Consider the following 57,671-nt stretch of genomic DNA (forward strand, 5'->3'; position numbering starts at 1 on the left):
TTCGTTTTGCTATTCGTGAAGGTGGTCGTACTGTTGGTGCCGGTATCGTCTCTAAGATCATTGAATAAATAATGCTTATTAAAGGGGTGTTAAAAGTGTTTTAGTTTTGAGAGTTAGGGGTATAGCTCAGTTGGTAGAGCGGCGGTCTCCAAAACCGCAGGTCGCGGGTTCAAGTCCTGCTGCCCCTGCCAAAGGGGGGATTTTACATATAAGGGAGTGGATTTTGCTGCCTTTTTCGCTTTTTTTGATATGGGGCTTGTTTTTTTGTGTGTGAAACGGTATTGAATAGAAAGTAAGGAAATTGCATAAGTCTGAAAGTTGGCTTTTGCATTTTTTCCTGTTTATTTTGTTCTATAAAACACAATAGGACTAGAGAGAGTATAGTGTGACGATGGCATCTAAAACCAATCCGATTACCTTTTTGAAGCAGGTTTATGCAGAAACAATTAAAGTGAAATGGCCTACACGTCGTGAGACGGTTATTTCTACTATTATGGTTTTGTTGGTAACTGCATTGGCTTCAGCTTTCTTTTTTATTGTGGATCAGGTTATGCATTTTGGTGTTTGGCGGGTTATTGATCTTCTGAAATATCTTTTTAGTTGAGAATGTAAGGAAGTGTGACTGTGGCAGCTCGTTGGTATATTGTTCAGGCATATTCAAATTTTGAAAAGAAAGTAGCGGAAGCTATTGATAAGGAGGCAAAGCAAAAGGGACTTGATCATCTTTTTGAAAAGATTTTTGTTCCAACAGAGCGTGTTGTAGAGGTTCGTCGTGGACGCAAAGTTGATACTGAGCGAAAGTTTTTTCCTGGTTATGTTCTTGTTCGTGCTGAGTTAACAGATGAAGTTTATCATCTTATTAAGAATACGCCTAAAGTGACAGGTTTTTTAGGGTCGGATGCGCGTCCTGTTCCTATTTCTGATCGAGAGGTTGAGCAAATTCTCAAACAAGTTCAGGAAAGGGTTGAGTCTCCAAAGTCCTCTGTATTGTTTGAGGTTGGAGAGCAAGTTCGCGTTGCTGATGGTCCTTTTGTTTCGTTTAATGGAATTGTTCAAGAGGTTGAAGAAGAGCGCTCTCGTCTTAAGGTTGAAGTGCTTATTTTTGGGCGTCCTACGCCTGTTGATTTGGAATTTGGTCAGGTTGAAAAACTCTGATTAAACTTAGAGTAGTTTTAATTACTTTAAGGAAGGAGTGGGAGGTGATTTATAGCTTTTGTCGGCTTAATGATCCGAACCACGTGACTGCAGCGGGTAACGGGCAAGGTGAATTGTCAGTATACCAGTGAAATTAAAGGCAGATTGTTATGGCAAAAAAAAGTATAGGTCAGCTTAAGTTGCAGGTTCCTGCAGGAGCTGCTACTCCATCTCCACCGATTGGTCCAGCTCTTGGGCAGCGTGGTATTAATATCATGGAGTTTTGTAAGGCGTTTAATGCAGCTACACAAGAAATGGAAAAGGGAGCGCCGATTCCAGTTGTTATTACGTATTATCAAGATAAGTCTTTCACCTTTTCTCTCAAGACGCCTCCTGTATCATTCTTTTTAAAGAAGGAAGCAAACCTGAAATCTGGCTCAAAAGAGCCTGGTAAAGTGTCTGTAGGAAGCATTTCTCGCGATAAAATTCGTTCGATTGCGGAATCAAAGATGAAAGATCTTAATGCGAATGACATTGAGGCAGCAATGCGTATGGTTGAAGGTTCTGCTCGCTCGATGGGCTTGGAAGTGGTGGGCTAATATTATGGCAAAAGTAGCAAAAAGAATAAAAAATATCCGAAAAGATATTGATTTTAATGAACTTTACGCTTTAAAAGATGCCGTTTCAATGGTTAAGGAGCGTGCTGTTGCTAAGTTTGATGAAACAATCGAAATTTCAATGAACTTGGGTGTTGATCCTCGTCATGCTGATCAAATGGTTCGAGGCGTTGCTCATTTGCCTAATGGGACAGGGAGAAATATTCGTGTTGCCGTTTTTGCTCGTGGGGATAAGGCTGAGGAAGCTAAGGCGGCAGGAGCTGATATTGTGGGTGCCGAAGATTTATTTGAAAGCGTTAATAGAGGGACTATAGACTTTGATCGTTGTATTGCAACGCCAGACATGATGCCTCTTGTTGGTCGTCTTGGTAAGATTCTTGGTCCACGGAGTTTGATGCCAAATCCGAAGGTTGGTACTGTAACACTTGATATCGCCGGTGCTGTCAAAGCTTCTAAAGGTGGTGCTGTTGAGTTTCGTGTGGAAAAAGCTGGTATTGTGCATGCTGGTATTGGTAAGGCTTCTTTTGGTGTTGAAAAAATCGTAGAAAATATAAAAGCCTTTGCAAGTGCAGTTATTAAAGCCAAACCGCAAGGTGCAAAAGGTGAATATATTAAACGCGTTGCTGTTTCGTCGACTATGGGAGTTGGTGTTAAAGTTGATCCAGCAACGGTTCGTTCAGAGTTAATGTAAGCTGATTTATGATTTTGTTTTTTGGGGTATGGGAATATCAAAATTGTATTTTAAAGTGCTGGTTTTGATCAGCATTTAGCTATCTAAGCTTTATAGGGCTTAGGTTGTGCCGGGAGAAATTCCGGAATATCCTGTCCGAGATTGTAGGTGATACTTTTAAGTATCTTAATCAAAAAAAACCTGCATGAGACTGGGGTAAAAACTGAGAGTTAAAAGACTTAAAGGGTTTGAGCCAAGGTTGCCTTTGAACGCTGTGCGTGAAAAAGGGGACAGGATCCTCATCGGTGACATGAAGTATTTTATGTTATCAAAGGTAACCAACAGGTTTGTTTTAAGTAAATCTGTTAAATGGAGAGAGACAGTGAATAGAGCGGAAAAACGCGAATTTGTTACATGGCTTAACGAGGCTTTTCGGAAGTCTGGTTCTGTTGTTGTTGCACATTATTCCGGTCTGACAGTTTCACAGATGAATGATCTGCGTTCGAAAATGGGTGAAGCTGGCGGTGCCGTTAAAGTCGCCAAAAACCGTCTTGCTAAAATCGCTCTTCAGGGCACGGAATCTGAATCGATAGTGGGTTTGTTTACTGGGCAAACACTTATTGCTTATTCAGAAGATCCAATCACAGCACCGAAAGTTGCTGTTGATTTTGCGAAAAGCAATGACAAATTTGTCATACTTGGCGGTTCAATGGGTGCAACAAGTTTAACTGTAGATGCTGTGAAGTCATTGGCTTCATTGCCTTCATTAAACGAGTTGCGTGCAAAACTTGTGGGTATGATTTCTACCCCTGCGACCCGTATTGCACAGGTTGTTAATGCCCCTGCTGGTCAGGTTGCACGTGTCATTGGAGCATATGCTCAGGAGGATAAGGCGGCTTAAGGCTGTTTGTATTCACGTTTATGGAAGAGCTTTAATGCTTTTCTGTTTTTTTGGATAAAATTTAATAATGGTTCAAATCTTTTAATTGAAGGAATTTAAAAATGGCTGATCTAGAGAAGATCGTAGAAGACCTTTCTAATCTAACCCTTTTGGAAGCCGCTGAGCTTTCTAAGTTACTTGAAGAAAAGTGGGGAGTTTCGGCTGCTGCTCCTGTAGCTGTCGCTGCTGTTGCTGGTGCTGCTGCTCCAGCTGCTGAAGAAAAAACAGAATTTGATGTTATTCTTGTTGAAGGTGGCGCACAAAAAATTAATGTTATTAAGGAAGTTCGTGCTCTTACTGGACTTGGTCTTAAAGAAGCTAAAGATCTGGTTGAAGGTGCACCTAAGCCTATTAAAGAGGCTGCTTCTAAAGAAGAAGCAGAAAAAATTAAATCTCAACTTGAAGCTGCTGGTGCTAAAGTGGAACTTAAGTAAATTTAATTTTATCGGCGGGCATTTATGTTCGCCGATTTCTTTCTCTTAATACAAAGAGGGAAAATAATGAGTAAAAAACCTTTTCCTAATGGTTTCGTAACAGGAATGGGATAGGTTTAGATTACTTACTCCTTCATCATAGAGTCAAAGAGATAAATGGCTTATGTTGGTGGGGAAAGTTAATGATGCTCATTATTGAGTGTCAAGTGAACTGGTCTGCATATGCAGGTTAATGATATAAGGCTTTCAAGGTTGGTCTACCTTGAAGAGTAAAGATCAAGGAGCGACGATGGCTCAGACTCACGCAATGATGTCTCAATTCAATGGTCGTAAGCGCGTACGCAAATTTTTTGGTAAGATTCCTGAAGTAGCAGAAATGCCGAATCTTATTGAGGTTCAAAAAGCGTCATACGATCAGTTTCTCATGGTTGAGGAACCGAAAGGTGGACGACCAGATGAAGGTTTGCAAGCTGTTTTTAAATCTGTTTTTCCTATTTCAGATTTTTCCGGTACAGCTATGCTTGAGTTTGTAGGTTATGAATTTGATTTACCAAAATTTGATGTTGAAGAGTGCCGTCAACGTGATTTAACTTATGCTGCCCCATTAAAGGTCATATTGCGTTTGATTGTTTTTGATGTTGATGAGGATACTGGCTCCAAAGATATCAAAGACATTAAAGAGCAAGGCGTTTATATGGGCGATATGCCTTTAATGACGACGAATGGTACCTTTGTTGTTAATGGTACGGAGCGTGTTATTGTTTCTCAGATGCATCGTTCTCCTGGTGTCTTTTTTGACCATGATAAAGGAAAGTCCCATTCATCAGGAAAGCTTCTTTTTGCTGCTCGTGTTATTCCGTATCGTGGTTCTTGGCTTGATATTGAGTTTGATGCTAAGGACATCGTTTATGCGCGTATTGATCGACGGCGCAAAATTCCTGTTACAAGTCTTTTGATGGCATTAGGTATGGATGCGTCAGATATTTTATCAACGTTTTATGATAAAGTGACTTATGAGCGTGATGGAGAAGGATGGCGAGTTCCTTATTCTGTTGATCGCTTTAAAGGAATGAAGCTCATTTCTGACCTTATAGATGCAGATAGTGGTGAAGTCGTTGCGGAGGCTGGTAAAAAATTAACAGTTCGTACTGCGAAGTCTTTGGCAGAAAAAGGACTTAAAGCGGTTAAAGTTAGTGAAGATGATTTATTAGGTTGTTATCTAGCCGAAGATATCGTCAATTACGAAACAGGTGAAATCTACCTTGAGGCTGGTGATGAAATTGACGAAAAAGTATTAAAAATTTTGCTTGATGTTAGTGCTGATCAAATCAATATTCTTGATATTGATCACATGAATATTGGCGCTTACATCCGCAATACTTTGAAGGTGGATAAAAATGAAAGTCGGCAGGATGCGTTATTTGATATTTACCGAGTAATGCGTCCAGGTGAGCCTCCAACAATCGATACAGCAGAAGCAATGTTCCATTCATTGTTTTTTGATCCAGAGCGTTATGATCTTTCTGCTGTTGGGCGTGTTAAGATGAATTTGCGTATGGATCTTGATTGTCCAGACACAGTTCGCATTTTACGCCAAGAGGATATTCTTGCTGTTGTTAAGATGTTGGTTGAATTGCGTGATGGACGTGGTGAAATTGATGATATTGATAATCTTGGCAACCGTCGCGTTCGTTCCGTTGGGGAGTTGATGGAAAATCAATATCGCATTGGTCTTCTTCGTATGGAGCGTGCGATAAAAGAGCGTATGTCATCGGTTGAAATTGATACAGTTATGCCACAGGATTTGATCAATGCAAAGCCTGCTGCAGCAGCAGTTCGTGAGTTTTTTGGGTCTTCACAATTGTCGCAGTTTATGGATCAAACCAATCCATTGTCGGAAATTACCCATAAGCGCCGTCTTTCTGCTCTTGGTCCAGGCGGTTTGACTCGTGAACGTGCGGGTTTTGAAGTCCGTGACGTACATCCTACGCATTATGGTCGTATTTGTCCGATTGAAACACCAGAAGGCCCCAATATTGGTCTAATCAACTCCTTAGCAACATTTGCGCGAGTTAACAAATATGGCTTTATTGAAAGTCCATATCGAAAAATTATTGATGGAAAAGTTACAAAAGAAGTTATTTATCTTTCAGCGATGGAAGAAGCAAAGCATTATGTCGCTCAGGCTAATTCTTCATTAGATAGCGAAGGTCGTTTTATAGAAGAGTTTGTTGTTTGCCGTCATGCTGGTGAAGTTTTAATGGCGCCGCGTGATCATGTTGATTTGATGGATGTTTCACCAAAACAGTTGGTTTCAGTTGCAGCAGCGCTTATTCCTTTTTTGGAAAATGATGATGCGAATCGTGCACTTATGGGATCAAACATGCAGCGTCAGGCAGTTCCTCTTGTACGCGCTGAAGCACCATTTGTTGGGACGGGAATGGAATCCATAGTTGCGCGCGATTCAGGAGCTGCTGTGAGTGCAAAACGTAGTGGTGTTGTTGATCAAGTTGATGCTACCCGTATTGTTATCCGTGCAACAGAAGATTTAGATCCTTCAAAATCAGGCGTTGATATTTACCGCTTACAGAAATTTCAGCGTTCTAATCAGTCCACTTGTATTAATCAGCGTCCTCTTGTAAATGTTGGTGATAGGGTAGAAAAAGGTGATATCATTGCAGATGGTCCATCCACGGATCTTGGTGATTTGGCTCTTGGGCGGAATGTTCTCGTAGCCTTTATGCCTTGGAATGGATACAATTATGAAGATTCTATTTTGTTATCCGAGCGCATTGTTGCTGATGATGTGTTTACTTCAATTCATATTGAGGAATTTGAAGTTGCGGCACGCGATACAAAACTTGGGCCTGAGGAAATTACGCGCGACATTCCTAATGTTGCGGAAGAAGCGTTAAGAAATCTTGATGAAGCTGGCATTATTTATATTGGTGCTGAAGTTCAACCGGGTGATATTTTAGTTGGAAAGATTACCCCAAAAGGTGAAAGTCCCATGACGCCGGAAGAAAAGCTTCTGCGTGCGATTTTTGGGGAAAAGGCATCCGATGTTCGTGATACTTCTATGCGTATGCCTCCTGGGACTTTTGGTACTGTTGTTGAAGTTCGCGTTTTTAATCGCCATGGCGTGGAAAAAGATGAACGTGCGATGGCAATTGAGCGTGAAGAAATTGAGCGTTTAGCAAAAGACCGTGATGATGAACAGTCTATTCTTGATCGCAATGTTTATTCGCGCCTCACCGATATGTTGACAGGTAAAGTTGCTGTAGAAGGTCCGAAAGGCTTTTCGGGCAGCAAAAAGCTTGATAGTACAGTGATGGGGCATTATCCACGATCCCAGTGGTGGCAATTTGCTGTTGAGGATGAAAAACTTCAAAATGAAATTGAAGCTTTGCGCAAGCAATATGATGAATCAAAGGAAGCATTACAACGTCGCTTTATGGATAAAGTTGAAAAGGTCCAAAGAGGTGATGAAATGCCTCCTGGAGTCATGAAAATGGTGAAGGTTTTTGTGGCTGTGAAGCGCAAAATCCAACCAGGTGATAAGATGGCGGGACGTCACGGAAATAAGGGTGTTGTTTCACGTATTCTTCCCGTAGAAGATATGCCATTTCTTGAAGATGGGACCCATGCTGATATCGTCTTGAATCCGCTTGGTGTGCCTAGTCGTATGAATGTTGGACAAATTCTTGAGACGCACCTTGGTTGGGCATGTGCGGGGATGGGCAAGAAGATTGGTGATTTGTTAGAGTTGTATCAAGAGACTGGGGATATATTGCCGCTGCGTCAGCGTATTGAAAATCTTATGCCTGATGATAATCATAATGAACCAGTCCGTCAGTATGATAATGAAAGCCTCTACAAATTGGCATTACAGATGAAAAAAGGGGTTTCAATTGCAACGCCTGTTTTTGATGGAGCACATGAGTCTGATATTAACATGATGCTGGAAGACGCAGGCTTAGATAGTTCAGGGCAGGTTACGCTTTATGATGGTCGTACTGGGGAGCCTTTTGATCGTCCAGTAACGGTGGGATATATTTACATGTTGAAATTGCATCACCTTGTTGATGATAAGATTCATGCACGTTCTATAGGTCCCTATTCACTTGTTACGCAGCAGCCATTAGGAGGTAAGGCACAGTTTGGTGGTCAGCGTTTTGGTGAAATGGAGGTATGGGCACTTGAAGCTTATGGTGCTGCATACACTTTGCAGGAGATGCTAACAGTAAAATCAGATGATGTGGCTGGGCGGACAAAAGTCTATGAGGCAATTGTGCGTGGTGATGATACATTTGAGGCAGGGATACCCGAAAGCTTTAATGTGTTGGTAAAAGAAATGCGCTCACTTGCTCTTAATGTGGAGCTTGATGATGCGCGTGAACTTATTGCACAGCGGGCATTGTCTGATACGGCAGAGTAATAATTCAAGGAGCGCACTGGAAAAAGGCTGCGCTCTTATTACTTTAAGAGGCTCAATAACCTTATTAAGGCTATACAGGTCGTTTTTAAAAGTAAATGTATTTTAAAGAAGATCTGTTATAAAATAAATGAGATATTACAACAGGTTCTAAGAATCTTTGAAGGAGAACAGCATGAACCACGAGGTCATGAATCTTTTCAATCCTCAAGCGCCAGCGCAGACATTTGACTCTATTCGTATTTCTATTGCGAGTCCTGAGAAAATTTTGTCCTGGTCGTATGGTGAGATTAAGAAGCCTGAGACTATTAATTATCGGACTTTTAAACCAGAACGTGATGGTCTTTTTTGTGCACGTATATTTGGCCCTATTAAGGACTATGAGTGTCTATGTGGCAAATATAAACGCATGAAGTATAAGGGCATTATTTGTGAAAAATGCGGTGTAGAGGTTACTCTTTCGCGCGTACGTCGTGAGCGTATGGGGCATATTGAACTTGCGGCACCTGTTGCACATATATGGTTTCTTAAATCATTACCAGGTCGTATTTCTACACTTTTAGATTTAACTTTAAAAGATATTGAGCGGGTTCTTTATTTTGAGAATTATATTGTAACCGAACCAGGATTGACATCTCTTAAGCTCCATCAGCTTCTTTCTGAAGAAGAATATATGCTTGCTATTGATGAGTTCGGAGAAGATCAATTTACAGCTATGATTGGCGCTGAAGCTATTTACGAGCTTTTAGCTAGTATGGAGTTAGATAAAATCGCTAATGATTTGCGTCTCGAATTAGCTGAAACAACTTCAGAGTTAAAGCAGAAAAAATTGATTAAACGACTTAAAATCGTTGAAAATTTTCTTGAATCTGGAAATAAGCCAGAGTGGATGATAATGAAAACAATTCCGGTTATTCCACCGGATTTGCGTCCATTGGTTCCGCTTGATGGTGGGCGTTTTGCGACATCAGATCTGAATGATCTTTATCGGCGTGTTATTAATCGTAATAACCGCTTGAAACGGCTGATTGAATTGCGTGCTCCTGGAATTATCGTGCGCAATGAAAAGCGTATGGTACAAGAAGCTGTTGATGCATTGTTTGATAATGGACGGCGTGGGCGTGTGATTACTGGAGCCAATAAACGTCCTCTCAAGTCTCTATCAGATATGTTGAAGGGCAAGCAAGGACGGTTTCGTCAGAACTTACTTGGGAAGCGAGTTGATTACTCGGGGCGTTCTGTTATCGTGACGGGTCCTGAATTAAAATTGCATCAATGTGGTCTTCCTAAAAAAATGGCTCTTGAATTATTTAAGCCTTTTATTTATGCGCGGCTTGATGCAAAAGGCTATTCATCAACGGTAAAGCAGGCAAAGAAGCTTGTTGAAAAAGAACATCCAGAAGTTTGGGATATCTTGGATGAGGTTATTCGTGAACACCCTGTTTTACTCAACCGTGCGCCAACATTGCACCGTTTGGGGATTCAGGCTTTTGAACCTATCTTAATTGAAGGCAAAGCTATTCAACTTCATCCACTGGTGTGTACTGCTTTTAATGCAGATTTTGATGGTGATCAGATGGCGGTTCACGTTCCGCTTTCTCTTGAAGCACAGCTTGAAGCCCGTGTTTTGATGATGTCCACCAATAATATTCTTCATCCGGCCAATGGTGCTCCCATTATTGTTCCCTCACAGGATATGGTTCTTGGTCTTTATTATCTTTCAATTGTTTCTGAAAAAGAACCAGGTGAAGGAATGGCCTTTTCTGATATAGGTGAGCTTCATTATGCCTTGGAAAATAAGGTTGTAACGCTTCATACGAAGATTAAAGGCCGTGTTAAGAATATTGGGAAGGATGGAAAAGAAGTTTCTAAACTTTATGATACGACACCTGGTCGTTTGATTATCGGTGAGCTTTTGCCAAGAAGTGCGGATATCTCATTTGATATTGTCAATCAAGAGATGACGAAAAAGAATATTTCTAAAATGATTGATCATGTTTATCGGCACTGTGGACAAAAAGAGACGGTTATTTTTTGTGACCGTATTATGCAGCTTGGCTTTTCTTATGCTTGTCGTGCAGGAATTTCATTCGGTAAGGATGATATGGTTATTCCTGATAGTAAGTCTCGTTTAGTTGCAGAAACAGAAGCTTTGGCTAAGGAGTACGAACAGCAATATAATGATGGTTTGATTACACAAGGTGAAAAATACAATAAGGTTGTAGATGCTTGGGGTAAATGTACAGATCGCGTTGCAGATGAAATGATGAAACGTATTCAAGCTGTCGATTTTGATCCTAAAACAGGTCGTCAACGGCCGATGAATTCGATCTATATGATGTCGCACTCTGGTGCTCGTGGTTCTGCTAACCAGATGAGACAATTGGCCGGTATGCGTGGATTAATGGCAAAACCATCGGGTGAAATTATTGAAACGCCCATTATTTCAAATTTTAAAGAAGGTCTAACTGTTAATGAGTACTTCAATTCCACGCATGGTGCACGTAAAGGACTTGCTGATACTGCGTTAAAGACGGCGAACTCTGGTTATTTAACACGGCGTCTTGTTGATGTTGCACAGGATGCTATTATTTCAGCAGTTGATTGTGGTACCGCAAAAGGGCTTACCATGCAGCCGATTGTTGATGCAGGACAAATTGTTGCCTCCATTGGGCAAAGAATTCTTGGTCGTACAGCGCTTGTTGATATTCTACATCCTGTCTCTGGAGAGGTTATCCTTGAAGGTGGAGCAATGATTGAGGAAGCTGATGTTGCGAAGATTGAAGCAGCTGGGATTCAATCTGTTCAAATTCGTTCTGCTTTAACATGTGAAACACGTCTTGGTGTTTGTGCAAAATGCTATGGTCGTGATTTGGCGCGTGGAACACCTGTTAATCAGGGAGAAGCCGTTGGTGTTATTGCTGCTCAATCCATTGGTGAGCCGGGAACACAGCTTACTATGCGTACTTTCCACTTAGGAGGAACTGCGCAGGTTGTTGATTCATCGTATTTAGAGGCATCTTATGAAGGTAAGGTGGAGATTCGTAATCGTAATGTGGTTCGTAACTCTGAAGGCCAATTGGTTGTTATGGGGCGTAATATGGCTATCCTTATCAAGGATGAGTTAGGAAAAGAGCGCGTTGTACATCGTGTTAGCTATGGTGCTCATATTTTTGTTGATGATGGTGATGTGGTTAAACGTGGCCAACGTATAGCAGAATGGGATCCTTATACACGTCCAATTTTAACGGAAGTTGAAGGTTATGTGGGTTTTGAAGATATGATTGATGGTTTATCTGTCACTGAAACAGCTGATGAATCTACGGGTATTACGAAGCGTTTAGTGATTGATTGGCGCGCTAATCCACGTGGTGCGGATCTTAAACCAGCCATTATTATTCACACAGATAAAGAAGGTGAATCCATTGCTAAATTGTATAAGGGAGGTGAAGCCCGTTATATGATGTCAGTGGAAACTATTCTTTCTGTTGAGCTTGGTGCTCATGTTAAGGCTGGTGATGTTATTGCTCGTTTGCCAATGGAAAGTGCCAAGACGAAAGATATTACGGGTGGTTTACCACGTGTGGCTGAGCTTTTTGAAGCGCGTCGTCCAAAGGATCATGCGATTATTGCTGAAGTAAGTGGCACGATTCGATTCGGCCGTGGTTATAAGAATAAACGTCGTATCATTATTGAACCAAATGATGAAACTCTTGAGGCAGTAGAATATTTGATTCCAAAAGGTAAGTTGTTTCATTTCCAAGAAGGCGATCAAATTGAAAAGGGAGATTATATCCTTGATGGTAATCCAGCACCTCATGATATCTTGGCGATTAAGGGGGTTGAAGCTTTGGCATCTTATCTTGTTAATGAGATTCAGGAGGTTTATCGTTTACAGGGAGTTCTTATTAATGATAAGCACATTGAAGTGATTGTTCGTCAAATGTTGCAAAAAGTTGAAATTACTGAATCTGGAGATTCTGGTTATATTCCAGGTGATAATGTTGATCGTATTGAACTTGATGAAATCAATGATAATTTGATTGCAGAAGGGAAGAAACCAGCATCTGGTAATCCCATTCTTCTTGGAATTACAAAAGCTTCTCTTCAAACGCCTTCTTTCATTTCGGCGGCATCGTTTCAGGAAACAACACGTGTTCTTACTGAAGCAGCAGTTTCTGGTAAAATTGATACTTTGCAAGGACTTAAAGAGAACGTTATTGTCGGTCGTCTTATTCCAGCAGGTACAGGTGGTACGATTTCTCAAATCCGTCGTATTGCTGCGGTTCGTGATGATTTGATTGTAGATGAGCAGCGTAAGTCTAGTAATAACGAAGTGGCTAAGGCTATGTTGACAAATATGACAACTGGGGCCGTTGCTGAATAATTTAAATACAACATCACATAATATAAAAACGTCTGAATAGAAAGTTCAGACGTTTTTTTATCTCAAAATGCAGAAGTTACATATTTTCTTGAAAATGTCAAAAATTATAAGGCGACAGTTATTTGGAACGTCTTTAGTAGCTTATTATTTTGTAATGATGTTTATCTTTTTTGTTACTTTATTTTAAAGTTTCTTAATTTCTAAAAGAAGTATAGAATTTTTCCAAAATATGTAAAACTCAAAAGCCATATTCAAGGAAAAGAGTGATTATCTACAAATCAAATAATGATTGATTTTGAATTTTAGGAAAATTTTTGATTGATATCTTCTATAAAGATTTAAAAGGACTTATAATGAAAGGTCAATAGTCTTTTCTGTAATCTAAAAAATAATTGATTCTCTACTATACAATGCTTGTATGATAAGAATGTATTTTCTGATAAATTAGAATGCAGGAAAGTAGAGATTAGGGTGCTTACTAAGTTTTTTATAAAAAATAGACACATTTCTTATAACAATGTGATCTATGCAGACAGAATGATAAAATGTACGAATATTATTCAATTGGAAAATTAACACGTGAGTTTTCAATAACAGCTCGAACTTTGCGTTATTATGAAGAAGAGGGACTTCTTAGTCCTTTTCGGCGTGGAAGTACACGGCTTTATACACAAACGGATCGTCATAAGTTAAAGCAAATACTGCGTGCTAAAAGAGTTAAATTTTCGTTGTCTGAAATATCTGATATGTTGACAATAGTTGGAAAACCACCAGATGATGAGAAAAAGCTTAAGAAATTAATTGCAGGAATTCATAAAAAACGAGCTGATTTAAAGCAGATGCAGCATGATGTTGATGATCTTCTACAGGATTTAGAACGAATTGAGGAGAGTTTTTTTGAGAGCTTAGCGGAGTTGGGGGTTAGTCATTGATTATAAAATTTATTTTGTCTGCTTTTAGACAATTTTCTTTCTCTTAAAAGGGATAGGTTATACTATCTCTAAGGGGGATATTTAACACTGCGTGAAATGTGTAAGTCATTTAAAGAAATAGAGTGTTTGAAAAAGCTGCAAAGGTATTTTCGCAGTATATTGTCCTTGATAAGAAAAAATTATTTTTCATAAAGAAAGTAAAAACAATGACAGTTTCTCCTATGAGTGTTTTTCAATCTATTTTGTCACGAAAGTCAATTCGCGCTTTTACTGATCAGCCAGTTAGTTTGGAAACAATCAAAGAAATCTTAAAACTTGCAGCACGTGCACCATCTGGAACAAATATTCAGCCATGGCAAGTGATTGTGCTTACAGGAAGTGTATTACAGAAAGTAGGGCAAGAGCTTTCACAACTTGTGCTTTCAGGTGTAAAAGGAGAGCGTGAATATAGTTATTATCCACGTCAGTGGCGTGAGCCTTATATTTCAAGGCGTCGAAAAGTTGGTTTGGATCTTTATCAGAGTCTTGGAATTCAAAAAGGAGATAAAGAAAAAATACTTCATCAAAAGGCGCGAAATTTTTTATTTTTTGATGCACCTGTAGGACTCTTATTTACAATGGATCACGACATGGAAATGGGGAGTTGGCTTGATTTGGGTATGTTTATGCAGACCATTATGTTAGCTGCACGTGGATTTGGATTAGATACCTGTCCTCAAGCTGCTTTTGCTGATTATCATAAACAGATTCGTACGCTTTTATCTATTCCTTCTGATCGCCATATTATCTGTGGTATGGCACTTGGTTATCGCGATATGAGTGCTCCAGAAAACAAGTTTGAGACAGAACGAGAATCGTTAGAAAACTTTGTACGTTTCATTGAAACATACCCATAAAATATTTCATACAATTAAGCATACGTTTTGAAGAACTTAGTGCATTATGAAAAATGTTTCCGATAAGATTTCTCATCCTTATTGAATTTTAATATTGCATATTAACACTTATTTTACTACGCTTGGAACATTAGGAGTGGTGACTCTAGGGGCATTGCCCGTTTTGAAGGTTGGCTAATGGAAAACACTATAGAAAGAAAGTGTTGGGTGGTAGCAAGACGAGCGACATTCGTGTTTATTGTTGTTATTTTTTTAGTTTATCTCGCAATTTGATTTTAAACGGGAGAAACGTTATGAAAAAGCATATATGCTCAAACTGTACTATAGTTTTGAGGTGATACGTGTTTCTATCTGTTTTTGAACTTTTTAAAATTGGGATTGGTCCTTCTAGCTCACATACGATGGGACCGATGACAGCTGCTAATATGTTTTTGCAAAAGATAGGAGATTTTTCTCAGTCGTCTGATATTCAAGTTTCTCGTATACGTGTTTATCTTTATGGTTCGTTAGCTTTCACGGGTATTGGTCATGCAACAGATAGGGCTATCATATTAGGACTTTTAGGAGAAAAAGCTTCTACTGTTGATCCTGATAGCATGGGGTTTCTGTTAGAAAAAGTTATACGTGAAAAAAAAGTGCAACCAGAAGGCCATCCCGCTTATCAGTTTGATGTGCAATGTGATCTTATTTTTGAACGAAAGCAAATCCTCCCTGGACATACAAATGGACTAGCCTTTGAAGGACTTAATACTGATGGGAATGTTCTGTTGCGGCAGATTTATTATTCTATCGGTGGTGGCTTTGTTGTGACTGAGGATGAATTAAGCCATATGAATGATAATATACAACCAAAAGCATTTGAGGTACCATATCCATTCGATTCTGCTTGTACAATGTTATCAATGGCAGAAAAATCAGGACTTTCAATTGCTGAAATGAAGCGCTTAAATGAAGAAACAAAGATAGAGCGTTCTTCTCTTGATGTAGGGCTTGATGAAATTTTTTCAGCGATGACAAATTGCATTGATAGAGGTCTGTCACAAGAAGGTGAGTTGCCTGGTGGATTGCGTGTTCTAAGGCGTGCTAAAAAGCTGCATGAAACGCTTTTGGAAAATCAAAGGAAAAATCACAATTATCCACTTTGGGCAAATGATTGGCTTTCGGTATATGCCATAGCAGTCAATGAGGAAAATGCAGCAGGTGGTCGTGTTGTTACAGCACCAACAAATGGCGCAGCTGGTGTCGTTCCAGCCGTTTTGCGTTATTATCTTCAATTTAATGATGATTCAGATCGAGAGGGAATACATAATTTTCTATTAACGGCAGCAGCTATAGGCGGTGTTATCAAACATAATGCCTCTATTTCTGGTGCAGAAGTTGGGTGTCAAGGTGAAGTTGGAACGGCATCTTCAATGGCCGCAGCAGGGTTGACCGCAGCATTAGGTGGAACACCAGCTCAAATTGAAAATGCGGCAGAAATTGCGCTTGAACATCATTTGGGAATGACATGTGATCCTGTTGCAGGTCTTGTACAAGTTCCTTGTATTGAGCGTAATGCAATGGGAGCTGTTAAGGCGGTAACGGCTTCTTCTCTTGCATTATATGGTAATGGAGATCATTTTGTTTCTCTTGATGCTTGTATAGAAACAATGCGCCAGACTGGTCATGATATGAGTGAACGCTATAAAGAGACAAGTAAAGGTGGTCTTGCAGTCAATGTAATATCTTGTTAAGAGCTAGAACATTTTTCAATCCATAACTGGACGTTTTGGAGAAGAATCGTATTTCCTGATAAAGCTTATGTTTTTTGTTCCTTATAAATCAAAACTCCAAATTAATTCAGCAGCATGCTTAAAATAAATTTGAGATGGCTCAGTGCTTTCTTAATGAATAGTAGCTGTTGATACAAGTTTGGAGAGAGCGTATTGTTGATATATGTTTGATTTGTCCTAAAATGGAAAAAATAAAAAAGCGTAAAGTAAAATTAGTGATCAATTTACCATTATTTTTTTAGCTGGGTTTTATGGTTTTAAAAAGTTTCCATAGCCATATCTTTTAAGTAATGGAAGATTATACCTGAGTATCCAAGGAAAATTTATTTTAAATCTGAATAATTATGATAAAGAGAGATTTTTAAAGATTTTAATTTTTTAAAAGTGAAGTTTTTTGCTACCTATATGGTAAAAAAATATCTTGAAAAGAAACACTAATTTACAATAATTAAAGATATATTGGGAATATCTTTTTTATTTATAAATTCTGTACCGACAAAAAAATTAAAATAAATAATAACGTATACATTAGGAAATATTTATAAAAATTTTCATGAGAATAGAATGCACACGATAGAACATTATCGTGTTACTTGTTCGTGAGTTCGTTTAAAAAATATCTCTCAACGCTCCTAAGCTCATTTCGCGATGGCACCCGTGAATGATATAATAACGGTAAATCCATTGAGCTGTCCCATCTTTATGCTTAATAAAAAGAGTACGCTGGGCATGATTGCACACTTTGCCAAGCCCCCCCGTACAGGGATCAAAGCCCTTAGCATTTGAAATGGTTCATTATAGGTATTTTGAGTATTTTGGGTACAGTTTTACGCCACACACTAATCTCGCCCATAACATGCAAGAGAACGGTTTTTATTAATTCAACATAAACAAGTTTCAAATGAGAGAATCTTACGATATTCGAGATTATCATCTAACATGCAAAATAATGAATTATCTTTATAAATCAGCATCTTGAATATGAATAGTATAATGTGAGTCATTCCATGGATGGTATAAAATCTATAGAGTATTAGCATCTTTATTTATAAAGGGAGAAAACCAGCACTATCATCCTTTTTTCAACGATCAATGTTACAAAAGATCCTCGTACTTGAAATAATTCATAAGGGATATTTGATTCCTTTTTTAAATAGTTTATATGCCAATCTTTCTCGTGATGAGCAGGCGGACGATTTTGACTGATTCAATATAAGAAGGAAAATAAGAGAATTTTACGAAAATCTCTTATTCAATATGCAAAAAGTAAATTATAATTATAAATTAAAATCTTATGGAAATCGTTATCATGATATTTAATCTGATAATTTCTTTTACGTTTTTTCATCGATAGTATTTGTATTTTCCAATTTTCTTTGTCTGTTGAAAGAAATACAAGTAAGAGGAGTTAGATTATTTTTTACAGCGTTTATGTTGTAGGGGGAGCATTAGTAAGAGGGACTTTCTTTATTGAACGTTTAGAATAATTCCTAAAATGATAAGCTTTCATCCAATGAAGCTATTCATTTTTCCAAAAAGATATCAAGGATAATTTTTTATATTAAATCCAAAAGTGGAAAAATATTGGATGTTTTTTATGTTCTTAACAATGGTTTTATTGAAGGCTTGGAGATATTGGATAGTTGGAAAAGCTGTCAGAACAATTCCACAATTTAAGAAAAAAGTATGTTTATCAAAGGGTTTTCTAAGGCTGTAGATAATGGTTAATAATAAAATAGTTTTTTAGAGATGGTCTGTAGAATTAAATATTTGTTGCTCCTAGACGGATTTTAATAGGCACATTACCAGTTTGGCTCGCAACGCGTAAATGAATGCGTACAGGAGGCATTATGAGACGACGGTTGCGCATTGTTTGGCAAATGAGAAGGTTAACAAGAGATTGTGTATCTAATGCAGTCGAATTATATTTTAAACCAGTAAGTTTTGCAGCAGCATCGTGAAGAGAACGCAATGAAAGGAGGGATGATTGCTTCAATAAAATTTCTTTTTTATGGAATGAAGCAAAAGCATTATCTGTCATAATACTATCCTTAACGCAGAATTCAAAATTTTTTAGTAGGCTACAGTATAGCAGTTAAAATTTGCTTTCTTTAATGTAGAACAAGCATCAAATGCAGCTTTTTTTGATTGAAACCCTGTAAAGCGCGCCCGGTAATAACGCTGCCCATTTTTTTCAAACAGTTGCATATGTGAAGATGCGTGCTTTAAAGTAGAAAAAGCTATATTTTTTGCTTTTAAAAGTAGAGTTTTTGCTTGTTCTTCACTAGGAAGAGAACCTATTTGGATAGCCCATCCGGCATTTTCGGACAAAGAGGCTGTTACAATTTTATGAGTCTCAACCGGTATAGTTTTTTGAGGGTTCGGTATTGGTATAATTACCTTATTTACAGCCGTTATTGCGATGTTGGAGTTTTTAGGTTGTTCTGCAAATGCTGTCAACATAGTCGAAATTTCATCGTCAAAATTACTTAAATCATCTTTAATGGTTGGTATAGGAGTATTGGCGCCAGTGGGTAAGTGATAGCGTACAGAAGCTATTAAACGTTCACCACTTTTCATTTGGCTTGCTTTGGGCAAATATTGATTCAATAAGCTAGCCATATGCTCGTCACGTGCAGTAGATGATTTTCCTCCCATAACAACAGCGACAATAGAGCGCCCCTCAAGACGCATCGAAGTTGCTAAATTAGAACCTGACATTTGTGTGTATCCTGTTTTAATTCCATCGACACCTTTCATTATTTTAACAAGTTTATTGTGGCTGTTAATTTTATGTCCACGGAAATTAAAACTTTTTGTTTTGAACAATTTATATTGTTTGGGAAAATGTTTACGTAAAGCTAAGGACAAAGTCGCTATATCTCGTGCTGTAGAATAATTGCGCACATCCGGAAGTCCTGAAGCATTTGCGAAATGTGTATGTTTCATGCCAAGTTTATGAGCTTTTGCTGTCATCATTTGAGCGAATTTTTTTTCACTACCTCCAAGATATTCTGCAATGGCAGCAGCAACATCATTTGCAGATCTTGTAATGAGTGCTTTAGCTGCTGATTCTGCAGAAATTGTTTGGCCTGCTTTAAACCCAATTTTTGTCGGTGGACGCATTGCTGCATAATGTGAAACAGGAATTGGTGTATTGGGTGTCACACGACGCATCTGCATAGCTTCAAAGAGTAAGTACAATGTCATCATTTTTGTTAAAGAAGCAGGATAACGTTTCAGTGTTGCATTGGCTTGAAATAGAGTTTTTCCCGTAGTAGCATCTATAACAATAGCCGCATACTTATCAGGATAGGCGCCTTGAGGTGTGGCTGATGCCCAACAGTAAGAAAAAGCTAACACAACAAAAGAAATTGCTATTGTTTTACAGTAGCGCATAATTTTTTGATAATTAATATACACTTGCAGTATCCTATTTCTCCATTTATCCTGAAAAACTTCTATAAAGCTTCCTTTTCTGTAATTTGTTGATGCAATTTAGACGAATGGTATTACTAATTTGTTTACAGAAGTTATTTTATGAGTGAGTGATTGAAGTCTAACCATAGAGGGAAATTTTTTTCTAATACAAACAGGTATTGCAATAGTTATGAAAGAATTTAAAATTAATAAAAAATGTGCTGCATGGAAAACGATAATGGGACAGACGCTCATAATAAACTCTATAGCTCATATTATGCATAATGAAAAGGGCAAGAATTGGGATGAAGGTAGGCATGGTGCGGTTATAATGCCTAAGGCTAGAGAAAAACTCGAAAAACCTAAATTATGTCGAGTTTTTTTGCTTAATGATGATTACACACCTATGGATTTTGTTGTTTTTGTTTTGAAGAACTTTTTTAAAAAAAGTTTCGAAGAGGCAACGCGGATAATGTTAAATGTTCATCACAATGGGATAGGAGAATGTGGGACTTATACTTATGAAGTCGCTGAAATGAAAATATTACAAGTGAGAGAATGTGCGCGTCAAAATGAACATCCGTTACAATGTGTAATGGAATGGAAGTGAGGAGCTATGCCATCTTTTACACCTAGTCTTGAAGAGGTTTTGCATCGTGCATTAACAATTGCTACTCAAGCACGGCATGAATATGCAACATTAGAGCATCTTCTACTTGCGCTGTTAGATGATGCCGATGCAAATTCCGTTATTCAGGCTTGCCAAGTAGATGTGGAGGAATTGCGAGAGCGCTTAACCAATTATCTTCGCTCAGAGTTAGATGAACAGATTAGAGCTGATGAGGATACAAAGCCTACAGCTTTTTTCCAGCGTGTTATCCAACGTGCGGTGATTCATGCACAATCGGCTGGAAAAGATGAAGTATCGGGGGCAAATGTTCTTGTTGCAATTTTTTCTGAACGTGAAAGCCATGCAGCATATTTTCTTCAAGAGATGGGAATGACACGCTATGATGCTGTACGTTTTATTTCACAGGGTGTCACGCGTGATGATGGGTTATCCATGTTACTTGAAGGACTTGAAGAGCAATTAGATCAGCAGATTTCGGATAATGGTGAAAGAGGAACAAGTGCTTTAACGAATTATTGTGTTGATCTCAATTGTAAAGCACGTAATGGAAAAGTTGATTTATTAATTGGCCGTGAAATAGAAATTTCACGCATGATTCAGATTTTATGTCGAAGGTCGAAAAACAATCCGCTTTTGGTTGGTGATCCTGGAGTGGGGAAAACCGCTATAATTGAGGGATTGGCAAAGCGCATTGTTGATGGGCAAGTGCCTGAAGTTTTATCAAATGCAACAATATTTTCTCTTGATATGGGGGGACTTGTTGCAGGTACACGTTATCGCGGTGATTTTGAAGAACGCTTAAAGCAAGTTATTAAAGAGTTTGAGCTATATCCAGATGCTATTTTATTTATTGATGAAATTCATACCTTAATTGGAGCAGGAGCGACATTAGGGGGAAATATGGATGCAGCAAATCTTTTGAAACCTGTATTATCTTCTGGAACTATGCGATGTATTGGTTCGACGACTTATAGAGAATATCGCAAATTCTTTGAACAAGATCGTGCTTTAGAGCGTCGTTTTCAGAAGATTGATATTAATGAACCTTCTGTTACAGATGCGATTAAGATTTTGCAAGGGATGAAGCCTTACTTTGAAGATTTTCATCAGATTAAATATACAGATCAGGCGATGAAGGCATCTGTAGAATTATCTTCACGTTATATAATTGATCGTAGGTTACCTGACAAAGCAATTGATATTATTGATGAAAGTGGCGCAGCGCAAAAGCTTTTGCCACAAAAACAACGCAAGAAGAGTATAGGTGTTAAAGAAATTGAAGCGACTGTTGCTACAATTGCAAGAATTCCACCAAAAACAGTTTCTCGGAATGATCAGAAGATACTGAGTAAGCTTGAAAGAGAACTCAAACATGTTGTTTATGGTCAAGATCAGGCAATTTCCGTCTTAGTTTCATCCATAAAATTGGCGCGAGCAGGTTTACGCGAACCGGATAAACCAATAGGAAGTTATTTATTTTCAGGACCAACAGGTGTAGGAAAAACTGAAGTTGCAAAACAGCTTGCATCATCTTTAGGCATTGAATTATTGCGTTTTGATATGTCAGAATATATGGAACGGCATACGATAGCACGTTTAATCGGAGCACCTCCAGGTTATATAGGGTTTGATCAAGGAGGTCTCCTTACAGATGCCGTTGATCAGAAACCTCACGCAGTTCTATTGCTAGATGAGATTGAGAAAGCGCATCCAGAGTTATTTAATATTTTATTGCAGGTAATGGATTATGGTAGATTAACAGACCATAATGGTAAGAAAATTGATTTCCGCAATGTTATTTTGATTATGACGACCAATGCTGGTGCTTCAGATATGGCAAAATCAGCTATTGGATTTGGGAAAGTACATCGTGATGGTGAGGATATAGAAGCAATCAATCGGTTATTTACACCAGAATTTCGTAATCGGTTAGATGCAATTATTCCGTTTGCACCTTTATCTCATTTAATCATCAATCAGATAGTGCAAAAATTTATTTTTCAGCTTGAAGCACAATTAGCTGATCGGGGAATTTGTTTTGAATTAAGCCCTTCTGCAACTTTATGGCTTTCCAATAAAGGATATGATTCTCAGATGGGAGCACGCCCATTAGGGCGTGTTATACAAGAATATATTAAAAAGCCATTAGCTGATGAAATTTTATTTGGAAAGTTACGCAATGGTGGTACCGTTCGCGTATTGACACAAAAATCAAATGGTAAAAAAGAAAGCTTACAGTTAGAAATTTCATCTTCCGATATATCTGTAAGTTCAAAGAAAAGTAAAATGGAAAATTTTACAAAAAAACGTGTAGGAAAAAAAAGCTCAACAACTTAAGAGTGTGTTATAAGGCAGCACGGATTTTTTTTGCATTCTCTTCAAGTATTTCTGTAGGCGTTATCATATCATTATGAGGGGTAAGTTCTATTCCCTTCATACGTGGTATAATATGAAAATGGAGGTGATAAACGGTTTGTTGACTAGCTGCTTCATTAAATTGCATGACAGTTATGCCATCTGCCTGAAAGGCTTTTTTGACGGCATTTGCAATTTTTTGAACAGCTTTAATAACAGGAAATAATGTCTCAGTATCCGCATCAAGTAAATTTCTCGAGCCTTTTTTAGGAATGACTAGCGTATGACCTGGTGCCTGTGGCATGATATCCATAAATCCAATAACATCATCATCTTCGTAGACACGAACAGAAGGGATTTCATTGCGAATCAATTTAGCAAAAATATTGTTATTGTCGTAAGCTTGTTTCATACAAATATTTCCTTTTATTGTAATTTTAAGATTCTAATTTAAAAACGAAAAAATGCAAGGTTTATCAGAGTGTAAGACAAAGAAGTATTTTGACTTCAGTTATATTTAGGATGCTGCACTGTCTTAATGAAGGTTTAGATTTCTATGATGGCTTCAACTTCTACAGGAACATCCATAGGAAGAGAGGCAACACCAATAGCAGAACGGGCGTGTTTTCCAATTTCACCAAGGATATTGACGAATAAATTAGAAGCTCCATTGGCAACAAAAGGAATATCGGTAAAATGAGAATCTACAGCCACAAAAACAGTAATTTTTACCACACGTTTTATTTTATTTAAGTCACCCAGAGTTGCCTTGAGTTGCGCGAGAATATTGAGAGCGCAAGCTTCGGACGCTTTTTGGGCTTGTTCGGTATTCACAGTTGCACCAACTTTACCGATGGCTATTGGTTTTCCATTAATAAGAGGGAGTTGTCCAGAAATAAAGAGTTGATTGCCACTTTGTGAAGTGGTGATGTAATTGGCAAGGGGGGAGATTACTTCAGGAAGAGTGATTCCGAACTTCTCTAAGTTTTTTTCAATCATATTGGTCATAATGTTAACTCCATAGCTGCTCTATAATATATTCATTGCATAATCTATTTTTTGATTTAAGAAAATGTGTGGTTAATTGAGAAATTAGCCTTTTTTGCCTTATTGTATGATGTTATGCAACGGGGATAAAGTTCGGAAGTTGGGAATGATTAGATCATTATTTATAATAATTTTATATATTGTTTTTTTATGTACTGCGAGAGCTGAAGAGCCCATTTTTATTGTGCCTCATCGAGCAATTTATGATTTTCATCTCGATAGTGTTTCTCATGAAATGACAATTTCTGCGATGTCAGGACGAATGGTTTACGAGCTTACTGGTTCGGCATGCCAAGGCTATAGCACACGTTTTCGTTTCATTAGCCGTGTTCACATTGAAGATATGCCAGTACGTTTGACGGATCAACAGACGACGAGTTATGAGACAGGAGACAGCCGTACATTTCGTTTTAATATCACAGATCAAGAGGGAGAAGAGGTTGTGCATCGTGCCGAGGGGGTTGCGGAGCGTACTCAAGATGGTATTACAGTTACCTTAAAAAAGCCAAAGGAAAAAGAGTATAAGCTTGCAATGGCTGAATTTCCAATAATGCAACTAAAAAATATTATCCGCCATGCAAAAGCAGGAGATCATTTTTACAATGTTACTGTATTTGATGGGACAAATAAAGCAGATAAAGTTATAAAAGAAAGTATCGTCATAGGGGAAAAGAAGACGCTTTTATCTGATAGCGAAACGGAAAAAGTAAGAAAATTGGATGAAGAAGAATATTGGCCTGTTACAATTTCTTATTTTGATGATGGAGAAAATAAAGATGGTTTGCCGGTTTATCGTAGCAGTTTTCTCTTACATGAGAATGGTGTCATGCGTGATCTTCATATAGATTATGGAACTTTTTCAGTGCGTGCAAAATTGAACAGTCTCGAATTCTTGGAACTTGGAAAAGATCTTAATCAATGTGAAAATGCAAATATTAAATGATTAAAGAAAATAACTTGAAAAAGAATCAAATATTAGTATGTTTGCGCTATTCCACACGCGGAGTCTGGGTGTTTGCAAATGATCTGTGAGAAAATTCTAGCAAGCATCCGCCGGTAGCAGGTCTTTCTGCTTTTTCCGCGGAGGTTGAACCGGAAAGGATAAGATTGATGGCACTACCCGATTTTACTATGCACCAGCTTTTAGAAGCCGGTGTGCATTTTGGTCACCAGACTCATCGCTGGAATCCCAAAATGACTCCCTATATTTATGGTCAGCGTAATAATATCCATATTATTGACCTTGCTCAGACCGTTCCACTTTTACACCAAGCGCTTAAACTTGTTTCAGATACTGTAGCGCGTGGTGGTCGTATTCTCTTTGTTGGTACGAAACGGCAAGCATCTGACATTATCGCAGATGCGGCGAATCGTTCCGCCCAGTATTACGTTAATGCACGTTGGCTTGGCGGCATGCTCACAAACTGGAAAACGATTTCCAATTCGATCCATCGTTTGCGGAAGCTTGATAAAATTCTTGCTGCTGAAGCGCAAGGCTTTACCAAAAAGGAACGTTTAAATCTTGAACGTGATCGTGAAAAGCTTAATCGTGCGCTTGGTGGTATTAAAGATATGGGTTCTGTTCCAGATCTTATCTTTGTTATCGATACGAATAAAGAAAATATTGCACTCCAAGAAGCAAAACGTTTAGGTATTCCAGTGATTGCTATTATTGATACCAATTGTGATCCCGATGACGTAACACATCCAATACCAGGTAATGACGATGCTTCACGTGCAATTTCTCTTTATTGCGATCTTTTTGCCCGTGCTGCTCTTGATGGTATTGCACGCCAGCAAGGAGCAATGGGTATCGATTTAGGAGCTCAAGTTGATGCACCTGTGGAGCCTATTTTGGAAGAAAATGCAGTTTCAGAAGTTTCTGAATAATATAAAACGCCTAATTAAGGTACTTTTATTGTCTAAAAAAGAAGTTATAGGCGTGCAGAGGGATTTTGCACGCTTTCACTGTTACAAAATAAAGAGGCAAATATGAGCATTACTGCTGCACAAGTAAAAGAACTTCGAGAACTATCTGGCGCTGGTATGATGGACTGTAAAGCCGCTCTAGCAGAGACCAATGGTGATATGGAAGCTGCTGTTGATTGGCTTCGTAAAAAAGGAATAGCTAAAGCAGATAAAAAGGCTGGTCGTACAGCAGCTGAGGGATTAATCGGAGTCGTATCAAAAGATTCACATGCAGTTTTGGTTGAGATTAATTCTGAAACAGATTTTGTTGCACGCAATGATGGATTCCAAGACATTGTGCGTAAAGTAGCAACTGCTGCCTTAGATACGCCAGGGGATGTTGAATCTGTTTCTGTTTCTCTTTATCCAGGCTCTGAGAAGACTGTAGAGCTTACGATTAAAGATGCAATTGGTACAATTGGCGAAAATATGACATTTCGTCGTTCCGCTAAATTGTCTGTTGAGAATGGTGTTGTTGCGACTTATATACACAATAGTGTGGCTGATGGGCTTGGAAAACTTGGTGTTTTGGTTGCGATTGAAACAACAGGAAATAAGGAAGCTGCTCTTGCTTTTGGTCGGCAGGTCGCGATGCATATTGCGGCAACCAATCCATTAGCACTTACAGCTCAAGATGTTGATGCTGCTGCTGTTGAGCGTGAAAAAGCAATTTTTTCAGATCAAGCACGTCAGTCTGGAAAACCTGAAAATATCATTGAAAAAATGGTAGAAGGACGTATGCGTAAGTTTTTTGAAGAGGTTGTTTTGCTTTCTCAAGCTTTTGTTATGAATCCTGATATAACTGTTGAGGCCGCTTTAAAGGATGCTGAGAAATCAATTGGTGCTCCAGCAAAAATTACAGGCTTTATTCGTTTTGCATTAGGTGAAGGTGTGGAAAAAGAGGAGTCTGATTTTGCTGCAGAGGTTGCTGCTGCTGTAAAAGGCTAGTTATTGCAAACTCTTGAACAGAGATTTAAAGTCATATCGTTGGTTGTAGAATCTCTGAGGGGAACAATGTAATTGTTGATAGGGCGTCACGTGAAAAAAGTGGTGCCCTTCGTGATGTCAAAAGCAAAAAGTAAATAGGCTTTTGGGGAGATTATTAATGGCATTAGCACTTCCGTATAAACGTATTCTTTTAAAGGCTTCTGGTGAAGCTCTTATGGGAGGGCAGAATTTTGGCATTGATGTTTCTGTTGTAGACCGTATTGCCGCTGATATTGCAGAAGTGCGCACAATGGGGATAGAAGTTGCGGTTGTTATCGGTGGGGGAAATATTTTTCGTGGCGTTGCTGTTGCTTCGCATGGTGGGGACCGAGTGACAGGTGATCATATGGGAATGCTTGCAACTGCTATTAACTCTTTAGCATTGCGAACATCTTTGACAAAATTAGGGGTTGAAACTGTTGTACTCTCTGCGATTGCTATGCCACAAATTTGTGAAAGTTTCTCGCAACGTAAAGCAATAGCTTATATGAATCAGGGAAAAGTTGTTATTTTTGCAGGTGGTACAGGAAATCCATTTTTTACCACTGATTCTGCTGCTACTTTACGTGCAGCAGAAATTGGTGCGGATGTCCTTCTTAAAGGAACACAAGTTGATGGTATTTATTCAGCAGATCCAAAAATAGACCCTACGGCTAAGCGTTTTGACCAATTAACACATGTTGAAGTTTTGCAATGGGGATTATCTGTTATGGATTCAACGGCGGTCACTTTAGCACGTGAGAACAATGTACCGATTATTGTGTATTCCATTCATGAAAAAGGCGGTTTGGCTAAGGTCTTGAATGGAACAGGACGCTTTACAATAGTATCGGAATAAGGGTAAGCTTCAAAGGACAATTGAAGGAGACAGAAATATGAATGTTACATCAATTATGGATGATCTGAAACGTCGCATGGATGGTGCCATTACGGCTTTTAAACATGAATTAGGTGGTTTGCGGACTGGACGTGCATCGGCCAGTTTATTAGAGCCGTTGACCGTTGAATCTTATGGTTCTGTTGTGCATATAAATCAGGTTGCTAATATTTCTGTTCCCGAACCTCGGATGCTTTCTGTTTCTGTATGGGATAAAACGATGGTCGGAGCTGTAGAGCGCGCTATTCGCGATTCTGGTCTTGGTTTAAATCCCATAACTGATGGTACGAATCTACGTATTCCTTTGCCTGAGTTGAATGAAGAGCGCCGTAAAGAACTTGTAAAAATTGCGCATCACTATGCAGAGCAAGCGCGTGTTGCTACACGTCATGTCCGTCGGGATGGTCTGGACAATTTGAAAAAGTTAGAAAAAGATGGTGAAATTGGACAAGATGAAGCCCATAGTTTGTCTGAAAAAGTTCAAAAACTCACAGATGAAACTATTACTGATATTGATAAAATTTTAGCCGTAAAAGAATCTGAAATTATGCACGTTTAAGACGGTTTTGTCGCTAGAAAAAGGATGTTATACTCCCAAGCCTGTAAATTGTTTCTAGGGATAATAGGAGGGGTGGTGTGTTCTGTGATAGCAAGGTGTGATGCAGGAAGGTATTCTATCATTTTGATATGGGAGAGACTGATTTGAAAGGGCAGATGTTTAAATTTTTTAATCTGCGTGGTAAATCATGCCCTTTGCTGGAAGACACTATTTAACAGCATAGTGTGGGCTTTTAGTTGAGTACGTCTTTGTTAAACTGCATAATGAAAGCATTATTAGAAATTATTCAAATATTCTAAGATGAAGGTTGGGGAAAGAATATTAAGCCTAACCTTTCTCTTATTTCTCATTATAAAACATGTGGGTATGATCGATCAAGCAGATGTTATGTGGCGTAATTCGTTTTTAAATGACGAATAGTTGATAGAAAAGTGTTTTTATACGAAACCTATATTAGTTAATTTGTATGGGGCAGAGGTAGCTGCTTTTTCATTTTATATTTGAGAAAATATTAAAAAAATATTTAGGATTAATCTTGACTGAGATTTTTGAAGCTGTTTTCATTGATTATTAGTCTCATAAGCGCTATCTTAGTAGACTGAATTATTTATGATAAATTATAAGAGAAATTATACAGGTATGAGATAAAAACACTGCGTAGGGGAATTTTTCTTGCGTTAATTTCAGGGCTTGTATTTTCTATTTTTATTGTTTGGATGTTGTTTTGTCTAATTTGGTTTATCGTATTCTGACAGCTTTTGTTTTTGGCGTTATTGCGTTGTATCTAACATGGTTGGGAGGAAACTTCTTTTTTTTATTTGTATGGTGTATTGGTGGTTTTGTTCTTTATGAGTGGATGAGTATTACTAAAGAGAAGTGGTGTGTTTTACAAAAAATATTAGCAAGTATCTTTTACTTGATCTTTGGCTTTTTTTTAGTGTTGAGTGTATCTGCTCCGTTGATTTTTTGTGTTTTAATCGTTTTGGCTGCGGTGTTGGCTATTATATCTATAAAAAAGAGTGGTTGGGTTTTTTGTGGTTTTTTATATGCATCTTTTCCTGTTGTTGCTTTATGCTTTCTACGGGATCATGAAATGTTGGGGTTCCAAGTTGTTATTTTCTTATTTACGATAGTGTGGGGAACAGATATTGGTGGTTATTTTATCGGACGTGCATTAGGGGGCCCTAAATTAGCACCACAATTTTCTCCTAATAAAACATGGTCAGGAGCACTTGGTGGTACATTTGTCGGAGTTTTCGGTGGTATATGGGTTGCTTTTGGATTTTTTGATATAAATTTAGCTAGTTTTTTTGTGCCACTCCTTACACTTGTTTTATCAATTGTTTCACAATTGAGTGATTTAGGGCAATCGTGGCTCAAAAGACGGTTTTCTGTTAAAGATTCTAGTTCTTTATTGCCTGGACATGGTGGTTTTATGGATCGTATAGATGGATTGGTAGGGGCAGCTTTTCTTCTTTATTTAATTGGTTCATTTATGTCTGATATGGATGCGCCTTTTAATCTTTTTAGTATGATCTAATTGGGAGAAGATCGTTTGGAACTTTTAAATCATATCGTCACTATGGGTGATTTTCTTTTAAGAAGTTTGAGTATTCTTTTCATCATTATGATTATCATTTTTGTGCACGAATTTGGGCATTATCTCATTGGTCGGTGGTGTGGTATTAAGGCGTTAATTTTTTCGCTTGGATTTGGACCAGAAATAGCGAGTTATACAGATAAGCATGGCACGAAGTGGCGTTTAGCACTTATCCCCTTAGGAGGTTATGTAAAATTTGTTGGGGATGAGGAAAAAATCGATACGGAATCATTCCAATCATCTCTGATTGTCGATGGTTCATTTGCTAGTGCGCATGCTTGGAAAAAAGCAGCAACTGTTTTTGCCGGTCCTTTCTTCAATGCCCTTTTTACTGTTGTTATTCTAACATTTTTTTTCTTTATCTATGGTCGTGTAGCCATTGAGCCCGTTGTTGGTTCTTTGGTAAAAGATAGCCCTGCTCTTCAATCCGGTTTGGAATTAGGTGATCGTTTTGTTGAAATGGATGGACGACGGGTTGAAAGCTTTGAAGATTTGATGAATTATGTAGCTTTTCACGGAAGAGAACCCATAGAGTTTAAAATAGAACGCATGGGGCGAGTCTTTACAACCATGATTACCCCGAAAGTCGTTGAGCGAGATGATGGATTTGGTAATCGAACACGAAGTGCTATGATAGGTGTAGGTGTTCCTGTTGATTTAAATAATCCAGCACATTTAGATCCAACTTATATAAAACATATTCGCTATGGTTTTGTAACAGCTGTAAGAGAAGCGTCAGATCGTACTGTGTTTATCGCCACTCAAACCGTTCTTTTTATGAGTCGTTTAATAGGAGGCAAAGAGGATCGTTGTCGGCTAAGTGGACCTTCTAAAACCGTTAAAATTGCTTGGAAAGTGAGCGAGACAGGTTTTATCTCTTTGTTGAATTTGGCAGCTTTTCTTTCAATAAGTGTTGGGCTTATTAACCTTTTTCCGATTCTACCGCTTGACGGTGGGCATCTTTTATTGCATGTCATTGAGGTCATTACTGGGAGAAAAATATCTGCCAAAATTCAGGGAATCGTTTTTCGTTTAGGTTTTTCCATTCTTCTCCTTTTTATGATCTTTGTCTTTTTTAATGATTATTTTTGTTGGTTTAGCTAATTAAATTATGGAAAACGCTTTATAAATTAAGTAATAATAGCAAAAACAAATTTAAGGTTGTTTACCATGTCTACAAAATGTTGTGGCGTTGTAGATTATAATGAGTAATTAAGGAATGAAAAGTCTCGCTGTAAAGCTGTAAAAAGGTTGTTATGGCAGTTAGCTTTTTAAGGCATCATGTCCAAGGAACGAGAGTAAGGTAAAAAAGCCAATGACTACGAATTCAAAGTTTTTAAATGCAGCATCTGTATTGGTGTTAAAGATGGGGATGATTGCCCCAGCAACGGTTTTTATGTCAATTGCTGCGGTCGGAGAAATACAAGCGTCTGTAGTCCGCTCTATTGAGGTTCGTGGGAATAAGTTTGTAAGTTCTCAGGCGATTCGAGACAATATGGGGATTAAGGTTGGGCAAGGTGTTTCCAGTGGTGATGTTGATAGTGCTGTGAAGAACCTTTTCGAATTGGGTTTATTTTATGATGTTAAAATAAATCCGGTGGGTGATAAATTGGTTGTATTCGTAAAAGAATATGAGGTTGTCAATCAAATATTGTTTCAAGGAAATAAATCTTTTAAAGACCCAGATCTTAAGCGGTTTATTTCTTTAAAACCGAATGAGCCTTTTAATTCTGCTAAGCTTTCTGCTGATATAAATACAATTCGTGAGGCTTATAAAACTCTTGGTCGTAATAATATCACTGTTAACGTTCAAACGATTAACCTTGGAAAAGGGCGGGTTAATGTGGTATTTAATGTCGTTGAAGGGAAAAAAACAAAGATTGGTGATATCACTTTTAAGGGCAATAGTGTCTTTGGAAGTCGCCGTTTGCGTGATGTGATTTCAACAAAAACTTCAGGAATTTTTTCGAAGTTGTTGGGAGGTGATGTTTACAGTGAAGAGCGCCTCGCTGTTGATGAAGAAGCTTTACGTCGCTTTTATTATAACCGTGGTTATGCAGATTTTCGTGTAGTCTCTTCTAAAGCAACTTTTGATGCAGCAAGCAATACGTATAAAATTTCTTTCGTTCTTGATGAGGGTGCGCTCTATAAAATTAGCGATATTCAGGTTGAAAGTGATGTTGATGGAATTGACGTTCAATCTGTGAAAAGGGTGCTTAAAACCCAGCCAGGTAATGTTTATAGTGCAGAAGATATTGAACAGTCTGTTGCAACTATTAATAACAAAGTTGCTGATTCGGGATATGCTTTTGCTAAAGTTGAACCGCGGGGAAATCGTAATTTAGCAAATCATACAATTTCAATTTTATATAATATTGAACAGGGTACACGTGCTTATATTCAACGTATTGATATACGTGGCAATGAGAAAACGCGTGATTACGTCATTCGCCGTGAGATTGATTTAAATGAAGGAGATGCTTACAATCAAACTTTACTACAGCGGGCGAAACGTCGTCTAGAAAGTTTAGGTTTCTTCAAAGCCGTTAATATTTCAATGGTTCCCACAGATCAATCTGACCAAGTTGTTTTGGTAATAGATGTCGTTGAAGCTTCAACAGGAGATCTCTCTCTTTCTGGAGGGTATACAACAGGGGGAACAAGTCCTGGTATGTCACTTGAAGTTTCTGTTACTGAACGTAATCTTGGGGGACGTGGTCAATATGTTCGTTTAGGATTAGGTGCGGGGCAAGAAAAATCTCGTAATTATAATTTATCATTTGTTGATCCTTATTTCTTAGGATATCGTTTATCTGCTGGCGTTGATGTTTTTCGTAGTACTTATCGTGCTGATAAAGCCTATGATGTACGGCAGACAGGTGGATCGTTGCGGTTTTCGTTACCTATTAATAATCAATTATCTGCTAATGTAGCTTATTCTTATGTGCAGGAAGAATATGATTTTGGCGGAGAGTATGATTTTGACAAAGAGGGTGACATAATAGAATTATATGGGAAATATTCTGGTGCGATTGTTCAAGCTGCAAAACACAGCCCTTGGAAACGTTCATCAATTAGTTATGGTTTCACCTATAATACGATTGATGATATGAGATCCCCCCATGATGGGTGGTACGTGCATCTGCTTCAGGAATATGCAGGGCTTGGTGGGAGTGCAAAGTTCTTGAAGACCACGGGTAAGGCGATGATGTACAAGACTCTTTCTGACCAGAAGGATATCGTTGGTTTGCTTTCCTTTGGGGGTGGTTATATCCATGAAGTAGGCAAAGAAGGTGTTCGTATTTTCGATATGTTTAAAGTAAATTCTGATATGATTCGAGGGTTCAAATATAATGGAATAGGTCCGCGCCAGGTTTCCAGTAAGGGTGAGGTTTATTTCTTGGGGGGAACGACATATATGAATGCGACTGCTGAAGTACAGTTTCCTATCCCTGTTGTGCCTGAAGGATTCGGGTTGCGCGGTGCTTTATTTGCGGATATTGCCACGCTTTATGGCAATAATTATAAAGCCGTTTTTCAGGGTGAACCGTCTGTTACCAATACCAAAAGTGCTTGGCGTTCATCTGCAGGTGTGAGTTTGATGTGGGATTCTCCGTTTGGTCCTTTGCGTTTTGATTATGCTTGGCCAATAACGAAGCAGGAAGGTGATCGTTTGCAACAATTGAATTTTGGTATTTCTACGAAGTTCTGATTTGAGCGATTTTAAGAAGGAAAAATTTGAAGAGAATAGCTTAAGCTGGGAGAGAAAGTGTTTTGATGGCGGATACATTTTTTTTTACGCCGTCCCGACGATTGACAGTTGCAAATGCTGCTGAGTTGACGGGTGCAAAGCTTCTTAATCCAGAGTTTTCTCATAAAGTTATCAATACTCTTTCTTCACTTGAGAGTGCTGTGGAAGGTTCGCTTGTTTTTGTAGAGCATCGGAAGTTTTCTGATGCTTTACTGGACAGTTCTGCTGTTGCTGTTTTGTGTACGAATGAGATTGTTTTTAAAGTTCCTGAAACTATGGCAATTTTGGTGACATCCACACCACAGCGTGACTTTGCTCAGATTGGTCGTATTTTGTTTCCAGATTCTGTCAAGCCAATGCCTTGGTTGGGGCAGAAGGGGATTTCATTACATGCGCATATTCATCCAACGGCTAAGTTGGCACATGATGTGTGTATTGAAGCTGGAGCTGTTATTGGTAAAAATGTTGAGATTGGTGCAGGAACTCTTATTTCATCCACAGCTGTTATCGGTGAAAATTGCCGTATTGGATGTGACTGCTATATTGCTCCTAAGGTAACAGTTCAGTGTTCTATAATAGGTGATAAGGTTCAGCTTTATCCTGGCGTTTGCATTGGACAAGATGGTTTTGGTTATGTTGGAGGCGGAGTTGGAATCGAGAAAATTCCACAGCTTGGTCGTGTTATTATTGAGGATGGTGTAGAAGTTGGTGCGAACACGACAATTGATCGTGGGACATTTCAAGATACTGTTATTGGTGAAGGAAGCAAGATTGATAATCTTGTACAAATTGCCCACAATGTAAAAATTGGACGCTATTGTCTTATTGCCGCTCAATGTGGCATTGCGGGAAGTACATCTATAGGGGATATGTCTCAGCTTGGCGGAAGTGTGGGAGTAGCTGATCACATCATAATAGGTAAATCTGTTCAGATTGCTGCTCGTAGTGGTGTTATGAATGACATTCCGGATGGCGAAAAATGGGGAGGTAGTCCAGCGCGACCATTTAAACAATGGTTTCGTGAAGTAGCGGCGTTGCGCAGTATGGGAAAAGTTAAAAAGGAGAAACGCTGATATGATCAGCAGTGAAAAAACTAAAAACTTAGAGGCTGTCGATATTGAAAAACTATTATCAATATTACCGCACCGTTATCCATTTTTATTGATTGATCGTATCGTTGATATTGATGGTGAACAAGAAGCGATTGGTATTAAAAATATAACGATTAATGAGCCACATTTTACGGGACATTTTCCCGCAAAGCCTGTTATGCCTGGAGTTTTGATTTTAGAAGCTATGGCACAAACGGCAGGAGCAATAGCACTTTTAAATTTAGGCAATAAGCAAACAAATTTAGTTTACCTTATGACGGTTGATAATGCGAAATTTCGTAAGCCGGTTATGCCTGGTGATCAGCTCAAGATTCATGTTCAGCTTTTGAAAAAAAGATCTGGTATGAGACGTTTTTCATGTGTTGCAAAAGTAGAAGATGTCCGCGTCGCTGAAGCAGAAATTGCTGCGATGATTGTCGAAGAAGAATAAACGATATTTGATGGGAATTTAAAAATGTCCGGTACGAAAATCCATCCAACTGCTCTTGTGGAGAAGGGAGCGCAGCTTGGTGAGAATGTACGCGTTGGACCATTTTGCCATATTAGTTCAGAGGCTGTTATTGGTGATGAATGTAGTTTGACAAGTCATGTTGTAATAATGGGAAAGACAACATTAGGAGCCAAGAGTAAAGTATTTTCTCATGCTGTTTTGGGGGCAGATCCGCAAAATAATAAACATAAAGGAGGAGCTACAACTCTTTTTATTGGTAAGAATTGTACGATTCGTGAAGGTGTAACAATGCATAGGGGTTCCGATTCGAGTGTAGGAATGACAGTTGTTGGTGATAATTGCCAATTTTTTTGTTATGCGCATATCGCTCACGATTGTTATGTAGGCAATCATGTAACATTTGCCAATAACGCAATGATTGCTGGTCATGTCACTGTTGGTGATTATGTGATTATTGGTGGTGGTGCTGCTGTTCATCAATTTGTTCGTGTTGGACATCATGCATTTATCGGCGGCGTATCTGCACTGGTTGGTGATCTGATACCTTATGGAACAGCTGTTGGTGTGCAGGCAAAACTTGCCGGCCTCAATATTATTGGCATGAAGCGTGCAGGACTTGAGCGTCAAGATATTCATGCACTCCGTCATGCGGTTGCCATGCTTTTTGATCATAGCAAACCATTTAAAGAGCGTGTTAGTGATGTTGCTTCTTTTTATTCTTCTTCTCAGTCTGTTTCTGAAGTTGTTAATTTTATTAAAGAAGAAGGAAAGCGTTTTTATTGTACACCAAAATTTGAAGGTGTTAGAATAAAAGAACATAAGGATTAAAAATGCCTATTTGGGGAGCCAGAAGTTTTCTTTCCGGCCGTACTGCTATTATAGCAGGAAATGGTGTTCTACCGATTACTGTTGCGCAGACTCTTGAGAAGAATGGAGAAAATCCTTTTCTTGTGCTTTTGCATGGTGAGGCAGATTCTGTTCTTTATCGCTATGAGCATTGCGAGCTATCAATTGTAGAGTTAGCGCGACTCGTTAAAATTTTAAAAGAGGCTGGTGTATATAATGTTGTTTTGGCAGGTGGTGTGAAAAAGCGTCCACTTCTTAAACAATTGCGACTGGACTGGACAACATTTTTAGCTCTTCCTAAGTTAATCGGAGCTTTGAAGAGGGGGGACGATGCGTTATTAAAAGCTTTTATACGGGTTATTGAAGCACACGGTTTTTGTGTTATCGGTGCTCACGAAATAGTCCCAGATCTTTTAGCTCCCATAGAATTTAATTTAACAGTACGGCGCGCTACTCCAAAAGAGAAAAAAGATATTTTTTTAGCAGTAGAAGCAGCAAAGCTTTTAGGTCAATTAGATATCGGGCAAGCCGTTGTCGTTGTCCAAGGAAGGGTGGTTGCTCTGGAGGGTGCTGAGGGAACTGATAATATGCTGTGGCGTGTTTGTGAAATGCGAGAAAGAGGGCAAATTCCCCTTAAAGGTGGCATTCTTGTAAAATGTGCAAAACCACAACAGGATAATCGCGTTGATTTGCCATCAATTGGGCCCGCGACAATAATAAATATTGCAAAGAGTGGTTTATCTGGTGTTGCGGTGGAGGCAAATAGAAGTCTAATATTATCGGTGAAAACAACAATAGAAAAAGCCAACAAATATTCTCTATTTATAGAGACATTTGAAAGGTTTGGTCATGAATAATTGTTTCTTAAAGATTGCTGTGGTTTCAGGTGAGGAATCTGGTGATTTACTTGGGGCCGATTTAATTACTTGTTTATCACAACAGATAGGATGCAATATTCATTTGATTGGTGTTGGGGGGAGGCATTTAAAGGCATTAGGTTTAAAAAGCTTTTTTGATTCCCATGATATTGCTTTAATAGGTTTAAAGGAAGTATTGAAAAAACTACCATTGTTGTTGCTACATATTCGCAATTTATCCAAATTTATTGCACAAGAACAACCTGATTGTTTAATTATTATTGATAGTCCTGATTTTACACATCGTATTGCAAAAAAGGTACGTGCTTTAGCGCCTTCTATTCCTATCATTAAATATATTGCACCAACCGTTTGGGCATGGAGGCCAGAGCGTGCAAAAGCTATGCGTGGATTTGTTGATCATGTTTTAGCGGTTTTTCCTTTTGAAGAAAAGATTATGCAAGATTTGGGAGGCCCTGCCACGACCTATGTTGGACATCGTCTTTTGACATATCCTCCCCTTTTGAGAGTTCAGTCAGAAAAAAAAAGCCAATTAGAACAAAGAAATTTGATCGATACACAAATATCATCGCCTACATTAGTTATTTTGCCAGGATCACGCAATTTAGAAATTCGTTCCTTAATGCCTATTTTTCGAGAAACAGTAGAGATTCTTGTACAACGTATTCCTCATTTACGTATTATTTTACCAACCTTACCTCATTTGGTAGATAGAATCCGTGATTTTGTGCAAGGCTGGAAAAGCAAGATAGAAATTGTCGTTGGTGAAGATGAAAAATGGCGTGCTTTTGCACAAGCAGATGTTGCTCTTGCGGCACATGGAACTGTTTCACTTGAATTAGCCTTAGCAAAAATTCCTATGGTTCTTTGCTATAAACTTGATCGTTTTTCTAAATTATTTATTTTTCCTAAAATGATGTTATGGAGTGCTGCTCTTCCAAATATTATTGCTGATAAGCCTATTGTTTCGGAATATTTGAATGAATTAATCCGTCCTGGTATGTTAGCAAGACAAGTAGAACAACTTTTGGCTAATCCTTTATTGCGACAGGCACAACTTGATGCCTTTGAGATGGTAGAACAGAAAATGAAAACTGAAGTACCATCAGGGGTTGTTGGCGCACAAACAATTATCGCTCTTTTAAAAAACAAGAATAAAATTGTATAAATAAAGCAATATTTTAATGATTAATATTTAATTTTAGCAAGAAAATTACAAGCACGTTGGCTTTTAGGATTGGTAAAAAATTCTTCAGAGGCTGTATCTTCAACAATTTTTCCATTTTCTAGAAAGAGTATTCTTTCTGAGACTTTACGTGCGAAGCCCATTTCATGGGTAACACAAAGCATTGTGATCCCTGTGTCGGACAATCGAGCCATCACTTCCAAAACTTCTCCCACACTTTCTGGATCAAGAGCAGAGGTTGGTTCATCAAAAAGCATGACTTCAGGTTCCATACAAAGTGCACGGGCAATCGCAACACGTTGTTGTTGCCCACCAGAAAGTTGTAAAGGATATTTTTCACAGTGTTTTTCAATACCAACATGTGTTAAGTAACGAATTGCCCGTTCTTGTGCTTGTTGTTTGGAAAGCCCTTGAACGGTCATAGGTGCTAAAATACAATTTTGTATAACGCTCATGTGGGGAAATAAATTAAAATTCTGAAAGACCATTCCTATCTTACGAAGAACTTTTTTTTGCTGTTGTATAGGAGCGGTATGGATATCAACGTTATGGATACAGATTGAACCTTTTTGTGCTTGTTCTAATTGATTAATACAACGAATTAACGTTGATTTTCCTGATCCGGATGGTCCACAAATAACGATATGTTCACCAGCTTGAACATTAAAGTTGATATCATGTAGGACCTGAAAGTTTCCATACCATTTATTTAGATTTTGAATAGAGATCACTGGTTTTTTATTGGGAGAGATCGATTTATTATTTTTCAAATTCATCTTATTTTATTCTTTCATTGATGAATAACGTGATTAATTCAACATTTTGGTTTGGTAAAGTTTTTTATGATCATTTTATTTAACGTAAATATCGAGTGAGGCGCTGTTCGATAAAAACAATAAAACGATGAATGAGTTCAACGATAAAGAGATAGATAAGAGCAGCCCAAACGTAAACTTGAAAATCAAAAGTCCGTGAATAAGTGAGTTTAGCAACTCCCATTAAATCATAAACAGTAATAAGTGAGGCAACAGCACTGGATTTAATCATTAAAATCAACTCATTTCCTAGGGGGCGTAATGCTACAATCATTGCTTGTGGAAGAATAACTCTAAAAAATGTGACAGAGTTGCTTAAACCTAAAGCTTTTGATGCTTCACGCTGTCCAGTTGTTACGGATAAAAAACTTCCTTTAAAGATCTCAGATTGATAGGCAGCAGAATTGAGTGTAAAAATAAAAAGACAACAATACCAGGCGTTTTGAAAAAACCACCATAGTCCCACCTGTTGCCAAAAACTATTCATTGAACCAAGCCCATAATAAAAAAGAAAGAGTTGAGCTAATAAAGGAGAGCCACGGAAAAAATAGACATAAGCATTTGCAAAATATTGTAAAAATGTATTCTTTGATAGACGAGCAAAAGCGATAAGCATACCAAGAAAAAGACCTAGAGAACAAGAGATAGAAACAAGCTCAACAGTAACAATAAAGCCATTAATAAATTTGGGTCCATAATGGCTTAAAAGATCAGGATTAAAAAGGAAATAAAGCCACTCAGGAATCATTGACCTAGCACCTTTTTATAGCCTATTTGAGTGTATGTTTCCAAATGGCGTAAGATTGCAGTAAAAACCGCTGAAAATAACAAATAGAGTAAGCATGCTACAAAATAAAATAGCATGGGTTTATTGGTAGCAGCGACAGCTAAATTCGTTTGTCGCATGAGGTCAACAAGCGCGATGGTAGAAACAAGGGATGTATCTTTCAGTAAAGTAAGCCAATTATTAGAAAGTCCTGGCAAGGCATTTCGGATGAGCTGAGGGAAGACAATACGAAAAAATGTGGTTGACCGTGAAAGTCCTAAAGCTTTAGCCGCTTCATATTGACCTTTATCAAAAATATTAAATGCTCCAAGCCAAACTTCACAAGAAAAAGCTGCAAGAACCATACTAAGTGCAAGAACACCAGCAACAAATGCATTGATACTGAACATGATTTCAAAATTAAAATAGTCAAATAAATTTTGAATAAGGCTTTGTAATCCGTAGTAAACTAAAAACAAAGTTAAAAGCTCTGGTAGCCCACGGAATACTGTTGAAAAGAGGCGTGCCATAGCTTTGGCCATCTTAATATTGGATCGAATCATCACTGCATTGAGAAGTCCTAGAGGAAATCCTAGAAAGCCACAACATAATGCCAATGACAAAGTCATTCCTGCACTGGAAAGTATAACCACTCCCCATCCACCATTGCTAAATGATAGCAATGCTAAATTTTCAATCATTCCTGTGTTCCTCATGAAAGAGTTCGATAATATTTTTTAGCAATAACCAGTAGGTTTCATTTAAATATCATATCGATATTTAATAAACATCACCTGTAAAATACTTTCTCATAATTTTTTCATAAGTTCCATCCAAACGGATTTCTTTTAGCGCCTTATTGAACTTATTTTTAAGTTCATTATTATTTTGACGGACTGCAATTGCAATAGGAAATCTTGTTTCTTCTAGAGTTCCCAAGAGGAGACAGCAATCTTTTCCTTCATTTTTAAGCCAATTTAATGCTTGTAATTTATCAACAATAATCACATCAAGTCGATGATTTAAAAGGTCACGATTCACTTCTATTGTGGAAGGGTAGAGTTTGATTTTCACCTCTTTAGAAGCATAATGATCTTCTGCATAGAAAGCTTGTGTTGTATTTGATTGCACACCAAGATTTTTACCTCTAAAGTCTTGTGTCGAGATTTCTTTAATTCCCGAAGCTTTGGTAACGATAACAGCCAGTGCTGTATCGTAGTAAGGATCTGTGAAGTCAATTTTTTGTAAGCGCTCTTGTGTGAGAGAGAGGGAAGCAATGATAGCATCATATTTTTTTGCAATAAGTCCAGGGATCATTCCCTCGAAGTCTTGTGTAACAATAGTACACTCAACATTCATTTTTTTACAAAGTGCATAAGATATATCAATATCAAGTCCCTGCAATTTATTATTTGAGTCAATATAGCTAAAGGGAGGGTAGGTGCCTTCACTCGCAATTTTTAATGTTTTCGCATCAGCCAATTGGGTGAATAGTACGGCGCTTATTATAAGAGCTCCTGCTAATAATTTCATGATGTTCTCCTATTGGATAAGCGGGCAAATATGAAATCATTATGTTTTTATAATCTGTAAGCTTTTTTGGAGCAATTCAAAAATTTATTGATGCTTATTTTAGATCATTATGTTGGGCATTATTATCAAAAAATTAGATTTTGATACGATAAAAATACAACTTTATCGTTGTCATTAGATTCTATAAAGTGTTTAAATATTGAGGAACAATTAAAAATTATTTTGATAAATGTAAATTTTCTTATAGAAATGCCGAATTTCCAATTATACCTGCATGTCCAATAAAGAGTTAAAGATACTCCTTAAATATACAGATTGAATTTTAATTCATAGTGAGATCTAATCGATATCGAAAGTAAAATATTTTCTCATAATTTTCTCATAGGTTCCATCGGCGCGGATTTCTTCTATTGCTTTATTAAAACTGTTTTTAAGATCATTATTATTTTGACGGAGTGCAATTGCAATAGGAAAATTTGTTTTTTCTAGAGTTCCCAAGAGGAGACAGCAGTCTTTTCCTTCATTTTCAAGCCAATTTAATGCTTTTAATTTATCAAAGATGATGATATCAAGCCGATGGCTTAAAAGATCACGATTAACTTCTGCTGCTGTAGGATAAAGTTTGATATTAACTCCTTCAGAGGCATAATGATCTTCCGCATATGCAGCTTGTGTTGTATTTGATTGTACACCAAGGTTTTTACCTCTAAAGGCTTGTGTTGAGATTTCTTTAATTTCCGAATTTTTGGTAACAATAACAGCGAGTGCTGTATTGTAGTAAGGATCTGTAAAATCAATTTTTTGTAAGCGCTCTTTTGTAGGAGAAAGGGAAGAAACAATAGCATCGTATTTTTTGGCAAGAAGACCGGGAATCATCCCCTCGAAGTCTTGTGTGACAATAGTACATTCAACATTCATTTTTTTGCAAAGAGCATAAGATATATCAATATCAAACCCTTGAAGTTCGTTATTTGAGTCAATATAACTAAATGGCGGATAAGAAGCATCGCTTGCAATTTTCAGCGTTTGAGAATTGGCCGATAGGGTAAATAGTGTCGCGCTTATTATAAGAGCTCCTGCTAATAATTTCATTATGTTCTCCTATTAGATAAGCTGGCAAATATGAAACCATCATGAATTTTTATAATCTGTAAGCTCTTTTGGAGCAATGTAAAAAATTTATCTGTGGTCATTTTGCTATCATTATGCTGAATATCATTGTCAAAAAATAATTTCTTTTTATCAAGTATGGGAATAAAAAATACAGGAAAGAAGGATACCTCTATTGATTATATGATTTAATGATTTTACTTAAAAAAATCAATAATTTATCTTTAAAAGAAAAACTATTAACTTAAATACAAAGAAAATTTCAGCTCTTAACAGGACAAAATGTAAAGTATTTTTATTCGAATCTATTTGAAGAGGGATAAGAAGTTTTGGCATCTTAGAAAAGCACTTAATGTAAGCCTTTTGCAATTTTATCTGAAGAAGATAGAAAGAAAAATTCTGACATTGCTAGATTTTAATATGTAATAGGGCTTTTAAACATGGGGGAATGATAGGGAATACATTTCTATTAAAGATAATGAGGATTATAAGGTAAAATTTTCAATTTCTTTTTGCTAAATGTTTGGCTAATTCGCAGAAAAGTATTCTCAATTTCTTTACAGAGCTAAAACTTAGAATTTTTTAGTAAATTTTTATGATGATGTTATCTCTGTAGAAAGAGTTTTAAAATCACGTTTTATAAAAATTCTTAAAGGATGTTTTTTGATTACTCTCAATAAAGCTTCAGTAAATTGAAGCTTTATTGATCTCTTTTTTTAATTTGCACGTTCATCTATAGGAACATAGTCACGCATAGCATAGCCTGTGTAGAGTTGTCGAGGACGACCAATTTTTTGTGCAGGGTCTTCAATCATTTCTTTCCATTGTGCCACCCACCCGACACTGCGCGCCAATGCAAAAAGGACAGTAAACATTTCAGTTGGAAAACCTAGAGCTTTTAATGTAATGCCGGAATAGAAATCAACATTGGGATAAAGCTTTTTCTCAATAAAATATTCATCACTTAAGGCAATTTTTTCAAGCTCTATTGCAATATCAAGAAGAGGGTCATCTTGAATGTTGAGTTCTTTTAAAACTTTATGACAGGTTTTTTGCATGATTTTTGCACGTGGATCATAATTTTTATAGACACGGTGCCCAAAGCCCATAAGGCGGAAAGGATCATTTTTATCTTTTGCACGTGCAATAAATTCAGGAATTCTTTTAATAGAACCTATTTCTTGTAGCATTTTTAGACATGCTTCATTGGCACCACCATGTGCTGGTCCCCAAAGGCATGCAACTCCTGCTGCAATACAGGCAAACGGATTAGCACCTGAGGATCCAGCAAGACGTACCGTAGATGTAGAAGCATTTTGTTCATGATCTGCATGAAGGGTAAATATTTGATCCATCGCCCGAGCAAGCACAGGGTTTGTTTTATATTCTTCACAAGGAACAGCAAAGCACATATGGAGGAAATTTGCAGCATAACTAAGATCATTACGTGGATAAACAAATGCTTGTCCAATACTGTATTTATAGGCCATAGCAGCAAGTGTTGGAACTTTTGAAATAAGACGAACAGAAGCAATCATTCTCTGGTGAGGATCTGTAATATCAATAGAGTCGTGATAGAACGCAGACATAGCGCCAAGGCAGGCAACCATGACGGCCATAGGATGAGAATCACGACGGAAGCCATGGAAGAAGCGTGCAAATTGTTCGTGGACCATGGTATGCTGCATAATACATCGATCAAATTCATTTTTTTCTTGCTGTGTTGGGAGTTCACCATAAAGTAAAAGATAACAACTTTCGAGAAAGTCTCCTTTTTCAGCCAATTGATCAATAGGATAACCACGATAAAGCAATATGCCTTTATCACCATCGATATAAGTAATTTTTGATTCACAAGAAGCAGTTGAAGTAAAACCAGGATCATAAGTAAAAATATCGGTTTTTTTGTAGAGAGAAGCAATTTCAATGACTTCAGGTCCACTCGTGCCTTTACGCAAGGGAAGCTCTACTTTTTTATCATTCACAATAATATATGCGTTATTCTCAGACATTCGGTATTCCTTTCAGATCCTTCACTTCTAAAAATTAAGACTCTGCTTCATCAGAGTGGGGGATGTATAACTGAAGCTTTTCTTACTTATATTAAGGGTAGATTGCCTCTAAAAGTGAGTACATGCAATCTAAAAATATTTCCTTATTGATCATTATTACTCAATAAGAAATGTATTTCAATGATATAACATAAAAAACTCTTTTAAGGCGCGTTGAGATATCTGTATAGATCCTTATTTGAGGAAATATACTCAGTGCACATCATGGGCATATTGTTGTGATAAGTTGGTCCTTGATGCGATGAAGGGATTCATCGCGTCCTAATAAAATAAGAATATCCAAAACACCTGGTGATGTTGCACATCCTGTAAGAGCTGCGCGAAGTGGTTGGGCGATAGATCCAAATTTGAGATTCTGTGTTTGGACAAAAGAGCGAAGTGTTTCATCTAGAGTTTTTGTATCCCAAGAGGGGCACGCTTTCAGAGCAAGATAAAGATCGTTTAAAATGGTTCGTCCATTTTTATCTAAGAGCATTTGAGCTTTTTCATCAAGTTGTAAAGGTCGTTGCGTAAAAATGAAGGAGGCATTGTCAATCAGTTCGCACAGTGTTTTTGAACGTTCTTTCAAATGCGGGATTGCTTTTAAAAATTGAACACGGCGTTTTTCATCAAGTTTTTCAATAATTTGTGCTCCCCTATCGGTTTCTGGTAGAATATTAAGAGCGGCATCAAAAAGTTCTTGATCATTACTCATACGCATATAGTGTCCGTTGATGGAATCGAGCTTTTTGAGATCAAAACGAGCAGCACCTTTGTTAATATCCTCAATATCAAACCAAGAAATCATATCTTTAAGTGACATCAGTTCGTCATCACCATGACTCCAACCTAAACGGACAAGGTAATTGCGCAAAGCAGCAGGAAGATATCCCATTGTTCGGTAGGCATCAACACCGAGCGCACCATGTCGCTTTGATAATTTTGCACCGTTTTCACCATGGATAAGAGGAATATGGGCCATAACGGGAATGTCCCATCCCATTGCTTTAAAGATAATCGTTTGTCGGGCTGCGTTGGTAAGATGATCGTCACCACGTATAATATGTGTGATGCCCATATCATGATCATCAACGACAACAGCATGCATATAGGTAGGCGAACCATCAGAACGCAAAATAATGAAGTCATCGAGATCTTTATTAGGAAAACGGACATCACCTTGAACACGATCATGTACAATCGTTTCTCCATCTTGAGGGGCTTTGATGCGAATAACAGGCTTAACACCTTTAGGAGCTTCAGAACTATCACGGTCGCGCCAACGTCCATCATAACGTGGTGGGCGCCCTTCTGCACGGGCTTTTTCACGCATTTCAGCTAACTCCTCAGGTGAAGCATAACAATAATATGCTTTACCATTCTTGACCAACTGTTCAGCGATTTGGCGGTGACGTTCTGCACGTTCGAATTGCGAAATAGGGGCGCCATCATAACTAAGACCCATCCAGTGCAAGCCATCTATAATGGCTTTTACAGCTGCTTCTGTTGAACGCTCTCGGTCTGTATCTTCAATTCGTAAAAGCATTTTTCCACCGGTATGTTTTGCATAAAGCCAATTAAAAAGAGCAGTACGAGCACCACCAATATGAAGGAAGCCAGTGGGTGAAGGGGCAAAACGAGTAATCACAGACACGAATATTTTCCTTTAAACTAAGATATTACTTATGGAATTTTATAGAAAAGTCATGTTAGCATAAGTGATGGGGCGTGCAATAGCCGTATTGCGAGTTAAAGTGGGGGACTGATGTTTTATAAAAGTAAAGAGGGTTTATCCGAAAAATCTGTTACAGAAAGAAAAAAGCCATGTCAGATAGGGCAGAGTGTTTTTTCTAGATATGATGATGCAAAGAACGGTAGCTATAACCAACAAAAACTTTTTTTATTGACACTCTTAAAAGAAGTAATCATTTTTTTTCGCAAATGGTTAGAAGATTGTATCAATAAAGAAGTTTCTTTTGGTATCCTTTTTTCGCTGATTTTAGTCTTTTTTGCCCTAGGAATCATTTTCTATTTTCATTTAGAGTGGGAACCAAGTTGGGGACAATTGGGGGCGTTGGTCAGTATTTTTCTGGGAATATTCTATGTTGCACGTTTTTATCGAAAAATATGGATTCCCGTGGGGTTTCTGTTTTGTATTATATTGGGTGCTTTAGCGGCAAAAATAGAAACGTGGCGTATTGCAACACCCATGCTAAGCAGTGACATTGTCACTACATTGACGGGAAGAATTGTTTCTATTGAGTCAGGTGCCAAAGGAGGATTTCGTTTAGTTTTGGAGATTTTGAATACAGAAAATCCTGTATTACGCCATAGTCTTCATCGTGTTCGTTTATCGGCAAGATATTTGCCATCTGGCTTAGCGATTGGTGATGGACTGCATGGAAAAGTTAAGATTCGTGCATTCTCTGGGCCTGTGCGTCCAGGAGGCTACGATTTTAGTTTTCATAATTATTTTAAAAGAATTGGAGCACAAGGCGTTTATTTAGAAAAACCAAGAAAAATATTCGTTTCGCAGCCTGATGGAATATTCGCTATCATTCTACAGAAAATTGAAAATTTACGCACGAAGATGACACAAAGAATCCATATAGCCCTTGAAGGAGAAAAGGGGAGTGTTGCAGCTGCCCTCATAACAGGGCAGCGTGCTGGTATTTCAAATGAGACAAATGAAGCATTACGTACAGCTGGATTAGCTCATATTTTATCAATATCAGGTTTACATATGGCGTTGTTAAGCGGCATAGTTCTTTTGAGTATCCGTAGTTTTTTAGCATTTTTTCCAGTTTTTTCTTCCTATTATTCCAGTAAAAAATTTGCTGCTATCGTTGCTTTTATGATAACAGCTTTTTATTTGTTATTGTCGGGCTTAGCAATATCAGCGCAAAGAAGTTTTGTGATGATTGCTGTTATGTTGGTTGCTATATTGTGTAATCGCTCTGCTATAACAATGCGTAATTTTTCCATTGCAGGGTTGATAACTCTAGCGATGACACCCCATGAAATATTAGGTCCTAGCTTTCAAATGTCCTTTTCTGCGACTGCTGCTTTGATCGCTTTTTTTGATTGGTGGAGTGGAAGGTCATTTTTTCGTAAAAGAAAAACAACTCCCTCTTATGTTGGAGGAGGAGTGATAAATTTTGTTTTCTCATCGATGCTTTCAACATGTGCTTCTTCCTTTGTTGCAGGGAGTGCAAGTGGAATTTATGCTGCTTATCATTTTTCTAATATGGCATCTTTGAGCATTATTAGTAATGCTTTTGCTTTGCCTGTCATCTCAATTTTTGTCATTCCCTTTGGATTAATCGCAGTTCTTGCAATGTTAGGAGGATTCGAATGGCTTCCTCTTCAAATTATGGGTTTTGGAGTTGATCTTGTAATAAAGATTGCACATGCTATCAAGGCTATTTCTCCTGATTTGAATCCTGGTTTTATGCCGTTATCAGCGTTAGTTTTATTGAGTATAGGCTTGGTTGGACTGACTTTTTGCAAAACACCCATCCGGCTCTTTTTTAGTTTGTTTATTTTGGCAGGTATTTCTATTTGTGTAACGCATTCACCTGTACAACTGATTATAGCAGATAATATGCGTCTCGTGGGCGTTATCCATGATAAAAAATTATATATCGATCGTTACCATATTTCTAAGTTCACGACATCCATATGGAAAAAGTCATTTCGTGTGAATGAAACGATTAAACCAACAAAATATGGTCCTTCGTTGCACGGACAATTTATTTGTGATTATCATGTATGTACATCTTTATTGGATAATGGATTAAAAGTGATCGTTTTACAGAGAGAAACAGATCAATGTGTAGAGGCAGATATTCTCATTCAGACATTTGTGATGCATAATCCAACTTGTTACAAGAAGGCAAAAATAATATTTATGCCTCAACAATTGTTATCACGAGGAAGCGTTATGATGACCAAAGGTGGAGATATTATTTGGTCTTCTCTAGGGTTTCATAGACCATGGAATATGCACAGACAGCATTCATAAAAACATATAATCGGTCATATTTTGCTTCACATTTGGATAATGACAAAACAAAAAATAACAGAAGACTTTTCTCATAATATTTTACGGTATTTAGATTGGTAATTTTATCAATGTCATTGAAACGAGATAATAATCTACAGTTTTCTAGAAATAGATGATTTTTTATATCTGATCATTTTAATTTTTTCAAAAAAATTGATATGTGCATCTTTGTGCATCCTATTGATAGCACAAGATAAATCAAAAATTCTTATTGAATGAAAAAAATGCTAACAAATCTTCTCAAAGAAATAAAAAAGATAATTGTTGATTATTCTATTTTATTCTTATCATATATTTCTATAACGGGTAACATTTCTTCAAGCAAAAGATGATGGTAAATTTAAATAGATTGCGTCAAGAGGTTATCTTTTATTATCATTATTATCGGTGGTAATAGGGGTGATAAATGCTGCTTATACGGATAGAAGGCAAAGTCATTCATGAATGTTCAGCAGTTAAAAAAAATGGCAGCTATTAAAGCGCTTGAGTTTGTTGAAGATGGTATGCGGCTTGGTATCGGATCTGGTTCGACAGTCAATGAATTTATTCGTCTTCTAGGTGAGCGTGTTGCGGATGGTTTGCGTGTGACTGGTGTTGCTACTTCAAGATATTCTGAACAACTCTGTCATAAGTTTGGAGTGCCTGTTAGCACTTTAGAACAAATACCTGAGCTGGACCTTGATATTGACGGAGCAGATGAAATTGGTCCTGAGATGATGCTCATTAAAGGGGGAGGGGGAGCATTGTTGTATGAAAAAATTGTAGCATCGGCATCTCGTGCAATGCTTGTCATTGCGGATGAAACAAAGGTGGTAAAAAGACTTGGTGCTTTTGCACTACCAATTGAAGTTAATCCATTTGGTATCCACACAACATGCAGAGCCATTGAAAAAGTCGCTGATGATTTAGGGCTTTCTGGGAAAATTTCATTGCGAATGAATGGAAAAGATCCTTTTGAAACAGATGGTGGCCATTTTATTCTTGATGCATTTTGGGGCTGCATTTTGCAACCAAAACCATTATCGGATGCACTTCTTGCTATTCCTGGTGTTGTTGAGCATGGCCTTTTTTTGGGGTTGGCTTCACGTGCAATTGTCGCTATGGCTGATGGTCAAATAAAAGTTTTAGAACCGTTTGATTTTTAGAAAAGGCATTTACATGATGATATGTTAGCACAGTAAATAAAGGGTCTTAAAGATTTTAGGTAGAATAACGAATTAAAATTATAATTAGCTATCGGGGTAATCATTAAATGAAAATAATATTTTCTTTTCAGCGTTTTGTCGTATATTTTGGTGTAATTGCTATTTTTTTTGTAAATGTTGGAACGGTTTATGCACAAGGTGTGAGTGATCAACATTTGGATTCAGCGCGAAAGGCAATCAGAGCTATTCATGCAACGGATCAATTTGATAGTTTTTTACCAAATGCGGTCCATGATTTCAAAAATGAACTGATCAGCGATGATCCGAATTTAGCAACAGCTATTTCTGATATTGTTGATAAGCAGGCGCTTGCTTTAATTAAAAGGCGCTCTGATCTAGAAAAAGAGATTGCTCATGTATATGCAAAATATTTTACTCAAAAAGAGCTTGATGCGATAACAACATTTTATAATTCTGATACCGGTAAAAAGTTTTTGACAGAAGTCCCCAATATTGCACGTGATTCTTATTCAGCATTTGATATATGGCGTACTGCTCTTATGCGGGATCTTGTAGAAAATGTGAAAAAAGAGATGTCTGAAACACTTAATTTGAATAATTCTACTATGCCTACAAATATGCCAATAAAATCAGAATCTTCAGAAAATAAAAAATAGCTTGATCGATATCATGACAACAATGGGCAATTTCTGATTTTTTTTATAGCGGCGGTTTTCCCGCCGTTTTTAATATTTTAATGAGAGTAGGTCTTTTTAGAATACTGCTTTATAAAAAATGCTTCTTCAAAAGAAAAAAAGACTTTCATTTGATAATAAAAGACCTTAGCCTACTCTTGCAGCTATATAAGAAGGAATAATTCGTGGGCTCTTTTGATTTTGATTTATTTGTTATTGGAAGTGGTTCTGGTGGAGTGCGTGCAGCACGGCTTGCTGGAGGTCTTGGCAAGCGGGTCGCTATAGCAGAGGAATATCGTATAGGGGGCACTTGTGTTATTCGTGGTTGCGTTCCCAAAAAACTTTATGTTTATGCATCACAATATGTAAAAGAATTTAAGAAAAGTGTTGGTTTTGGGTGGGAATATGCGGATCCAATTTTTAGCTGGGAAAAGTTGGTTGCAGCTAAAAATAAAGAAATATCAAGGTTAGAAGGGCTGTATCGTAAGGGATTAGAAAATAACAATGTGCATATTTATGAAAGTCGTGCTACTTTCATAGATGATCACACATTAGAGCTTTCTGCCACGGGTGAGCGGGTAAGTGCAGAAAAAATTTTGATTGCAACGGGAGCAAAATTTGCACAAAATACTCCCATAGAAGGTGGTGAATTTTGCCTTACTTCTAATGAGATTTTTGACCTTGATCAACTCCCAAAATCAATAGTCATTGTTGGTGGAGGGTATATTGGTGTTGAATTTGCTAATATTTTTCATGAATTAGGTGTAAAAACAACACTCCTCCATCGGAGTGATTTAATCCTTCGTAATTTTGATCATGATTTGCGGCAATTGCTCAGCGATGCAATGATTGAAAAAGGGATTTCTATTCTCTACGGAATAACAATTTCTAAAGTGCAGGCTGCAGAAAATTGTTATGAAGTTGTTTTATCAAATGGGAAAATAATCAGTGCCGATCAGATTATGTTGGCTACGGGGCGTGTACCAAATACAACGGGTTTAAGACTTGATAGGGCAGGTGTTAAAGTGGATGAATTTGGTGCAGTTGTTGTTGATGAGAAAATGACAACAAATATCCCCCATATTTGGGCTGTTGGTGATGTAACAGGTCATATTCAATTAACACCTGTTGCGATTCATGATGCAATGTGTTTTGTTAAGACAGCATTTGAGAATATTCCCACAACACCTGATTATGATTTAATTACAACAGCAGTTTTTTCACAGCCAGAGATTGGAACGGTGGGTCTTTCAGAAGAAGAGGCGGTAAAGCGTTATAAGCGTCTTGAAATTTATCGTACAGTTTTTCGTCCTATGCGTAATGTTCTTTCTGGTAGTTCAGAGAAAATGCTTATGAAACTCATTGTTGATGGTGAAAGCCGTATTGTTGTGGGCGCTCATATTTTAGGGGAAAATGCTGGTGAGATGGCACAGCTTATAGGGATATCTCTCAAGGGTAAGCTGACGAAGGATATTTTTGACGAGACGATGGCAGTGCATCCAACGATGGCAGAAGAATTGGTAACAATGTATAAACCAAGTTATATATATGAAAATGGGAAGAAAATAGAAAGTTAAACAGCATATATTATGGTAAAAAGTTTTTGATATGCTAATCTTTAAGCTTAATCTTTAGAGAGAGTGTAATGATAAAAGAATGGGCGCCTGACACTTGGAGAACAAGGCCAATTAAACAAGTTCCGACTTATCCGGATAAGTCTATGTTAGAAGATGTTGAGCGAAAACTGAGAAGCTATCCTCCTTTAGTTTTTGCCGGTGAAGCACGTGATTTAAAAAATGAATTAGCAGCCGTTGCGAAAGGCCAAGCTTTTTTATTACAAGGTGGTGATTGTGCCGAAAGCTTTGCAGAACATGAAGCTGATAATATCCGTGATTTTTTTCGCGTATTTTTGCAAATGGCGATTGTTTTAACCTTTGGTAGTTCTAAACCGGTTGTTAAGATTGGTCGTATTGCTGGTCAATTTGCAAAGCCTCGCTCTTCTGATATAGAAAGAAAAGAGGGGGTTGAATTTCCTGCTTATCGTGGGGATATTATTAATGGCATTGAATTTGAAGCCGGTTCTCGTATTCCAGATCCGCAACGGATGTCTATGGCTTATCGCCAATCTGCGGCAACACTTAATCTATTGCGTGCTTTTTCACAAGGTGGCTATGCTAATTTAGAAAATGTTCACACATGGATGTTGAGTTTTGTTTCTAACAGTCCGCAGGGGGAACGTTATGAATTATTGGCAGAGCGTATTTCTGAAGCAATTGATTTTATGCGTTCTATAGGGATTACATCCAAAACACATTCTTCATTGCGTGAAACATCTTTTTATACCAGTCATGAAGCACTGTTGCTTGGTTATGAAGAGGCTTTGACTCGGATTGATTCAACTTCAGGAAATTGGTATGCAACATCTGGTCATATGCTATGGATTGGTGACCGTACGCGTCAGATTGACCATGCTCACGTTGAATATTGTCGCGGCATTAAAAATCCTATAGGATTAAAATGTGGTCCTTCCATTGAGTCTGATGAGCTTTTAAAATTAATTGATATTTTAAATCCTGAAAACGAGTTGGGGCGGCTTACTCTCATTACGCGCTTTGGTTATGATAAAGTTGAACGTTATCTGCCTAAACTCATCCGTGCCGTTGAACGCGAGAAGCGTGCGGTTATATGGTCATGTGATCCAATGCATGGCAATACAATTACTGCCAATGGTTATAAGACGCGTCCCTTTGATTATGTTTTAAAAGAAGTAGAGAATTTTTTTGCAGTGCATCGTGGAGAAGGAACTTATCCAGGGGGCATTCATATTGAGATGACAGGTCGTGATGTTACTGAATGTACAGGAGGGGCGCATGCCATTTCTGTGGACGATCTATCTGATCGTTATCATACGCAATGTGATCCTCGGCTAAATGCAGATCAAGCGTTAGAATTGGCTTTTCTTGTTGCTGAACTCCTTAAAAAAAATCGTGCGACTGACTCGTTAGCAATTGCTGCTGAGGGGTAGGCAAAAATTTACTTAATATTTTTTTTAGGTCATTATGGCAGAAGAGAATTTTTAAAAAAGTGATATTTCCGATGATGAAGAATAAAGTTGTGGTTGCTAAACTGATGAAATGATACAAAGGCTTATGAAAAATGATTTTCGGGTATCAATTGCCCAATTAAATCCTATTGTCGGTGATATTAAGGGAAATTTTTCTTTAGCTGTCATGGCGCATCAAAAGGCCAAAGAAGAGGGGGCTGATCTTGTTTTATTCACGGAACTTTTTATAAGCGCTTATCCGCCGGAAGATCTTGTTCTAAAACCTGCTTTTACAAAAACATGTGAAGAGACTGTTGAGAAATTAGCAAAGATAACCGTAGGCGGACCAGGAATTGTCATTGGTCTTCCATTAAGGCGCAATGGTAATATTTACAACGCTGTCATGGTTCTTGATGAAGGGAGAGTCATTGCCGAAAGTTTGAAGTTTGATTTACCTAATTATGCTGAATTTGATGAAAAGCGTTTATTTTCTTCAGGTCCACGTCCTCAGCCTATTGTCTATCATGGAATCAAATTAGGAATAGTCATTTGTGAGGATCTTTGGAATGATTCCTCTCTTAGTACAGAGCTTAAAGATAAAGGAGCGGAAATTATTCTTGTCCTTAACGGATCTCCCTACTATCGTAATAAAACTTTAAAACGTATAGATGTTATCCATACGCAAGCTCTACAATCTGGAGTGCCAATTATCTACGCTAATCAAGTTGGTGGTCAAGATGAGCTCGTTTTTGATGGTGGGTCTTTTGCCTTGAATGGACAAGGCAAAAAGATATTTCAAATGAAACACTTTGATAGCCATATTGCTTTAAGCCATTGGCAAAAAACAACGACGGGATGGCACTGTATTTCAGGTCCTAATGAAAGTCTTCTCAATGGATTAGCGGCTGATTATCAAGCTTGTGTTTTGGGGTTGAAAGATTACGTTAATAAAAACGGCTTTAAGGATGTTATTCTTGGTCTTTCAGGAGGAATTGATTCAGCCCTGTGTACGGCAATGGCGGTGGATGCTCTTGGTGCTGAGAGGGTTCGCACCATTATGATGCCCTATCATTATACTTCGCAAGAATCATTAAAAGATGCTAAAGAATGTGCTGATCTTTTGGGATGTCGTTATGAAATCATAGCGATTGAGCAAGCTGTTGAAGCTTTTCTTGAAACAATGGCACCTGTTTTTTCAGGGTTACCCTCTGACGTCACAGAGGAAAATCTTCAAAGTCGTATACGCGGTACAGTTTTAATGGCTCTTTCAAATAAATTCGGTTCAATGGTGGTAACGACAGGCAATAAGTCAGAAATGGCTGTGGGATATGCAACACTGTATGGGGATATGAATGGCGGGTTTAATCCTATAAAAGATATTTATAAAATGCAGGTTTATGCATTAGCTGAGTGGCGCAATAAAAATCACTTGCACAATTTAAGAGGACCAGAAGGGATTGTCATTCCATCCAATATTATAGAAAAAGCGCCTTCTGCAGAGCTGCGAGAAAATCAAAAAGATGAAGATTCTCTTCCGCCTTATCCTATTCTAGATGATATATTACAATCTCTTGTAGAAAATGACATGAGTATTTGTGATATTGTTAAACGTGGACATTCACGAGAAACTGTTGCGAAAGTTGAACAGCTTCTTTATGGTGCCGAATATAAAAGGCGTCAATCTGCGCCTGGTGTAAAAATCAGTTACAAAAATTTCGGACGCGATCGTCGCTATCCCATAGTCAATCATTTTCGCGATAAAAATTGAGTATTATTTTATGGTTAAAGTTCGTTTTGCTCCCTCTCCAACAGGTTATATTCATATTGGCAATATCCGTATTGCGCTTTTCAATTGGCTTTATGCGCAAGCGTATAAGGGAGAATTTATTTTACGCTATGATGATACAGATATTGAACGTTCTAAACAAGAATATATCGATGCTATTGCTGTTGACCTTGAATGGCTTGGTATTCAACCAGATGCAATTTATTACCAATCCAAGCGATTTAATCGATATGATGAAGTGGCAGAAATTCTCAAACAACGTGGTCTTCTTTATCCTTGTTATGAGACAACAGAGGAATTAGAGCGGCGTCGTAAAATCCAGCTTTCACGCAAATTGCCTCCTGTTTATGACCGTGCAGCATTGAAGTTGACAACAGAAGAGAGAAAAAACTTTGAATCACAAGGTCGTAAACCCCATTGGCGTTTTCTTCTTCCTAATTTTGAAAGTGATCCTTTACACACAAAGCGAACAGAAGTTTGCTGGAATGATGCAATAAAGGGAAAGCAGACGATTGATTTAGCTTCTCTTTCAGATCCTGTTCTTATTCGTGAAGATGGAACCTATCTTTATACATTGCCGTCTATTGTTGATGATGTAGATATGGCTATTACGCATATTATTCGTGGGGATGATCATATTACAAATACAGGCGCTCAAATTGCTCTTTTTAAAGCTCTTAATGCAGAATTACCGGTTTTTGCTCATACCAATTTATTGGCGACAGTTTTAGGAAAAGGATTTTCAAAACGTAATAATGATCTTTCTATTCGTTCTCTACGGGAAGAAGGATTTGAATCTATAGCTGTTCAATGCCTTGCCGTTTTGATTGGGACATCGCAAAATGTGCATCCCTATCCCAATCAAGCTGCGCTTTTAGAGCATTTTAATCTCCAAGATACGTCAAGATCCGTTGCAAAATTTGATATTGCTGATCTTCTTGCTTTGAATAGTCATCTTGTCCATGAGTTAACCTATGAGGAAGTAAAAATGCGCCTTAAAAAACTTTCTATTGAGGGAGATAAGGCGGAATATTTCTGGAACGCGATAAGAAGCAATATTAATAAAGTCAATGATGCTGTTTTTTGGTGGAAAATCATTCATGATGAACAGAATTTTGATACAGTAGCACTAGAGGATCGTGCTTTTGTGCACCAATCACTCGATTTCTTACCTGAAGGTGCTTTGAATGAGGAAAGTTGGAAAATTTGGACAACAGCATTAAAAGAAAAAACAGGTCGAAAAGGAAAAGCTTTATTTATGCCATTACGTCAGGCACTTACGGGCATGGATCATGGACCTGAAATGGGAAAAATTTTGCAGCTTTTAGGGCGTGAAAAGGTAACGGAAAGGCTCTCTAGGAAATAAGAGCGGATTTTTTAAAAGTATTTCGTTCATTTCACTCTTAAAGAGAGTAAAGAACGGGTTTATTTACACGTTTTTATAAGCATGAAAGCAGGAATATCATCACCAAATCCAATGGGTGTGTAATTCTTATTTTTTCGTGAGCGTTGTTGCTCAGATGGCTTCTCCTTATTATTTGCATTTTTGATATATTCTATTTTATTCTCTTCTACAGATTTTTTAGTGTGAACAACAGGCTCTTTTGGAGCAGTTTTCTTTGATGGTTTTGAAGATTTTTTCTTTACAACAATATCTTCTGTTTGATCATCAGCTATTAAAGTTGAGAGATCTCCATTGAGCCATTCAATTTTTTCATTACTCATTTCTTCGATGGCATTGATATATTTTTGATCAGCTTTTGTGACAATTGTAAAAGCTTTTCCGCTGCGATTTGCACGCCCTGTACGACCAATTCGATGGATATAGTCTTCAGCATGTGTAGGAACATCATAGTTAAATACATGACTTACAGCTGGAATATCGAGTCCACGGGCAGCAACATCAGAAGCAACAAGAAGTGTAAGTTTATTATTTTTAAAATCAGCTAGGGTGTTCATGCGCGAATATTGGTCCATATCTCCATGAAGTGCCCCTACATTAAAGTTATGTTTGATGAGCGATCTAAAAAGTTCAGAGATATCTCTCTTTCGATTACAGAAAATGATTGCATTTTGAAGCTCTGCACCTTCATTTTGGATAAGCTCTCGTAAAACCGCTCTTTTATCCCATGATTTATTTCCAGATTTGACAAGCCGCTGCGTAATTGTGGTTGCAGTTGAGGATGCTTTTGTAACTTCAACAGATACAGGAGAATGTAAAAATTGTTTCGTTAGTTTTGTAATTTCTGGCGCCATTGTTGCAGAAAAGAACAAAGTTTGACGCGTAAAAGGAGTTAGCTTACAGATGCGTTCAATATCAGGAATAAAGCCCATATCCAACATGCGATCAGCTTCATCAATCACAAGGATTTCAACGCCCATCAGGAGCAGTTTACCGCGCTCGCAATGATCAAGAAGGCGCCCTGGTGTTGCTATAAGAACATCAGCTCCCCGTTCAAGTTTGCGATCTTGGAGTTCAAAAGAAACTCCACCAATCAAAAGAGCAACATTTAAACGATGATTTATTCCGTATTTATCGAAATTTTCTTCAACTTGAGCTGCAATTTCTCTTGTTGGTTCTAAGATGAGCGTACGGGGCATTCGTGCTCTTGCACGACCTTTTTCAAGGAGAGTGAGCATAGGCAATACGAAAGAGGCAGTTTTACCTGTTCCCGTTTGGGCGATTCCTAAAACGTCTTTTCTTTGAAGGACATGCGGAATTGTTTCGCTTTGAATAGGTGTTGGAGCTGTATACCCCGCTGATTTCACCGCATTA

At 37.8% G+C, this 57,671-nt stretch carries 45 protein-coding genes, 1 tRNA gene and 1 pseudogene (1 of these 47 running past the window's edge); 35 read left to right on the top strand and 12 right to left on the bottom strand.

Translation table 11 applies throughout. The features are described 5' to 3' along the window. The 13 genes and pseudogenes from ACFILA_RS06010 to ACFILA_RS06070 form a co-directional block, all read left to right on the top strand. Window positions 1–68, top strand: a pseudogene (locus ACFILA_RS06010) (elongation factor Tu); the annotation flags it as partial. Between the two features lie 47 nt (window positions 69–115). Then, a tRNA-Trp gene (locus ACFILA_RS06015) sits at window positions 116–191 on the top strand. A gap of 200 nt (window positions 192–391) precedes the next feature. Continuing rightward, window positions 392–604, top strand: coding sequence for a preprotein translocase subunit SecE (gene secE, locus ACFILA_RS06020; RefSeq protein WP_273790652.1), 213 nt, complete (start codon window positions 392–394; stop codon window positions 602–604). A 20-nt stretch (window positions 605–624) separates the two neighbouring features. Then, window positions 625–1,155, top strand: coding sequence for a transcription termination/antitermination protein NusG (gene nusG, locus ACFILA_RS06025; RefSeq protein WP_273790740.1), 531 nt, complete (start codon window positions 625–627; stop codon window positions 1,153–1,155). Window positions 1,156–1,304: 149 nt separating this feature from the next. Next, window positions 1,305–1,733: a 50S ribosomal protein L11 gene (rplK, locus tag ACFILA_RS06030; protein WP_273723157.1), complete on the top strand. Its 429-nt coding sequence runs from the start codon at window positions 1,305–1,307 to the stop codon at window positions 1,731–1,733. A gap of 4 nt (window positions 1,734–1,737) precedes the next feature. Next, window positions 1,738–2,442, top strand: a complete 705-nt coding sequence (rplA, locus tag ACFILA_RS06035) for a 50S ribosomal protein L1 (protein ID WP_375631242.1) — start codon at window positions 1,738–1,740, stop codon at window positions 2,440–2,442. A gap of 361 nt (window positions 2,443–2,803) precedes the next feature. Continuing rightward, on the top strand, window positions 2,804–3,322 hold the full coding sequence (rplJ, locus tag ACFILA_RS06040; protein WP_012755027.1) for a 50S ribosomal protein L10: 519 nt from the start codon (window positions 2,804–2,806) through the stop codon (window positions 3,320–3,322). Between the two features lie 101 nt (window positions 3,323–3,423). After that, window positions 3,424–3,795: a 50S ribosomal protein L7/L12 gene (rplL, locus tag ACFILA_RS06045; protein ID WP_273790654.1), complete on the top strand. Its 372-nt coding sequence runs from the start codon at window positions 3,424–3,426 to the stop codon at window positions 3,793–3,795. Between the two features lie 289 nt (window positions 3,796–4,084). Continuing rightward, the gene (gene rpoB / locus ACFILA_RS06050; RefSeq protein ID WP_273790655.1) at window positions 4,085–8,233 is read left to right on the top strand and encodes a DNA-directed RNA polymerase subunit beta; all 4,149 of its coding nucleotides are present in this window, start codon (window positions 4,085–4,087) and stop codon (window positions 8,231–8,233) included. 172 nt (window positions 8,234–8,405) lie between these two features. After that, entirely contained in the window at window positions 8,406–12,617 is a 4,212-nt protein-coding gene (gene rpoC, locus ACFILA_RS06055) for a DNA-directed RNA polymerase subunit beta' (protein ID WP_375637731.1), read from the top strand. 545 nt (window positions 12,618–13,162) lie between these two features. Further along, window positions 13,163–13,549, top strand: a complete 387-nt coding sequence (locus ACFILA_RS06060; RefSeq protein WP_375631240.1) for a MerR family DNA-binding transcriptional regulator — start codon at window positions 13,163–13,165, stop codon at window positions 13,547–13,549. Between the two features lie 206 nt (window positions 13,550–13,755). Continuing rightward, window positions 13,756–14,445 (top strand): nitroreductase, encoded by a 690-nt coding sequence (locus ACFILA_RS06065; RefSeq protein ID WP_375631245.1) that lies wholly within the window; start codon window positions 13,756–13,758, stop codon window positions 14,443–14,445. A gap of 341 nt (window positions 14,446–14,786) precedes the next feature. After that, window positions 14,787–16,178 carry an L-serine ammonia-lyase gene (locus tag ACFILA_RS06070; RefSeq protein WP_375660832.1) on the top strand — a complete coding sequence of 464 codons (1,392 nt, stop codon included), beginning with the start codon at window positions 14,787–14,789 and terminating at the stop codon, window positions 16,176–16,178. A 1,801-nt stretch (window positions 16,179–17,979) separates the two neighbouring features. Here the strand turns inward: ACFILA_RS06070 and ACFILA_RS06075 are convergent. Then, window positions 17,980–18,258 carry a hypothetical protein gene (locus ACFILA_RS06075; RefSeq protein ID WP_273790659.1) on the bottom strand — a complete coding sequence of 93 codons (279 nt, stop codon included), beginning with the start codon at window positions 18,256–18,258 and terminating at the stop codon, window positions 17,980–17,982. 32 nt (window positions 18,259–18,290) lie between these two features. Further along, window positions 18,291–19,640 (bottom strand): D-alanyl-D-alanine carboxypeptidase, encoded by a 1,350-nt coding sequence (locus ACFILA_RS06080; RefSeq protein ID WP_273790660.1) that lies wholly within the window; start codon window positions 19,638–19,640, stop codon window positions 18,291–18,293. Between the two features lie 235 nt (window positions 19,641–19,875). Here ACFILA_RS06080 and clpS point away from each other — a divergent pair, with 235 nt between their 5' ends. Beyond that, window positions 19,876–20,247 carry an ATP-dependent Clp protease adapter ClpS gene (gene clpS / locus ACFILA_RS06085; RefSeq protein ID WP_273790742.1) on the top strand — a complete coding sequence of 124 codons (372 nt, stop codon included), beginning with the start codon at window positions 19,876–19,878 and terminating at the stop codon, window positions 20,245–20,247. A gap of 6 nt (window positions 20,248–20,253) precedes the next feature. Further along, window positions 20,254–22,605, top strand: a complete 2,352-nt coding sequence (gene clpA / locus ACFILA_RS06090) for an ATP-dependent Clp protease ATP-binding subunit ClpA (protein WP_375643549.1) — start codon at window positions 20,254–20,256, stop codon at window positions 22,603–22,605. Between the two features lie 7 nt (window positions 22,606–22,612). Here the strand turns inward: clpA and ACFILA_RS06095 are convergent, their stop codons facing one another. Together ACFILA_RS06095 and ACFILA_RS06100 are read right to left on the bottom strand one after the other, a co-directional pair. After that, the gene (locus tag ACFILA_RS06095; RefSeq protein WP_273790662.1) at window positions 22,613–23,035 is read right to left on the bottom strand and encodes an HIT family protein; all 423 of its coding nucleotides are present in this window, start codon (window positions 23,033–23,035) and stop codon (window positions 22,613–22,615) included. A gap of 134 nt (window positions 23,036–23,169) precedes the next feature. Beyond that, window positions 23,170–23,631 (bottom strand): RidA family protein, encoded by a 462-nt coding sequence (locus tag ACFILA_RS06100; protein WP_375607219.1) that lies wholly within the window; start codon window positions 23,629–23,631, stop codon window positions 23,170–23,172. 145 nt (window positions 23,632–23,776) lie between these two features. On the opposite strand from ACFILA_RS06100, the gene ACFILA_RS06105 reads away from it, so the two are divergent. The 13 genes from ACFILA_RS06105 (at window position 23,777) to lpxB (ending at window position 37,867) form a co-directional block, all read left to right on the top strand. Next, complete coding sequence (locus ACFILA_RS06105) at window positions 23,777–24,613, top strand: cell envelope integrity EipB family protein (RefSeq protein ID WP_273790664.1); 837 nt, start codon at window positions 23,777–23,779, stop codon at window positions 24,611–24,613. A 167-nt stretch (window positions 24,614–24,780) separates the two neighbouring features. Beyond that, complete coding sequence (gene rpsB, locus ACFILA_RS06110; protein WP_273788135.1) at window positions 24,781–25,560, top strand: 30S ribosomal protein S2; 780 nt, start codon at window positions 24,781–24,783, stop codon at window positions 25,558–25,560. Between the two features lie 102 nt (window positions 25,561–25,662). Beyond that, window positions 25,663–26,586 (top strand): translation elongation factor Ts, encoded by a 924-nt coding sequence (gene tsf, locus ACFILA_RS06115; protein WP_375630041.1) that lies wholly within the window; start codon window positions 25,663–25,665, stop codon window positions 26,584–26,586. Between the two features lie 157 nt (window positions 26,587–26,743). Continuing rightward, on the top strand, window positions 26,744–27,463 hold the full coding sequence (gene pyrH / locus ACFILA_RS06120; RefSeq protein ID WP_273790666.1) for a UMP kinase: 720 nt from the start codon (window positions 26,744–26,746) through the stop codon (window positions 27,461–27,463). Window positions 27,464–27,500: 37 nt separating this feature from the next. Then, on the top strand, window positions 27,501–28,061 hold the full coding sequence (gene frr / locus ACFILA_RS06125; RefSeq protein WP_375660833.1) for a ribosome recycling factor: 561 nt from the start codon (window positions 27,501–27,503) through the stop codon (window positions 28,059–28,061). 724 nt (window positions 28,062–28,785) lie between these two features. Continuing rightward, window positions 28,786–29,601, top strand: a complete 816-nt coding sequence (locus tag ACFILA_RS06130; protein WP_273790668.1) for a phosphatidate cytidylyltransferase — start codon at window positions 28,786–28,788, stop codon at window positions 29,599–29,601. A 15-nt stretch (window positions 29,602–29,616) separates the two neighbouring features. Beyond that, window positions 29,617–30,765 carry an RIP metalloprotease gene (locus ACFILA_RS06135; RefSeq protein ID WP_375660834.1) on the top strand — a complete coding sequence of 383 codons (1,149 nt, stop codon included), beginning with the start codon at window positions 29,617–29,619 and terminating at the stop codon, window positions 30,763–30,765. A gap of 211 nt (window positions 30,766–30,976) precedes the next feature. Continuing rightward, a complete protein-coding gene (bamA, locus tag ACFILA_RS06140; protein ID WP_273790670.1) occupies window positions 30,977–33,373 on the top strand; it encodes an outer membrane protein assembly factor BamA in 2,397 nt (798 codons plus the stop codon). Window positions 33,374–33,438: 65 nt separating this feature from the next. Then, a complete protein-coding gene (lpxD, locus tag ACFILA_RS06145; protein ID WP_273790671.1) occupies window positions 33,439–34,485 on the top strand; it encodes a UDP-3-O-(3-hydroxymyristoyl)glucosamine N-acyltransferase in 1,047 nt (348 codons plus the stop codon). Between the two features lies 1 nt (window position 34,486). Then, a complete protein-coding gene (fabZ, locus tag ACFILA_RS06150; protein WP_273790672.1) occupies window positions 34,487–34,954 on the top strand; it encodes a 3-hydroxyacyl-ACP dehydratase FabZ in 468 nt (155 codons plus the stop codon). Between the two features lie 24 nt (window positions 34,955–34,978). Next, window positions 34,979–35,803 (top strand): acyl-ACP--UDP-N-acetylglucosamine O-acyltransferase, encoded by an 825-nt coding sequence (gene lpxA, locus ACFILA_RS06155; protein ID WP_375660835.1) that lies wholly within the window; start codon window positions 34,979–34,981, stop codon window positions 35,801–35,803. 2 nt (window positions 35,804–35,805) lie between these two features. Next, window positions 35,806–36,678: an LpxI family protein gene (locus ACFILA_RS06160; RefSeq protein WP_273790674.1), complete on the top strand. Its 873-nt coding sequence runs from the start codon at window positions 35,806–35,808 to the stop codon at window positions 36,676–36,678. Continuing rightward, a complete protein-coding gene (gene lpxB, locus ACFILA_RS06165) occupies window positions 36,671–37,867 on the top strand; it encodes a lipid-A-disaccharide synthase (protein ID WP_273790675.1) in 1,197 nt (398 codons plus the stop codon). The genes ACFILA_RS06160 and lpxB overlap by 8 nt, the downstream gene beginning before the upstream one ends. Before the next feature lie 20 nt (window positions 37,868–37,887). On the opposite strand, the gene ACFILA_RS06170 is transcribed toward lpxB, so the two are convergent. The 7 genes from ACFILA_RS06170 to gltX (ACFILA_RS06200) all read right to left on the bottom strand — a co-directional run bounded on the left by ACFILA_RS06170 (window position 37,888) and on the right by gltX (ACFILA_RS06200) (window position 45,814). Further along, window positions 37,888–38,661: an amino acid ABC transporter ATP-binding protein gene (locus ACFILA_RS06170; protein ID WP_273790676.1), complete on the bottom strand. Its 774-nt coding sequence runs from the start codon at window positions 38,659–38,661 to the stop codon at window positions 37,888–37,890. Between the two features lie 79 nt (window positions 38,662–38,740). Beyond that, window positions 38,741–39,448 (bottom strand): ABC transporter permease, encoded by a 708-nt coding sequence (locus ACFILA_RS06175; RefSeq protein ID WP_273790677.1) that lies wholly within the window; start codon window positions 39,446–39,448, stop codon window positions 38,741–38,743. Continuing rightward, on the bottom strand, window positions 39,445–40,167 hold the full coding sequence (locus ACFILA_RS06180) for an ABC transporter permease (protein ID WP_273790678.1): 723 nt from the start codon (window positions 40,165–40,167) through the stop codon (window positions 39,445–39,447). The genes ACFILA_RS06175 and ACFILA_RS06180 overlap by 4 nt, the downstream gene beginning before the upstream one ends. A gap of 79 nt (window positions 40,168–40,246) precedes the next feature. Then, complete coding sequence (locus ACFILA_RS06185; protein ID WP_375631231.1) at window positions 40,247–40,999, bottom strand: transporter substrate-binding domain-containing protein; 753 nt, start codon at window positions 40,997–40,999, stop codon at window positions 40,247–40,249. Between the two features lie 339 nt (window positions 41,000–41,338). Then, window positions 41,339–42,091, bottom strand: a complete 753-nt coding sequence (locus tag ACFILA_RS06190; protein WP_375631230.1) for a transporter substrate-binding domain-containing protein — start codon at window positions 42,089–42,091, stop codon at window positions 41,339–41,341. Between the two features lie 734 nt (window positions 42,092–42,825). Then, on the bottom strand, window positions 42,826–44,121 hold the full coding sequence (gene gltA, locus ACFILA_RS06195; RefSeq protein ID WP_375660836.1) for a citrate synthase: 1,296 nt from the start codon (window positions 44,119–44,121) through the stop codon (window positions 42,826–42,828). Between the two features lie 262 nt (window positions 44,122–44,383). Next, window positions 44,384–45,814 carry a glutamate--tRNA ligase gene (gltX, locus tag ACFILA_RS06200; protein ID WP_375658131.1) on the bottom strand — a complete coding sequence of 477 codons (1,431 nt, stop codon included), beginning with the start codon at window positions 45,812–45,814 and terminating at the stop codon, window positions 44,384–44,386. A gap of 111 nt (window positions 45,815–45,925) precedes the next feature. On the opposite strand from gltX (ACFILA_RS06200), the gene ACFILA_RS06205 reads away from it, so the two are divergent. The 7 genes from ACFILA_RS06205 (at window position 45,926) to gltX (ACFILA_RS06235) (ending at window position 56,261) form a co-directional block, all read left to right on the top strand. Beyond that, complete coding sequence (locus tag ACFILA_RS06205; protein WP_375660837.1) at window positions 45,926–48,184, top strand: ComEC/Rec2 family competence protein; 2,259 nt, start codon at window positions 45,926–45,928, stop codon at window positions 48,182–48,184. Window positions 48,185–48,666: 482 nt separating this feature from the next. Continuing rightward, window positions 48,667–49,371 carry a ribose-5-phosphate isomerase RpiA gene (gene rpiA / locus ACFILA_RS06210; RefSeq protein WP_273790684.1) on the top strand — a complete coding sequence of 235 codons (705 nt, stop codon included), beginning with the start codon at window positions 48,667–48,669 and terminating at the stop codon, window positions 49,369–49,371. Window positions 49,372–49,478: 107 nt separating this feature from the next. Beyond that, window positions 49,479–50,048 carry a DUF2059 domain-containing protein gene (locus ACFILA_RS06215; protein ID WP_273790685.1) on the top strand — a complete coding sequence of 190 codons (570 nt, stop codon included), beginning with the start codon at window positions 49,479–49,481 and terminating at the stop codon, window positions 50,046–50,048. A gap of 203 nt (window positions 50,049–50,251) precedes the next feature. Continuing rightward, window positions 50,252–51,643, top strand: a complete 1,392-nt coding sequence (gor, locus tag ACFILA_RS06220) for a glutathione-disulfide reductase (protein ID WP_375643541.1) — start codon at window positions 50,252–50,254, stop codon at window positions 51,641–51,643. Between the two features lie 68 nt (window positions 51,644–51,711). Then, window positions 51,712–53,091 (top strand): class II 3-deoxy-7-phosphoheptulonate synthase, encoded by a 1,380-nt coding sequence (locus ACFILA_RS06225; RefSeq protein WP_273790687.1) that lies wholly within the window; start codon window positions 51,712–51,714, stop codon window positions 53,089–53,091. A gap of 124 nt (window positions 53,092–53,215) precedes the next feature. Next, the gene (locus tag ACFILA_RS06230) at window positions 53,216–54,877 is read left to right on the top strand and encodes an NAD+ synthase (protein ID WP_375660838.1); all 1,662 of its coding nucleotides are present in this window, start codon (window positions 53,216–53,218) and stop codon (window positions 54,875–54,877) included. A gap of 10 nt (window positions 54,878–54,887) precedes the next feature. Then, window positions 54,888–56,261, top strand: coding sequence for a glutamate--tRNA ligase (gene gltX, locus ACFILA_RS06235; protein WP_273790689.1), 1,374 nt, complete (start codon window positions 54,888–54,890; stop codon window positions 56,259–56,261). A 59-nt stretch (window positions 56,262–56,320) separates the two neighbouring features. Here gltX (ACFILA_RS06235) and ACFILA_RS06240 read toward each other — a convergent pair whose 3' ends face one another. Beyond that, window positions 56,321–57,671: the 3' portion of a DEAD/DEAH box helicase gene (locus ACFILA_RS06240; protein ID WP_375631225.1), read on the bottom strand. The gene runs 53 nt beyond the window's last position; 1,351 of the gene's 1,404 nt are visible here — the last part of the coding sequence; the start codon falls outside the window, past its right edge; the stop codon is at window positions 56,321–56,323.

Source organism: Bartonella sp. CL71SXKL (assembly GCF_042194935.1).
Classification (GTDB): Bacteria; Pseudomonadota; Alphaproteobacteria; order Rhizobiales; family Rhizobiaceae; genus Bartonella.

Excerpts from the sequence above, each read along its gene's own strand:
- secE (WP_273790652.1), top strand. The coding sequence starts at position 392 with ATGGCATCTAAAACCAATCCGATTACCTTTTTGAAGCAGGTTTATGCA.
- rplK (WP_273723157.1), top strand. The coding sequence starts at position 1,305 with ATGGCAAAAAAAAGTATAGGTCAGCTTAAGTTGCAGGTTCCTGCAGGA.
- rplA (WP_375631242.1), top strand. The coding sequence starts at position 1,738 with ATGGCAAAAGTAGCAAAAAGAATAAAAAATATCCGAAAAGATATTGAT.
- rplL (WP_273790654.1), top strand. The coding sequence starts at position 3,424 with ATGGCTGATCTAGAGAAGATCGTAGAAGACCTTTCTAATCTAACCCTT.
- rpoB (WP_273790655.1), top strand. The coding sequence starts at position 4,085 with ATGGCTCAGACTCACGCAATGATGTCTCAATTCAATGGTCGTAAGCGC.
- rpoC (WP_375637731.1), top strand. The coding sequence starts at position 8,406 with ATGAACCACGAGGTCATGAATCTTTTCAATCCTCAAGCGCCAGCGCAG.
- ACFILA_RS06060 (WP_375631240.1), top strand. The coding sequence starts at position 13,163 with ATGTACGAATATTATTCAATTGGAAAATTAACACGTGAGTTTTCAATA.
- ACFILA_RS06065 (WP_375631245.1), top strand. The coding sequence starts at position 13,756 with ATGACAGTTTCTCCTATGAGTGTTTTTCAATCTATTTTGTCACGAAAG.
- ACFILA_RS06075 (WP_273790659.1), bottom strand. The coding sequence starts at position 18,258 with ATGACAGATAATGCTTTTGCTTCATTCCATAAAAAAGAAATTTTATTG.
- clpS (WP_273790742.1), top strand. The coding sequence starts at position 19,876 with ATGGGACAGACGCTCATAATAAACTCTATAGCTCATATTATGCATAAT.
- clpA (WP_375643549.1), top strand. The coding sequence starts at position 20,254 with ATGCCATCTTTTACACCTAGTCTTGAAGAGGTTTTGCATCGTGCATTA.
- ACFILA_RS06095 (WP_273790662.1), bottom strand. The coding sequence starts at position 23,035 with ATGAAACAAGCTTACGACAATAACAATATTTTTGCTAAATTGATTCGC.
- ACFILA_RS06100 (WP_375607219.1), bottom strand. The coding sequence starts at position 23,631 with ATGACCAATATGATTGAAAAAAACTTAGAGAAGTTCGGAATCACTCTT.
- ACFILA_RS06105 (WP_273790664.1), top strand. The coding sequence starts at position 23,777 with ATGATTAGATCATTATTTATAATAATTTTATATATTGTTTTTTTATGT.
- rpsB (WP_273788135.1), top strand. The coding sequence starts at position 24,781 with ATGGCACTACCCGATTTTACTATGCACCAGCTTTTAGAAGCCGGTGTG.
- tsf (WP_375630041.1), top strand. The coding sequence starts at position 25,663 with ATGAGCATTACTGCTGCACAAGTAAAAGAACTTCGAGAACTATCTGGC.
- pyrH (WP_273790666.1), top strand. The coding sequence starts at position 26,744 with ATGGCATTAGCACTTCCGTATAAACGTATTCTTTTAAAGGCTTCTGGT.
- frr (WP_375660833.1), top strand. The coding sequence starts at position 27,501 with ATGAATGTTACATCAATTATGGATGATCTGAAACGTCGCATGGATGGT.
- bamA (WP_273790670.1), top strand. The coding sequence starts at position 30,977 with ATGACTACGAATTCAAAGTTTTTAAATGCAGCATCTGTATTGGTGTTA.
- lpxD (WP_273790671.1), top strand. The coding sequence starts at position 33,439 with ATGGCGGATACATTTTTTTTTACGCCGTCCCGACGATTGACAGTTGCA.
- fabZ (WP_273790672.1), top strand. The coding sequence starts at position 34,487 with ATGATCAGCAGTGAAAAAACTAAAAACTTAGAGGCTGTCGATATTGAA.
- lpxA (WP_375660835.1), top strand. The coding sequence starts at position 34,979 with ATGTCCGGTACGAAAATCCATCCAACTGCTCTTGTGGAGAAGGGAGCG.
- ACFILA_RS06160 (WP_273790674.1), top strand. The coding sequence starts at position 35,806 with ATGCCTATTTGGGGAGCCAGAAGTTTTCTTTCCGGCCGTACTGCTATT.
- lpxB (WP_273790675.1), top strand. The coding sequence starts at position 36,671 with ATGAATAATTGTTTCTTAAAGATTGCTGTGGTTTCAGGTGAGGAATCT.
- ACFILA_RS06170 (WP_273790676.1), bottom strand. The coding sequence starts at position 38,661 with ATGAATTTGAAAAATAATAAATCGATCTCTCCCAATAAAAAACCAGTG.
- ACFILA_RS06175 (WP_273790677.1), bottom strand. The coding sequence starts at position 39,448 with ATGATTCCTGAGTGGCTTTATTTCCTTTTTAATCCTGATCTTTTAAGC.
- ACFILA_RS06180 (WP_273790678.1), bottom strand. The coding sequence starts at position 40,167 with ATGATTGAAAATTTAGCATTGCTATCATTTAGCAATGGTGGATGGGGA.
- ACFILA_RS06185 (WP_375631231.1), bottom strand. The coding sequence starts at position 40,999 with ATGAAATTATTAGCAGGAGCTCTTATAATAAGCGCCGTACTATTCACC.
- ACFILA_RS06190 (WP_375631230.1), bottom strand. The coding sequence starts at position 42,091 with ATGAAATTATTAGCAGGAGCTCTTATAATAAGCGCGACACTATTTACC.
- gltA (WP_375660836.1), bottom strand. The coding sequence starts at position 44,121 with ATGTCTGAGAATAACGCATATATTATTGTGAATGATAAAAAAGTAGAG.
- ACFILA_RS06205 (WP_375660837.1), top strand. The coding sequence starts at position 45,926 with ATGTTTTATAAAAGTAAAGAGGGTTTATCCGAAAAATCTGTTACAGAA.
- rpiA (WP_273790684.1), top strand. The coding sequence starts at position 48,667 with ATGAATGTTCAGCAGTTAAAAAAAATGGCAGCTATTAAAGCGCTTGAG.
- ACFILA_RS06215 (WP_273790685.1), top strand. The coding sequence starts at position 49,479 with ATGAAAATAATATTTTCTTTTCAGCGTTTTGTCGTATATTTTGGTGTA.
- ACFILA_RS06225 (WP_273790687.1), top strand. The coding sequence starts at position 51,712 with ATGATAAAAGAATGGGCGCCTGACACTTGGAGAACAAGGCCAATTAAA.
- ACFILA_RS06230 (WP_375660838.1), top strand. The coding sequence starts at position 53,216 with ATGAAAAATGATTTTCGGGTATCAATTGCCCAATTAAATCCTATTGTC.
- gltX (WP_273790689.1), top strand. The coding sequence starts at position 54,888 with ATGGTTAAAGTTCGTTTTGCTCCCTCTCCAACAGGTTATATTCATATT.